49 protein-coding genes (2 of these 49 cut by a window edge) are annotated in these 57,671 nt (G+C 36.0%); 25 read left to right on the plus strand and 24 right to left on the minus strand.

What is annotated here, in order from left to right; all coding sequences use genetic code 11:
* Positions 1-975: the 3' portion of a translation elongation factor 4 gene (lepA, locus tag A3GM_RS0100275; protein ID WP_018361383.1), read on the plus strand. The gene continues 807 nt to the left of window position 1, outside the view; the window shows 975 of its 1,782 coding nt (coding positions 808-1,782); the start codon falls outside the window, past its left edge; the stop codon is at positions 973-975.
* Positions 976-1,028: 53 nt separating this feature from the next.
* Positions 1,029-1,616 carry a Crp/Fnr family transcriptional regulator gene (locus A3GM_RS0100280; RefSeq protein ID WP_018361384.1) on the plus strand — a complete coding sequence of 196 codons (588 nt, stop codon included), beginning with the start codon at positions 1,029-1,031 and terminating at the stop codon, positions 1,614-1,616.
* A 279-nt stretch (positions 1,617-1,895) separates the two neighbouring features.
* On the opposite strand, the gene A3GM_RS0100285 is transcribed toward A3GM_RS0100280, so the two are convergent.
* The 4 genes from A3GM_RS0100285 to A3GM_RS0100300 form a co-directional block, all read right to left on the minus strand.
* Positions 1,896-3,554, minus strand: a complete 1,659-nt coding sequence (locus A3GM_RS0100285) for an AMP-binding protein (RefSeq protein WP_018361385.1) — start codon at positions 3,552-3,554, stop codon at positions 1,896-1,898.
* A 674-nt stretch (positions 3,555-4,228) separates the two neighbouring features.
* Entirely contained in the window at positions 4,229-5,476 is a 1,248-nt protein-coding gene (locus A3GM_RS0100290) for an ABC transporter permease (RefSeq protein WP_018361386.1), read from the minus strand.
* A gap of 1 nt (position 5,477) precedes the next feature.
* Positions 5,478-6,677 (minus strand): pyridoxal phosphate-dependent aminotransferase, encoded by a 1,200-nt coding sequence (locus tag A3GM_RS0100295; RefSeq protein WP_025829773.1) that lies wholly within the window; start codon positions 6,675-6,677, stop codon positions 5,478-5,480.
* Positions 6,678-6,965: 288 nt separating this feature from the next.
* Entirely contained in the window at positions 6,966-7,820 is an 855-nt protein-coding gene (locus A3GM_RS0100300; RefSeq protein ID WP_018361388.1) for a nitroreductase family protein, read from the minus strand.
* Between the two features lie 224 nt (positions 7,821-8,044).
* On the opposite strand from A3GM_RS0100300, the gene A3GM_RS0100305 reads away from it, so the two are divergent.
* From A3GM_RS0100305 to cls, 5 genes are all read left to right on the plus strand, one after another.
* Positions 8,045-8,557 (plus strand): DUF4494 domain-containing protein, encoded by a 513-nt coding sequence (locus A3GM_RS0100305; RefSeq protein WP_018361389.1) that lies wholly within the window; start codon positions 8,045-8,047, stop codon positions 8,555-8,557.
* A gap of 1 nt (position 8,558) precedes the next feature.
* The gene (locus A3GM_RS0100310; RefSeq protein WP_025829772.1) at positions 8,559-9,236 is read left to right on the plus strand and encodes a YggS family pyridoxal phosphate-dependent enzyme; all 678 of its coding nucleotides are present in this window, start codon (positions 8,559-8,561) and stop codon (positions 9,234-9,236) included.
* Between the two features lie 300 nt (positions 9,237-9,536).
* Positions 9,537-10,298 (plus strand): 3-deoxy-8-phosphooctulonate synthase, encoded by a 762-nt coding sequence (gene kdsA / locus A3GM_RS0100320; RefSeq protein ID WP_018361392.1) that lies wholly within the window; start codon positions 9,537-9,539, stop codon positions 10,296-10,298.
* Positions 10,295-11,269 (plus strand): KpsF/GutQ family sugar-phosphate isomerase, encoded by a 975-nt coding sequence (locus tag A3GM_RS0100325; RefSeq protein WP_018361393.1) that lies wholly within the window; start codon positions 10,295-10,297, stop codon positions 11,267-11,269. Before kdsA ends, A3GM_RS0100325 begins: the two co-directional genes overlap by 4 nt.
* A gap of 27 nt (positions 11,270-11,296) precedes the next feature.
* Complete coding sequence (cls, locus tag A3GM_RS0100330) at positions 11,297-12,562, plus strand: cardiolipin synthase (protein WP_018361394.1); 1,266 nt, start codon at positions 11,297-11,299, stop codon at positions 12,560-12,562.
* Between the two features lie 147 nt (positions 12,563-12,709).
* Here the strand turns inward: cls and A3GM_RS0100335 are convergent, their stop codons facing one another.
* Together A3GM_RS0100335 and A3GM_RS0100340 are read right to left on the minus strand one after the other, a co-directional pair.
* On the minus strand, positions 12,710-13,327 hold the full coding sequence (locus tag A3GM_RS0100335) for a response regulator transcription factor (protein WP_018361395.1): 618 nt from the start codon (positions 13,325-13,327) through the stop codon (positions 12,710-12,712).
* A gap of 161 nt (positions 13,328-13,488) precedes the next feature.
* Entirely contained in the window at positions 13,489-13,887 is a 399-nt protein-coding gene (locus tag A3GM_RS0100340; protein ID WP_018361396.1) for a DUF1573 domain-containing protein, read from the minus strand.
* Between the two features lie 219 nt (positions 13,888-14,106).
* Here A3GM_RS0100340 and aspS point away from each other — a divergent pair, with 219 nt between their 5' ends.
* The 3 genes from aspS to A3GM_RS0100355 all read left to right on the plus strand — a co-directional run bounded on the left by aspS (position 14,107) and on the right by A3GM_RS0100355 (position 16,656).
* A complete protein-coding gene (gene aspS / locus A3GM_RS0100345; protein WP_025829771.1) occupies positions 14,107-15,873 on the plus strand; it encodes an aspartate--tRNA ligase in 1,767 nt (588 codons plus the stop codon).
* A 127-nt stretch (positions 15,874-16,000) separates the two neighbouring features.
* Positions 16,001-16,261 carry a winged helix-turn-helix domain-containing protein gene (locus tag A3GM_RS0100350; protein WP_018361398.1) on the plus strand — a complete coding sequence of 87 codons (261 nt, stop codon included), beginning with the start codon at positions 16,001-16,003 and terminating at the stop codon, positions 16,259-16,261.
* Between the two features lie 62 nt (positions 16,262-16,323).
* Positions 16,324-16,656, plus strand: a complete 333-nt coding sequence (locus tag A3GM_RS0100355; protein ID WP_018361399.1) for a hypothetical protein — start codon at positions 16,324-16,326, stop codon at positions 16,654-16,656.
* 149 nt (positions 16,657-16,805) lie between these two features.
* Here the strand turns inward: A3GM_RS0100355 and A3GM_RS0100360 are convergent, their stop codons facing one another.
* The 7 genes from A3GM_RS0100360 to A3GM_RS0100390 all read right to left on the minus strand — a co-directional run bounded on the left by A3GM_RS0100360 (position 16,806) and on the right by A3GM_RS0100390 (position 23,743).
* Positions 16,806-17,912, minus strand: a complete 1,107-nt coding sequence (locus A3GM_RS0100360; protein WP_025829770.1) for a DegT/DnrJ/EryC1/StrS family aminotransferase — start codon at positions 17,910-17,912, stop codon at positions 16,806-16,808.
* On the minus strand, positions 17,909-18,847 hold the full coding sequence (locus A3GM_RS0100365; protein WP_018361401.1) for a GNAT family N-acetyltransferase: 939 nt from the start codon (positions 18,845-18,847) through the stop codon (positions 17,909-17,911). Before A3GM_RS0100365 ends, A3GM_RS0100360 begins: the two co-directional genes overlap by 4 nt.
* Entirely contained in the window at positions 18,840-19,241 is a 402-nt protein-coding gene (locus A3GM_RS0100370) for a sugar 3,4-ketoisomerase (RefSeq protein WP_025829769.1), read from the minus strand. Before A3GM_RS0100370 ends, A3GM_RS0100365 begins: the two co-directional genes overlap by 8 nt.
* A gap of 131 nt (positions 19,242-19,372) precedes the next feature.
* Positions 19,373-20,533 carry a formate-dependent phosphoribosylglycinamide formyltransferase gene (purT, locus tag A3GM_RS0100375; protein WP_025829768.1) on the minus strand — a complete coding sequence of 387 codons (1,161 nt, stop codon included), beginning with the start codon at positions 20,531-20,533 and terminating at the stop codon, positions 19,373-19,375.
* Between the two features lie 13 nt (positions 20,534-20,546).
* Positions 20,547-21,695 carry a dTDP-glucose 4,6-dehydratase gene (gene rfbB / locus A3GM_RS0100380; RefSeq protein ID WP_018361404.1) on the minus strand — a complete coding sequence of 383 codons (1,149 nt, stop codon included), beginning with the start codon at positions 21,693-21,695 and terminating at the stop codon, positions 20,547-20,549.
* Between the two features lie 55 nt (positions 21,696-21,750).
* Positions 21,751-22,380, minus strand: coding sequence for a cytidylate kinase-like family protein (locus A3GM_RS0100385; RefSeq protein ID WP_018361405.1), 630 nt, complete (start codon positions 22,378-22,380; stop codon positions 21,751-21,753).
* Positions 22,370-23,743 (minus strand): MATE family efflux transporter, encoded by a 1,374-nt coding sequence (locus A3GM_RS0100390; RefSeq protein WP_018361406.1) that lies wholly within the window; start codon positions 23,741-23,743, stop codon positions 22,370-22,372. The genes A3GM_RS0100385 and A3GM_RS0100390 overlap by 11 nt, the downstream gene beginning before the upstream one ends.
* 623 nt (positions 23,744-24,366) lie before the next feature.
* Here A3GM_RS0100390 and xseA point away from each other — a divergent pair.
* The 6 genes from xseA (at position 24,367) to A3GM_RS0100425 (ending at position 31,508) form a co-directional block, all read left to right on the plus strand.
* On the plus strand, positions 24,367-25,677 hold the full coding sequence (xseA, locus tag A3GM_RS0100400; RefSeq protein ID WP_018361408.1) for an exodeoxyribonuclease VII large subunit: 1,311 nt from the start codon (positions 24,367-24,369) through the stop codon (positions 25,675-25,677).
* A 3-nt stretch (positions 25,678-25,680) separates the two neighbouring features.
* Positions 25,681-25,875: an exodeoxyribonuclease VII small subunit gene (xseB, locus tag A3GM_RS0100405; protein WP_009227629.1), complete on the plus strand. Its 195-nt coding sequence runs from the start codon at positions 25,681-25,683 to the stop codon at positions 25,873-25,875.
* A gap of 169 nt (positions 25,876-26,044) precedes the next feature.
* Entirely contained in the window at positions 26,045-27,061 is a 1,017-nt protein-coding gene (locus A3GM_RS0100410; protein ID WP_018361409.1) for a branched-chain amino acid aminotransferase, read from the plus strand.
* Between the two features lie 117 nt (positions 27,062-27,178).
* On the plus strand, positions 27,179-27,949 hold the full coding sequence (trmB, locus tag A3GM_RS0100415; RefSeq protein ID WP_018361410.1) for a tRNA (guanosine(46)-N7)-methyltransferase TrmB: 771 nt from the start codon (positions 27,179-27,181) through the stop codon (positions 27,947-27,949).
* A gap of 82 nt (positions 27,950-28,031) precedes the next feature.
* Entirely contained in the window at positions 28,032-29,129 is a 1,098-nt protein-coding gene (locus A3GM_RS0100420; RefSeq protein ID WP_018361411.1) for an Mrp/NBP35 family ATP-binding protein, read from the plus strand.
* Positions 29,130-29,642: 513 nt separating this feature from the next.
* The gene (locus tag A3GM_RS0100425; RefSeq protein ID WP_025829767.1) at positions 29,643-31,508 is read left to right on the plus strand and encodes a beta-galactosidase; all 1,866 of its coding nucleotides are present in this window, start codon (positions 29,643-29,645) and stop codon (positions 31,506-31,508) included.
* A 230-nt stretch (positions 31,509-31,738) separates the two neighbouring features.
* On the opposite strand, the gene A3GM_RS0100430 is transcribed toward A3GM_RS0100425, so the two are convergent.
* Positions 31,739-32,275 carry a hypothetical protein gene (locus A3GM_RS0100430; protein WP_018361413.1) on the minus strand — a complete coding sequence of 179 codons (537 nt, stop codon included), beginning with the start codon at positions 32,273-32,275 and terminating at the stop codon, positions 31,739-31,741.
* Positions 32,276-32,721: 446 nt separating this feature from the next.
* Positions 32,722-34,887 (minus strand): elongation factor G, encoded by a 2,166-nt coding sequence (locus A3GM_RS0100435; protein ID WP_018361414.1) that lies wholly within the window; start codon positions 34,885-34,887, stop codon positions 32,722-32,724.
* A 159-nt stretch (positions 34,888-35,046) separates the two neighbouring features.
* Between A3GM_RS0100435 and hemW the strand changes: the two genes are divergently transcribed.
* The gene (gene hemW, locus A3GM_RS0100440; RefSeq protein ID WP_018361415.1) at positions 35,047-36,186 is read left to right on the plus strand and encodes a radical SAM family heme chaperone HemW; all 1,140 of its coding nucleotides are present in this window, start codon (positions 35,047-35,049) and stop codon (positions 36,184-36,186) included.
* 15 nt (positions 36,187-36,201) lie between these two features.
* Here the strand turns inward: hemW and tsaA are convergent, their stop codons facing one another.
* On the minus strand, positions 36,202-36,897 hold the full coding sequence (tsaA, locus tag A3GM_RS0100445) for a tRNA (N6-threonylcarbamoyladenosine(37)-N6)-methyltransferase TrmO (protein ID WP_018361416.1): 696 nt from the start codon (positions 36,895-36,897) through the stop codon (positions 36,202-36,204).
* 157 nt (positions 36,898-37,054) lie between these two features.
* Positions 37,055-37,741, minus strand: coding sequence for a DnaJ domain-containing protein (locus A3GM_RS0100450; RefSeq protein WP_018361417.1), 687 nt, complete (start codon positions 37,739-37,741; stop codon positions 37,055-37,057).
* Between the two features lie 1,235 nt (positions 37,742-38,976).
* Between A3GM_RS0100450 and dnaB the strand changes: the two genes are divergently transcribed.
* The 3 genes from dnaB (at position 38,977) to A3GM_RS0100465 (ending at position 42,727) form a co-directional block, all read left to right on the plus strand.
* A complete protein-coding gene (gene dnaB, locus A3GM_RS0100455; protein WP_018361419.1) occupies positions 38,977-40,446 on the plus strand; it encodes a replicative DNA helicase in 1,470 nt (489 codons plus the stop codon).
* A 45-nt stretch (positions 40,447-40,491) separates the two neighbouring features.
* Complete coding sequence (locus A3GM_RS0100460; protein WP_018361420.1) at positions 40,492-41,187, plus strand: tetratricopeptide repeat protein; 696 nt, start codon at positions 40,492-40,494, stop codon at positions 41,185-41,187.
* Between the two features lie 67 nt (positions 41,188-41,254).
* Entirely contained in the window at positions 41,255-42,727 is a 1,473-nt protein-coding gene (locus A3GM_RS0100465) for a glycoside hydrolase family 10-like protein (protein ID WP_044124367.1), read from the plus strand.
* 3 nt (positions 42,728-42,730) lie between these two features.
* Here A3GM_RS0100465 and A3GM_RS0100470 read toward each other — a convergent pair whose 3' ends face one another.
* The 7 genes from A3GM_RS0100470 to A3GM_RS0100500 form a co-directional block, all read right to left on the minus strand.
* Entirely contained in the window at positions 42,731-43,177 is a 447-nt protein-coding gene (locus A3GM_RS0100470) for a hypothetical protein (RefSeq protein WP_018361422.1), read from the minus strand.
* Between the two features lie 381 nt (positions 43,178-43,558).
* Positions 43,559-44,101 carry a rubrerythrin gene (gene rbr / locus A3GM_RS0100475; protein ID WP_018361423.1) on the minus strand — a complete coding sequence of 181 codons (543 nt, stop codon included), beginning with the start codon at positions 44,099-44,101 and terminating at the stop codon, positions 43,559-43,561.
* Positions 44,102-44,328: 227 nt separating this feature from the next.
* Positions 44,329-45,363: a type I asparaginase gene (locus tag A3GM_RS0100480; protein ID WP_026216076.1), complete on the minus strand. Its 1,035-nt coding sequence runs from the start codon at positions 45,361-45,363 to the stop codon at positions 44,329-44,331.
* Positions 45,364-45,400: 37 nt separating this feature from the next.
* Positions 45,401-46,822 carry a 23S rRNA (uracil(1939)-C(5))-methyltransferase RlmD gene (gene rlmD / locus A3GM_RS0100485; protein ID WP_018361425.1) on the minus strand — a complete coding sequence of 474 codons (1,422 nt, stop codon included), beginning with the start codon at positions 46,820-46,822 and terminating at the stop codon, positions 45,401-45,403.
* A 14-nt stretch (positions 46,823-46,836) separates the two neighbouring features.
* Positions 46,837-48,372, minus strand: coding sequence for a DUF5687 family protein (locus A3GM_RS0100490; protein ID WP_018361426.1), 1,536 nt, complete (start codon positions 48,370-48,372; stop codon positions 46,837-46,839).
* Between the two features lie 85 nt (positions 48,373-48,457).
* Positions 48,458-49,087 carry an outer membrane lipoprotein periplasmic chaperone LolA1 gene (gene lolA1 / locus A3GM_RS0100495; protein WP_025829765.1) on the minus strand — a complete coding sequence of 210 codons (630 nt, stop codon included), beginning with the start codon at positions 49,085-49,087 and terminating at the stop codon, positions 48,458-48,460.
* 12 nt (positions 49,088-49,099) lie between these two features.
* The gene (locus A3GM_RS0100500; protein WP_018361428.1) at positions 49,100-51,538 is read right to left on the minus strand and encodes an FtsK/SpoIIIE family DNA translocase; all 2,439 of its coding nucleotides are present in this window, start codon (positions 51,536-51,538) and stop codon (positions 49,100-49,102) included.
* 109 nt (positions 51,539-51,647) lie between these two features.
* Here A3GM_RS0100500 and A3GM_RS0100505 point away from each other — a divergent pair, with 109 nt between their 5' ends.
* The 5 genes from A3GM_RS0100505 to A3GM_RS0100525 all read left to right on the plus strand — a co-directional run.
* Positions 51,648-52,298: a 3'-5' exonuclease gene (locus tag A3GM_RS0100505; protein WP_018361429.1), complete on the plus strand. Its 651-nt coding sequence runs from the start codon at positions 51,648-51,650 to the stop codon at positions 52,296-52,298.
* A 901-nt stretch (positions 52,299-53,199) separates the two neighbouring features.
* On the plus strand, positions 53,200-54,234 hold the full coding sequence (locus A3GM_RS0100510; RefSeq protein ID WP_018361430.1) for a winged helix DNA-binding domain-containing protein: 1,035 nt from the start codon (positions 53,200-53,202) through the stop codon (positions 54,232-54,234).
* Positions 54,235-54,546: 312 nt separating this feature from the next.
* Complete coding sequence (locus A3GM_RS0100515; protein WP_018361431.1) at positions 54,547-55,641, plus strand: SGNH/GDSL hydrolase family protein; 1,095 nt, start codon at positions 54,547-54,549, stop codon at positions 55,639-55,641.
* A 229-nt stretch (positions 55,642-55,870) separates the two neighbouring features.
* Positions 55,871-56,827 carry a helix-turn-helix transcriptional regulator gene (locus A3GM_RS0100520; RefSeq protein ID WP_018361432.1) on the plus strand — a complete coding sequence of 319 codons (957 nt, stop codon included), beginning with the start codon at positions 55,871-55,873 and terminating at the stop codon, positions 56,825-56,827.
* Positions 56,828-56,983: 156 nt separating this feature from the next.
* A protein-coding gene (locus A3GM_RS0100525) for a polysaccharide biosynthesis/export family protein (RefSeq protein ID WP_025829764.1) crosses the window boundary here: on the plus strand, positions 56,984-57,671 show its 5' portion. The gene runs 107 nt beyond the window's last position; the window shows 688 of its 795 coding nt (coding positions 1-688); the start codon lies at positions 56,984-56,986; the stop codon falls past the right edge of the window.

Below are 57,671 nucleotides of genomic sequence, written 5' to 3' on the forward strand. Positions count from 1 at the left end.
ACCATCACGCATGTCGCAACTCCTTGCAGTGCGGCTATCTCTGGATTCCAAGAAGTTAAGCCCATGGTCTTTGCTGGAGTGTATCCAATTGACCCAAGTGATTATGAGAATTTGCGTACTTCTTTAGAGAAACTTCAATTAAATGACGCTTCACTTACATTCTCTCCAGAGTCTTCTATCGCATTAGGTTTTGGCTTTAGATGCGGTTTCTTAGGACTATTGCACATGGAAATTGTGCAGGAACGATTAGACCGAGAGTTCAATATGGACGTTATCACAACCGTTCCGAACGTTTCTTATATGGTATATGAGAAGACAGGAACTGAGAAAGAGGTGCATAATCCATCAGGATTGCCTGAACTTACAGCCATAGATCATATCGAAGAACCATATATCAAGGCAACCATTATTACTGATACCAATTACATTGGCGGTATAATGAAGTTGTGTTTGGAGAAGAGAGGTGAGCTAATTAAGCAGGAATATGTTAGTGGAAATCGTGTAGAATTGCACTTTATGATTCCTTTAGGCGAAATCGTTATCGACTTTTATGATAAGCTTAAGTCTATTAGTAAGGGCTATGCTTCGTTCGATTATCACATCGATTCGTTTAGAACATCAAAGCTTGCGAAGCTTGATATCTTGTTAAATGGAGAGCCTGTAGATGCTTTATCAACCTTAACACATCAAGATAATGCCGTTACTTTAGGTCGAAGAATGTGCGAAAAGCTAAAAGACCTTATCCCACGTCAGCAGTTTGATATTGCTATTCAGGCTGCTATTGGTGCCAAGATTGTGGCTAGAGAGACCATAAAATGCGTAAGAAAAGACGTAACTGCCAAGTGTTATGGAGGTGACGTAAGTAGAAAACGCAAGCTACTTGAAAAGCAAAAGAAGGGTAAAAAGCGTATGAAACAGATTGGAAATGTAGAGGTTCCACAGAAGGCTTTCCTTGCAGTTTTGAAATTAGATTAATGTTATAAACCTGACCTACACATATTATGATTAGAAACATAAACGCAGAAGCGATGTCAACTACACCACGAGACATAGCAAGAGAGTTAGCAAGACGCTACAGTACAATGACTCATGAGGAGTTAAATGTATTGGAACGCATCATCATTCCCATGCGATTTGCGAAGGGAAGACAGATCTTATCTGAGGGTGAAGTGTGCCGAAATATCTATTATTTAGATAAAGGTTTGATACGTCAATACTATCTAAAGAATGGCAAAGAGGTAACAGAACACCTTGGTTCAGACCACTCTATCTTTATGTGTATCGAGAGTTTGTTTAAAGAAGAACCAACAACTCTACAGGTAGAAGCGCTTGAACCTAGCTTTGTTTATGCACTTCCAAAAGCAGATTTAGAGCGTATCGCATTGCATAATGTCAATATTCAGATGATGTATCGAAAGATCTTAGAAGAGAGTTTGATTATTTCTCAGGTACATGCTGACTTAGTTCGTTTCGAATCTGCGAAGAATAGATATCAAAAGATGCAAAAACTTTATCCACAAGTGATATTAAGAGCCCCGCTAACTTACGTGGCAAACTATCTACAAATGACTCCAGAGACATTAAGTAGAGTAAGAGCTTCATTGCTATTTGATTAAACTTTGGTTCTAATTCATAACAATATATATTCTATATTGCATCTTGATTTTTATAGAAAGGTATAGAATAAAGCTATTTTTGTGGGTTCATGCGTAGTTTAAATATCGCTATAAAGTTGTAATAGCTTTATAGTTAAAGATAAAAAGAGAGATGCAATAAGGATAATTTCCTACATTGCATCTCTCTTTGTTTGGTTAATTAAGGTTGGGATATATTCTGTTTTCGTATAACTTCATTAGTTATTATCCATCGACTTGTTGTCCGAGCACCTTCATTACTTATTTATATAAGTAGCGTTTAATACTCTTCTTAGGAGTCTTTTCAAACTCCTCTTCGTGTAAAATGATGTCAGAAACCTTGCTGTATCCAGGCATCATTTCGTTCAATGTTTGAAGGTTTTGAGTCATAACCTTTTGTATATCATCTATTGAGAAGCCCATAGATTCAGCCTCTTCCATATCAGGATGCACCAAAGCAACAAGCTTTTCTTCTCTTTGAAGGACAATACTTTCTCCTACAAGAGCAAGAGAATTAAGCTTATCTTCAATCTCTTCAGGATAGATGTTTTGACCATTCGAACCTAAAAGCATGTTCTTAGAGCGACCTTTAATAAAGATATTGCCATCTTTATCCATAATTCCAAGGTCACCAGTGTGATACCAACCGTTGCTGTCTAATACTTGGTTTGTAGCCTCTTCATTCTTGTAATAGCCCAACATAACATTGAGACCTTTAACAATAATCTCTCCAGGTATGTTTTGAGGGTCGCTACTTTCAATTTCAACTTGCATGTGAACAACAGCCTTACCGCATGAGCCAGGCACGAAATCATTATAGTCTGAATAAGCAATAATAGGTGCACATTCAGTTGTACCGTATCCAACAGTATAAGGGAAGTTGATCTTATGTAAGAAATTTTCAATCTCTTGGTTAAATGCAGCACCACCAACAATGATCTCATAGAAGCGTCCTCCAAAGGCATTCTTCACCTCTTCACAGATCTTTTGATTTACTTTTTTGCTCACAACAGGCATATTAAGCAACAGCTTCATCAAGTTGTTTTGAATCTTTGGGAATACTTTTTTACGAATAATCTTTTCAATTACCAAAGGAACCGCAATGATAACAGCAGGCTTCACCTCTGCAAATGCTTGTGCAATGATTGCAGGACTAGGAATTCTTGTTAAGAAATAGATGTGACATCCAATGAGGAATTCGAATAAGAATTCGAACATCATACCATACATGTGCGCCATTGGCAAGATACTAATGATGTTATCGCCACGAGAAACCTTATCACCTAGCACTCCAGTAGCGAAGTCATAGTTACTCCATAGAGCTCTTGCAGGGATCATTACACCCTTAGAAAAGCCTGTAGTTCCACTTGTATAGTTGATAAGAAGAAGTTCTTCAGGACTTTCTTCCTTATAATAATTAACGTGTTCTTGTCTGAAATACTTTGGATATTTATGCCCAAAGATCTCGTTTAGATGTTCTCTTGCATAAGTAAGTTTCTCACTTCTTGAAACAAGGACAGAGAAATCAGGAATAAACAAGATACCTTCTAGATGAGGCATTTCCTCTTCTTGGATAGTTGGAGCAACCATATCGCCCACAAAAAGCAACTTAGCTTCGCTGTGATTCACGATGTTGTGAACTTGGTCGGGCATAAATTCGTGTAAGATAGGCACAGCAACAGCACCATAAGTAAGGGTTGCAAGGAACACAACAGCCCAGTTAGAACTGTTTCTTCCGCATATTGCTATCTTGTCGCCTTTGTCTATTCCACTGTTTTGGAAGATGATATGAAGCTTCTCAATCTTACGAGCTACATCACGATATTGTAGAGTTGCGCCCTTATAATCGGTTAAAGCATCTAGCTCCCAATTCTTAATTATCGACTGTTCAATAAGACTATTAAAACTAGGTATTTCCATTTTACTTTGTGTTCAAAATCAATATTCTATGTCGTTTTTGTCTGTTCTCTTCACAATCCTATTTCAATTGTGTTGGCATTCATTATTTATCTGTCGAAAAATAGATATATGCACATTAAAGAGAAATATGTGCAAAGGTAGTGCTAATTTATTTGTTAACAAAATTTTTTCTTCCTTTTGTCGTCTATTTATCGTGCTTTTTCACGATAATTGCCTATTCCTCTCGTTTGCATCGCTTGTCTTTCCTTATTTTAATCGTTAACAATCAACTTAAAGTACGTACAATATTTTGCCCTTTCTTTTACCCACTTTCCTTGTCGTACTATATTGTTGCTGTTCAATTAGATAAAGAATTACCACGCAATAGCATTACTTTTACTCTATAATCTCAATGCTTTTAGACTGCAAAATCAATGCTTTTGTGGTATAAATCCATAACAGTTCTCAGTGACGGATATAATAGATAGAAAGTAGTAGAAAATAAATGGACTCTCTTAAATTATATAAAGTTGATGTTGAAAATGGAGAATATTGTAGTAATATGGGTTGAAAGCTTCAGTGGAAGAGAGGTGCATTGTATAAAGAACAATAAGTAAAGTCTGAAAATACTATGCAAATAGCACTCCCAATCTACTTGTTTTACTTTAAATTCTAATTGAAAATTCTGCCAATACTTATTCGTATCGCATTGCTTTAGCTGGGTGTATGTGCGCAATGAGATAGCTTGGAACAATTAAAACTGCAGTACTGATGATAATTGTTGCCACATTTAGAAGTAAAAGAATAGGGATGTTAATTTCCACGGGCACTGCCTTTACATAATAAGTGTTAGCATCGAGGGTTACTATTCCTGTGTAGCGTTGAACAAGAAGAAGAACTATTGATACAATATTACCTATCAATAATCCTTTACCAATAACGAAAACGGCAAACCATAAAAAGCTTTTTCTTATTAAAATGGTGCGTGCTCCCATGGCTTTTAACAAGCCAATCATATTGGTTCGCTCAAGAATAATAATTAAAAGTCCTGATATCATGGTTATACTTGCTACGAGGATCATTAAGATAAGAATAATCCAAATGTTGAGATCTAATAGGTCTAACCATGAAAATATTTGTGGAGTAATTTCCTTTATACTTGCAGTTGCATAGGTTCCGCCATAGTTATCCACTGTTTTATTGATCTTATTGGCAAGATTTGCTTGCACATCATCGAGCTGATTGAAGTCTTTTAATGCTATTTCAATACCCGTAACTTGATCCGATTCCCAGTTATTTAATTTGATGATGTTGTATAAGTCGGTGAAACATATAATCTTATCATATTGAGAAAGATTTGTTTCATAGATGCCAGCAATGAGAAAAGGACGTACTCTTATGCCGCTTTGGTCTACAAAATAAGCGTATATCTTGTCGCCAGTGTTCACCTTTAAGCGGTTAGCTATCGACTTAGAAATAAGTAATTCCTTTGTGTTTTCCTTATTAGAGAAGTGGGGTATTCGTCCACTAACAAGGTTTTTAGCTATAAAAGTAGAATCAAAACTTTGGTCTACTCCTTTAAAAGTCACTCCAAGAAAATCTTTGTCAGTTTTCAGTATGCCTTGTTTAAAAGCATATCTTTGAACGTGTTTCACACCATTTGTTTTCTGAATGACCTTTATAATCGAGTCTGAAGCTTGAATAGGGTACGACTCTGAAGTTTGAAGAGTAATGAAATTGGTTACTTGAATGTCGCCTCCGAAACCAATAACTTTATTCTTTACGGTTTGTTTAAAGCCCAAAACAACACATAAAGAGAGTGTCATTATAATAATTCCAATGGCTACTCCAGCTGTTGCAATGTTGATTGCAGGGCGTGAAATATGCTCTTTATTCTTTTGAGTTGAATAAATCTTTCGGGCTAAAAACAATGGTAAATTCATGCTATTCTACTCTTCCTGGATATGCTTCTAAAGCTTTTCTTAAAACAACTAATGCCTTTTCGAGTTCCGATTTCTCTAAAACATACGCAATACGAACCTGATTTACGCCTACACCTGGTGTGGTATAGAATCCTGAAGCGGGTGCCATCATAATGGTTTGACCATCATATTGGAATTCCTCAAGACACCATCTGCAGAAGTTTTCCGCATCGTCTACAGGCAATTGTGCCACTGTATAGAAGGCACCCATAGGTATTGGAGAGTACACTCCGGGTATTCTATTGAGTCCATCTATAAGTGTATTGCGTCGTTCTACATATTCATCGTAAACATCTTGATAGTATTCTATGGGCGCATCTAATGATGCTTCTGCCACAAGTTGACCGAGAAGAGGGGGAGAAAGGCGTGCTTGACAGAACTTCATAACGGCAGAACGCACGTCTTTATTTTTGGTTATGAGAGCTCCAACACGAATACCACATTCGCTATAACGCTTTGAAACCGAGTCAATAAGAATAACATTCTGCTCAATTCCTTCAAGATGACAAGCTGAAATGTAAGGAGATCCTGTGTAGATGTATTCTCTATACACCTCATCAGAGAAGAGATAGAGATCGTATTTCTTTACAAGATCTCTAATTTGATTCATCTCTCGCTTTGTATAAAGATACCCTGTGGGGTTGTTTGGATTACAAATAAGAATAGCACGAGTGCGTTCGTTGATGAGTTCTTCGAACTTTTCGACCTTAGGAAGACTGAAACCTTCCTCTATAGTAGTTGTAATTGTACGAATTTTTGCACCTGCCGCAATTGCAAAAGCCATGTAATTGGCATACGCAGGCTCTGGAATTATAATCTCATCTCCAGGGTTTAAGCATGAGAAAAAGGCAAAAAGAACAGCCTCTGAGCCACCTGTTGTGATAATAATATCATCGCTTTCGATGTCGATGTTGTATTTATTATAATATCCAACGAGCTTTTCTCGGTATGAAGCAATGCCTTGACTAGGAGAGTATTCTAATACTTTTCGGTCAATATTCTTTAGTGCGTCGAGTCCAACTTGTGGTGTTGGAAGGTCGGGTTGACCGATATTTAAATGATAGACCTTCACTCCTCGCTTCTTTGCAGCAAGTGATAAAGGTGCCAATTTACGTATGGGTGACTCTGGCATTTCTATCCCACGAATAGATATTTCAGGCATTGTTTTCGCTTATAATTAAATAATTATATATTTTGTTACATCTTGATGGTTCTTATATCTTATCGATGAAGAATACCATTTCTTATAATTTAAGTATAAAGATTACTCTGTTTATTTGTGAAACAGAATGAAAATGCAGTCTTTAATCTTATATATAAAGAGGTAATAACCTATTGCAAAGATAGTAATTATATTTTAAAGGTACTTATTTTGTTATGTTTTTTATACATAAGGCACAAACAAAAAATGTTTTCTCTTGTGCTATTGAAGAGAAAACATTTATGATTTTTATAGAGTTTTGTATTGAGGAGTTCCTCTATCTATATACTTTTCAAATTTAATTTTGGGTAATCCTAGCGCCATTGCAGCTTGTATGTGACCTTTAATGCCTAGTCGCTTTTCAAGTGAACCTGGTGCAAGTTGAATAGCTTTGCATAAGAATCCAATATAAAACTGACTGATTCCAAGTGTTTCACTCATTAAAGATGCATTTTGATAAGCAAGATTACAGTTGGTTAAACTAAATGAATCGTTCTCTTTTGTATGGAAAAGAACAACCGAAGTTGCCTTTCTTAATATGACATCATTACCTCTTCTGTATGCCGAACTCAAGCGTTGCATGAGTGGAAGAAAATGGTATGCTTTTGGATGTTTAAACTTTAAGAAGGGTTTTAGCAATGGGTTGGTGAGCTTCTTAATAGCATTTTCGTATGTTTCAATAGTGAAATCGGTTAGCTCTTTCAACTTTTCAGGAGAAGAAATAACGGTAAATGCTAAGTCTCTTGAGTTGTGAGCGGTTGGCGCTTGGTATGCTGCTTCTACGATTTTGGCAATATCTTGAGCTGGAATTTCTTTGCTAGAGAAGGTTCTGTTTGAACGTCTTTTCTTCAATAATAACATCGTATGCTCGATAGTTGGACATTCTTCTTTTGTAAAATCAATAATACTTGTAGCAGGAAATGATGAATGTTGTAGTGCACGAGTAGGGCATATTGCAGCACATTGACCACATTCTATGCAGTTAGTAACTCTTTTTACAAAGATTGTTTTGTCCTTTTGGTCTTGAGAGAGTGCACTAACAGGACACACTGCAACACATTTTCCGCACTTAATACAATTTTCCCTGATGTCAATCTTTATCATTTTTATTATATCTAGATCTTGTTTTACTGATACAAAATTAATTCAATCTGCCCTGAATACAATGCAATAGGGGGATTTAATGATTTAAGTTAATCAATCTAGTGTTGTGAATGTTAATAAAAGTATTGGTATGTAATAGCGAATGTGATATTTTGTAGTTTTGGAATTATTGATTAATTTTGCTCTCATAAGTATTTGAAAGTATAACAAAAGTAATATTTTTTATGAGATCTAGAATTACATCTTGGTTCGAAACAAAGGTTCGTTACGAGAAAGATATGGAGAATGGAATGCAGAAATTCGTAACAGAACAATATGTAGTTGAGGCTTTAAGCTTTACAGAAGCAGAGGCTTCGATAACTAAAGAAATGAGTCTTTACATACGAGGAGAATTTAAAATAACAGATATAAAGCCCGCAACATACTCTGAAGTGGTTTATAGTGATGCAGAATCTGATGATAAATGGTATAAAGCAAAATTGCAATTTATTACTTTAGACCAAAAAACTGAGAAAGAAAAGCTCACTACTACACTCTTTCTTGTGCAGGCTGGAAGCGTAAGTAGAGCAGTAAATAACATCACAGAGATGATGTCTAAGACCGCAACCGACTACACTATCACAAGCGTTGTTGAAACAAAAATAATGGATGTGTATGAACATACGTTCACAACTACAAAGGAAGTAGACGATAAACCCGAGTACGAAGAAGGGGAAAATACAGAAAATGCAGAGTAAAATGAATAAAGAGCAGGTTGTAAATCAATTGCATCAAATAAAAGACTCTTTACCTTTAGGAGTCCATTTGGTGGCAGTTAGCAAGTTTAGGCCTGCTGAGTTTATTCGTGCAGCCTATGATGCTGGGCAACGAATATTTGGAGAAAGTCAAGAAAAGGAACTTTCTTTAAAAGTAGAAGAGTTGCCAAATGATATTCAATGGCATTTTATTGGGCATCTACAAACAAATAAAGTGAAATACATTGCTCGATACATTTCATTGATAGAGTCGGTAGATAGCCTTAAACTTCTAAAGGAAATCAATAAGCAGGCCATTAAGAATGACAGGGTGATAGATGTTCTTTTAGAACTTCATGTAGCTCAAGAAGATACCAAATCGGGGTTAAGTCCTGATGATTGTTTGGCTTTATTAGAAGAAGGAGAATGGAAGTCGCTTTCTAATGTGCGCATTTGTGGATTGATGACGATGGCGAGTTATTGTTCTGATGAACAGCAGATAGCAAGCGAATTCGCCACAGCTCACCAGCTATTCAATAAAATTAAAGAAAAATATTTTAGCGATAAAGAATACTTTAAGTATCGAAGTTGGGGAATGAGTGGTGATTATAAGATCGCAATAGAGCACGGAGCCAATCTCGTTAGAATAGGAACTACCATCTTTGGAGAGCGAGAATATTAAGCAACAGCAATCAAATCTGCATTAAAGTGTAAAGTTAGATACTTTAATTAAAGGCTCTTTAGGCTTTATAGTAAGTTTATTTTTCGAGATATGAAGTCCGAAAGATAAACTTATTTTTATTGTATTTTGAGCCAACCTTCCATTCTGTTATATATAATAAGATGTGTAAATAACAATAAAATTAAACTCATTCCCTTCTAAAAAGGAATATACAAGTTGCTTCTTTGCGCATTTTTTGTTAACTTTGCAATGATAAAAACTAGGAAAAATATAGCCATTTGATCATAAAAAGGTAATGTCATGACAAAGAATACCCCCATATTTATAGCTGGTCCTTGTGTTATTGAGTCGCAAGAACTTTTGAATGTTGTTGCAGAAGAGTTGAAAGCAATTAATAACGACTTAGGTATAGATATCATTTTTAAGGCTTCTTTTGATAAAGCAAACCGTACTTCTATTCGTTCTTTCCGTGGTCCTGGATTAGAAAAAGGACTTGAAATGCTTGCAAATGTAAAAGAACGTTATGGTCTTCGCATCTTAACTGATATTCATGAGAGTTACCAAGCAGAGGCAGTAGGACAGGTTTGCGATGTTATTCAGATACCTGCTTTTTTGTGTCGACAAACTGATTTATTGGTAGCTGCAGCTAAAACGGGTCGTATTGTGAATATAAAGAAAGCCCAATTCTTAAGCGGTTTAGATATGAAATATCCCTTAGAGAAAGCTAAAGAGGCTGGAGCTAAAGATGTTTGGTTGACAGAAAGGGGCAATTCGTTTGGCTATAATAACTTAGTTGTTGACTTTAGAAACATTCCCGACATGCTTAATTACACTCCAAATGTTATTATGGACTGCACACATAGCGTGCAACGACCTGGCGCAGGCGATGGAAAAACAGGCGGAGATCGATGCTTTGTACCTTCAATGGCTATGGCTGCAAAGGCATTTGGGGCTACAGGTTACTTCTTTGAAGTGCATCCTAATCCTGATGAAGGATTGAGTGATGCTGCCAACATGTTAGAACTTAATAAATTAAAGGGACTTATAAAGAACTTACTATGAATACATCTCAACCCATAAATATAACAAGTATTCGAGAAAATGCCATTCAATGCCTTAAAGATGAGGCTGAAGCTCTATTGCAATTGATACCTCAACTTGATGAGAATTTTGATAAAGCAATTCAAATGATGTATCATTGTAAGGGCAAAGTAATTGTTACTGGTGTAGGAAAGAGTGGTAATATTGGTGCCAAAATCGCTGCAACTCTTTCTTCAACAGGCACCCCTTCGTTCTTTATTAACCCCTTAGATGTGTTTCATGGCGACCTTGGTGTGATGACACCAGATGATGTTGTGCTTGCATTAAGCAACAGTGGACAAACCGATGAACTGTTAAGATTCTTGCCAATGGTGCTACAAATGAAGGTACCTGTTATCTCAATGAGTAGTAATCCACAATCACTTTTAGCTAAATATTCAACTGCTCACATTCAAGTGAAGGTAGCAAAAGAAGCATGTCCATTGAATCTTGCTCCAACAAGTAGTACTACTGCAGCCTTAGCAATGGGAGATGCCATTGCTGTTGCATTGATGAAAGTGCGTGATTTCAAGCCAAAAGACTTTGCGCAGTTCCACCCTGGAGGTGAATTAGGAAAGCGTTTGCTTACCACCGCTGCTGATGTTATGCGCCAAAACGACCTTCCTATTATTCCAAAAGAAATGAACTTAGGAGAGGCTATCATTCATGTCAGTAAAGGAAAGCTAGGTTTAGGCGTTTCAATAGAGAACGAACAAGTTATCGGTTTGATAACCGATGGAGATATTCGACGTGCTATGGAGACTTGGAAAGCTCAGTTCTTCGACAAGAAAGTGGCTGATATTATGACCAAAACTCCTAAGAGTGTGTCGCCAGAAACAAAGATTTCTGAGATATTACGAATAATGAATAAGTATAAAATTCATACCGTTTTGGTTGTAGATAGTTCTAACCATTTGCTTGGAATTGTCGACCATTATTCGTGTATGATTTAGATAATTGAGAGAAAGAGAATATAAAGAATGAGCTTAAGAAATATCTTTTTTCTATTCTTATTAATGTTTTTGGGAAAAGGATATGCGCAAACCTCGGATTCATTGATTGTAAAAGAACTCCGAAGTGAAGGTGTATCGTTTTCGAAAAACAATACTGTTACATTGTTATTAACAGGACAAGAGAAGTTCGACGACCTCTTTACGGCTATCAAACAAGCCAAATCGAGTATTCATCTCGAATATTTTAATTTTCGAAATGATTCTATTGCCAACCAATTATTCAATCTTTTAGCTGATAAAGTGAAAGAAGGGGTTGAGGTTAGGGCGTTGTTCGATGCTTTTGGAAATATGTCTAATAACAAACCTTTGCGCAAAAAGGAGCTAAAAAACTTACGAGAAAGAGGTATAGAGATATATGAATTCGACCCAATTAGATTCCCTTGGGTCAATCATGTCTTTGCACGTGACCATCGAAAGATTGTTGTTATTGATGGTTCTATTGCCTATACAGGTGGTATGAACGTTGCCGATTATTATATAAATGGTACAAAGGTAGTGGGAGAGTGGCACGATATGCATTGCAGAATCGAAGGTGATGAGGTGAACACGCTACAAAAGATTTTTATAAAAGCATGGAATAAGGTTACCAAACAACACCTTTCTGGAGCCAAATATTATAGAGGTGATCGTCCAAATACCACTTTTGTAGACTTAAAACGTCCTTCGGTTGATTCGCTAAACAATATGATGGTGGGAATTATTAATCGTGAACCACGAACATCTAATACCATTATTCGTAAGTTCTATACCACTGCAATAGATGTTGCAAAGGATAGTATTCAAATCATTAATCCTTATTTTACGCTGAATAGAGCAATTAAAAAGGCGATAAAGCGTGCCGTTAAACGAGGTGTAAAGGTTGATCTTATGTTGTCAGTGCGCAGTGATATTCCCTTAACTCCCGACTGTGGTTTCTATAATGCACATCAGTTGATGAAACGTGGTTGCAATATTTGGATGTATATGCCTGGTTTTCATCATACAAAGGTGATTATGATAGACGGGTTATTTTGTACTGTTGGTAGTGCAAACCTCAATTCTCGCAGTCTAAATTTTGACTATGAGGCAAACGCAGTTATTGTAAATAAAGAGGTTACTCAAGAGCTTTGTAACTTGTTTAATGCAGAAAAGAAAGAAAGCTTTTTGCTAACACCAAAGAAATGGAATGAGATGCGCACGCCATGGAAGAAGTTTGTAGGGTGGTTTGCTCATCTTCTTGCACCAGTGTTATGATGTGCTTGTGAAATAATAACAATGAAAATATATTGGAATAGCATTGCTTTTACTCTTTAAAGGCAATGCTTTTTTATGCAATAAGGGTGCTTTTATAAAGAATTTAATATGATTTTGCTAACTTATTAGAATAGAGGTGGTTAGCAGTTATATTTTATTGATGTCTACATATCCATGTGTTACGGCATAAATAGTTAAAGCCGAAACACTTTTCATACCAAGTTTTTCAACAATATTCTTGCGGTGTGTGATGACGGTTGTTAAACTAATATGTAGGATAGAGGCAATTTCTTTATTGATATGTCCTTGCACTAAGAGTGAAAGAACTTCAATCTCTCTATCTGTAAGAAGTTTCTTTGTAAGGCTTTCGGGCATCTTTAGCGGTGGAAGGTTCTTGCCTCCGCCATGTGCATATTGCTCTAATACAAGGAAAGATCTAATGAGTTCTTCTTCAGGAGTGTTGATATAAATGCAATTAAAATCGCTAAATTGCTTTGTTTGCTCGGTCATTGCTGTTAAAACAATGGTCTTAACAGCTCTTGCAAAGAAGTAATCTCGATGCTCAATGATAACTGAATCTGCTACAAAATAATGAAAGAAACTATCAGGATTGCTTGCTTCAAACTCGTCGAAGCTACGAAATGCCTTTATTTCCATTATGGGCATAATGTTATGAAGCAATTGTCTTAAACCCATAATTGCAAGTGAATTAGGGTAAACAATTGCCATTTTGGGGCGTCCATTGTTCATCATTTCGTGCATCATGAATACAAAAGTAATAAAATCTGTTTAAAAAATAATTACAATTATGTGTTTTTTGTAATAAGACAACAAAAAACTACATAAATAAGAGCTTGTAAAATCACTCTTTTTATGTAGTTCTTTCTATTTTGATGCTCCACAAATGGTGAAGTATCTCATACTAATTAGTTCTTAGCTTCTTCCATATCGCCCTCAATTTGTAGGCGAGTCATTTCTGTAGTTGCGTTAGAACGCACTGTAATTGTCTTTTTAAAGTGTCCAGGAAACTTACCAGTTCCGTTGTAAGTAACGGTTATTTCACCCTTTTTGCCTGGTAAAATAGGCGTTTTTGTATAAGCTGGAACAGTGCAACCGCAGCTAGCGATAGCCTGATTGATAACCAATGGAGCAGTACCTGTATTGGTAAAAGTGAATGTACACTTTTGAACTGGTTGCTTTTCACTAAACTTTCCAAAGTTATGACTTGTCTTATCGAATTTAATTTCTGCTTTTCCTGCTTGTGCAAATGCAGCAATTGAAATTACAAATAAAAGACATAATGTTCCAAATAAACGTTTTAGCATAATAAAAATCCTTTCTTTTTTTGTTATTGCTATTAAGAAATCTTCTCTCAAAAATACCGCTTTTAGCAAGCTAAAGCAATGCTCGTTAAGGCGATTTTCTCTCGAGAACGTTATGCAAAGTTAGTAAAAGAAATGTGTAAAGCTAACAAATCGTATGTTTTTTTTTATTCTTTCATAATTTTATTGTACTTTTGTTCTCAGAAAAAATATTATTATACTATGTATAGAACAAATTCATGTGGTGAATTACGCTTGAAAGATGCGGGCAAAGAAGTAACTTTAGCAGGCTGGGTTCAGCGTGTTCGTAAAATGGGTGGAATGACTTTCGTTGACTTGAGAGACAGATATGGTATCACCCAGTTAGTCTTTAATGAATCATCAAGCAAAGAACTAACAGAAAAAGCAAATAAACTTGGTAGAGAATTTTGTATCCAAATTGTTGGAGAAGTTAGCGAACGCCAAAGTAAAAACAATAATATTCCAACAGGAGAGATTGAAATTCTTGTTTCAACATTAAACATTTTGTCAGAGAGTGTCACTCCTCCTTTTACTATAGAAGACAACACTGATGGTGGTGACGACTTGAGAATGAAGTATCGTTATCTTGATTTACGACGCAATCCTGTGCGTAAAAATCTTGAATTACGTCACAAAATGACCATTTTAATACGTAACTTCTTGGATAATCTTCAATTCATTGAGGTGGAAACTCCATTGCTAATTGGCTCAACTCCTGAAGGAGCTAGAGACTTTGTTGTACCTTCTCGTATGAATCCAGGACAGTTTTACGCTCTTCCACAAAGCCCTCAAACATTGAAACAGCTATTGATGGTGAGTGGATTCGACCGCTATTTCCAAATCGCTAAGTGCTTTAGAGATGAGGACTTGCGTGCAGACCGTCAGCCTGAGTTTACACAAATTGACTGCGAAATGTCGTTTGTTGACCAAGAAGATGTGCTAGAAGTGTTTGAATCTATGACACGTCACCTTTTCAAAGAGGTACTAAATGTAGAGCTTCCTGCTAAACTTCGCCAAATGACTTGGCACGAAGCTATGAGCAAGTATGGTAGCGATAAGCCAGACTTACGCTTTGGAATGGAGTTTGTTGAATTACATGATCTACTTAAGGGCACTGGAGAATTCAGTATTTTCAATAGCGCTGAGTACATAGGAGGTATCTGTGCAACAGGCTGTTCATCATATAGTAGAAAGCAAATCAATGAATTAACCGACTTTGTTAAGCGTCCACAAGTAGGTGCTTCGGGTCTTATTTGGTTGAAAGTGGAAGAAGATGGCTCTATAAAGAGTAGCATCGACAAATTCTATAGCGCAGAAATTCTAGAACAACTATGTGAAAGAATGAATGCAAAGAAAGGCGACCTTGTTCTTATTATGTGTGGAGAAAAGCCAAATAAAACACGTACTCAACTATGTGCATTGCGCTTAGAAATGGCCGAAAGACTAGGTTTAAGAGATAAAAATAAATACGAATGTTTGTGGATTGTTGACTTCCCACTATTTGAATGGAGTGATGAAGAGCAACGATTGATGGCAACTCACCATCCATTTACATTGCCTAATCCAGACGATATTCCTCTTCTTGACGAACATCCAGAGCAAGTTCGTGCTAAAGCTTACGACTTTGTATGTAACGGAATCGAAGTTGGTGGAGGTAGTATGCGTATCCATGACGGAGCTCTTCAAGAGAAAATGTTCCAAATATTGGGCTTTTCTAAAGAAGAAGCGCTTGCTCAATTTGGTTTCTTAATTAACGCTTTCAAATACGGAGCGCCTCCTCATGCAGGTATTGCGTTTGGCTTAGACCGATTTGTTTCAATCTTTGCGCAGCTTGATTCGATTAGAGATTGTATCGCATTCCCTAAGAATAACAGTGGAAGAGACGTGATGTTAGATGCTCCTTCTGCTTTGGCTGACAAGCAATTGACTGAATTACAGATTAAAGTTGACGTTCGTCAAGAAAACTAAGAATAAATAGTAAGCAGCCGAAAAATACTCGTTTTTTTTACAAAAGAGCAGTTTTTAGTGAAAATAAAACACTAATTTTGTTGCGTATTTACTAATTGTTATAATTATTACTATTTCATTTTAAATTATGGCAGAGAAGAAGACAGCGAAAAAAGTAGCAACTTCAAAGAAGACTGCAACAAAGATTAGTATCGTGATCAACGCGGAAAATGTTGGCTTTAAGGCAGGTGATGTGTATCAAACTCTTGCTTCTGCAAACAAAGCTTTAAGTGTTGAGGAGATCGCTAAACTTGCTAATATCACAGTAGAGGAAACCTATTTGGGTATTGGATGGTTATTTAAAGAGGGTAAAGTGAAAGATCAAGACAACTTGATTACACTTGCTTAATTTTAAAAGTATAAGGAATTAAAAGAGAATTACAGCTTAAACTGTGGTTCTCTTTTTTACGTATGAATTGCGAAAATATAATTCTTGAGGTATTAAAAGAGGCTGGAGATACTGGACTTCCTGTCTCAAAGATTACTCATCACGTATATAATGCGTCGAACTCATTGTTTCATGACATTGCATGGGACGATGTAAAGAGTTATGTTTCTACTTTTTTATTGAAGCAATCTCGTAACCCTAACTCGTTGATAGAGAAGACAGAAAAGAGGGGTTACTATGCTTTGAAGATTAAAAATACTGATGATTCGCAGTTACTTTTCCAGTTTTCGAATCACGAAGAGCCTAAAGATAAAGAGGATAGCGATTGTTCTTCATCTCTTTTTCTTGATATGTAAAAACTTTTCAATTTCTTTTTGAAAAGAATTTCTTACTCCTATAAATAGTTACTGATCAATTGTTCGTTGAAAAAGCATTGCATTTGCGATGTAAACTCAATGCAGTTATATGCTAAAAGCAATGCTATTATAGTGTGAAAGCATCGCTTTTATTCGATAGAGAACTTGTTTATCAACTCTGAAATCATCTTCACATCATCAATTGACATTGTTTGATTGAGAGGGAGACTCAACTCTTGCGTATGAATTTGTTCTGTTATAGGAAAGGAAAGATTGTTCCATTCGCTATAAGCACGTTGCAAATGAGGTGGAATGGGGTAGTGAATGAGGGTTTGTACGCCATTCTTAAGAAGATATTTCTGCAACTTTTCTCTATAAATAGTTAAGATAGGAAAGATGTGAAACACATTATCTGAGTCTGCATCTTGAAGTGGAAGGGTGATAAAAGAATGGTTAATTTGTTGTTGATACACCTTTGCCAACAAACGTCTGTATTGATTTTCTTCGTCGAGATGTCTCAGTTTTACTCGAAGAATCGCTGCTTGCAGTTCGTCTAATCGTGAGTTTCTGCCTTTAACATCAAAGACATATTTTTGTGATGAACCATAATTAGCAATCGTTCTAATCATCTTTTCAAGCTCAGCATCATTGGTTGTAACAGCTCCACCATCGCCTAATGCTCCAAGATTCTTACCTGGATAAAAGCTATGTGCAGCCGCATCGCCTAACGAGCCTGTTCGTTTTGTATCGTAAAAGCAACCATGTGCCTGTGCATTATCTTCGATTAATAAAAGATTATGTCGCTTGCAGAGATGAGATATACGTTTTGTAAAGGCGCATTTCCCATATAAGTGAACAATAACAATAGCTTTAGTATTTTCGGTTATTTGTGCATCTATCAACTCATCATCAATCTGTAAGGTGTTGATATTAGGCTCAATGAGTTTAATTTTTAATCCTAAAGAAGTGAGAGGGAGTATCGTTCCGATGTAAGTATTAGCAGGAACAAGAACCTCATCGCCTGGTTTTAGCTTGCCAAGTTCGAAGTATCCTTGTACAATAAGAGCGATAGCGTCTGAACCATTGCCACAACCTACACAATAATTGGTGCCGATGTATTGAGCATACTCATTTTCAAAAGCACGCACCTCGTTACCAAGAATAAACCAACCGCTATCAACCACTCGTTGAATAGCAGTGCTGATCTCTTCAGAATGTCTATTGGTTATCTCTTTAAGATTTAAATATTCAATCATAATGTCCATTCGTATTTGTCCCAACACATAGCTCTTCCACCGAAACCTTCTTTCTGATACATAAGCGGTTCGTTAAGAAATAATCCATTGTTTTCGGTAGAACGTCCGAAATCAAAATAGGTATAATCTTTTAACTTGTGATGAATCACCTCGTGAAATAGTAGGTCTAATGCCCCAATAGCTTTCCCTTCATAACTTGCAGAGATGTATTGAACATGCGCAACATCATTAATTAGGTATAAAACAATGCCTGCAAGCACTTCGCTTTGTTGTTTGGCAACATACAATGCAATGTTGTTTGGAAAACGACTGTGTAGAAGTTCTATTTCAGAAAGGCTATGAACAGGTTGAACTCCATATTTTTGTTGGAGGTTTTGGGTGAGAATTTCCCAAAAACTATCAAATTGTTGCGATTCTTCTACATAGAGGTTGTTTTGCAAAGCCCTTTTAATTCCTCGTTCTCTAATGCGATACCAAGGGTAGGGAGCATGCAAATTGATAATTGTTCCCACATCTCTTCCCACTAACTGAAATTGAGTTGTTCTAAAAATTGCATAAAGATCCTCTTCTGCTGGCACCTTATTATAGATGTAAGGAATGGGCTTATAGATTACTTTTGTAAAGCCTTGAGATCTCAAAAACTCATTCAATTCTTCAAAGAGTGTAAGTGTTCGAGCTACAGTTACATGCTCGTCGACAATAAGTCCGCCATAAGTTAAACCTTGATGAGAGTGTAACTCGTTGTTAATACGATTGGCTGGAAGAATGGCATACAGCTTATTTTCAATGTAAAACATCAGTGAATAGTCTTCAAAACGGTCAGAATGATAGTCCATATATTCCCTGTAGAACAAGAAACTGCTGTTTTTTGCTCTCGAAACATAATTATTCCATTCAGTTGTTGCTTCGCTATTGAATTGCTTGATGTTAAACATTTATGTATTGAAGAAAGTCGTTATAGTCGTAAATATAATCATTTTCATCGTAAAAGTCTGATGCAAGCACCACGCAAACAGCACCCGAAGAGAAGTCATCTAAGGTTCTCCAGGTCTTAGTATCAATCAATAGGCCTTGATAAGGGTGGTTTAAAAGAAATGTTTGCTTTTCTTTTCCGTTGTCTAAGGTAACATGAAAGCTACCACTTACAGCGATAAGAATTTCTTTTATTTGCTTATGTGCGTGTCCACCTCTGCATTCTCCGCCAGGAACATCATACAACCAATAAACTCTTTTGATGTCAAATGGTATGTTTTTGTTCGCTTCTGCAACCGTAAGATTGCCTCTTGGGTCGGTTATTCTAGGCAGTTCTATTATCTTTCCAAGGCTCATAAGTATATAGATTTGATGAAAATAAAAATAAGTAGCTTTGCTTTTGTCAAGCAAATGGGTTGTATTTCAAAGATAGTGAATAACGAGTAAAGACGCAGTTGTTCTTTACTCGTTACTAATATTGATAGTTATTATTGAATAATAGTGTCAGATAAGCGTTTCGCTTTGTTGCGTAGTTCGTCCATATCGCAGCCAATTTCGCCATAACATAGCACCACACCCATACGTCGATGCAAGTGTTGTTCTGGCTTTCCGAATATTCTTACAATGGTAAAGTCTTCGCTTAACGCTTGTGATAAGTCATAGTTTGGAAGTTCTTTCTTATCCTCTTTCGCTAAAACAACTGCGCTACATCCATAGCGTTCCAATCTAATTGCAGGAATTGGGAGTCCTAATGCAGCGTAAAGGTGTAGCTCAAACTCATTAAGATTAAGCGAACCAGAAAGTGTTACCATACCTGTATCGTGTGGACGAGGTGATAATTCAGAGAAGATAACTTCATTTTTAGTTGTTAAGAAGAATTCAACTCCCCATAAACCCGCTCCAGTTAGAGCGTTAGTAACCTTCTTTGCCATCTCTTGAGCTTGCTTTAAAGCTTCTTCGGGCAATGCAAATGGTTGCCAACTTTCACGATAGTCGCCATTCTTTTGTATGTGTCCGATAGGTGGACAGTAAAGAGTTTCGCCATTCTTTTGTGTTACTGTTAACAAAGTAAACTCAGAATCGAATTCAATAAACTCTTCAATAATAATCTCTTTCACATCTCCTCGGCTTCCTTCAATAGCCTCTTTGAAAGCTACTTGTAAATCATCTTTACTGCGAACGACGCTTTGTCCGTGTCCAGAAGATGACATTAACGGCTTAACAACGCATGGAAAACCAATCTTTTCGGCTGCAGTTTCAAGCTCAGAGAGGGTGGTTGCATAGTAATAATGTGCGGTTCTAATGCCCAATTCCTTTGCTGCTAAATCACGAATAGCCTTTCTATTCATTGTAAAGTTAACGGCTTTAGCACTTGGAACCACTTGTATTCCATCTTTTTCGTATTGAATTAGACGCTCAGTGCGTATTGCTTCAATCTCAGCAATAATGACATCGGGTTTGTGTTTGTATACAACAGCATCAAGAGCATTAGCATCTAACATGTTAAACACTTCTCTTTCGTCTGCTACTTGCATAGCAGGTGCGTTGTCATAACGGTCGCATGCAACGACATATTGACCAATTCTTTTAGCTGCAATCACAAATTCTTTGCCCAATTCTCCTGAGCCTAACAACATTATTTTTTTCATATTAGAATACTCTTTATCTGTTTTTATACATTTGTTCGTAATATCTTTGATAATCTCCGCTTGTTACTTCGCTTATCCAAGCTTGATTTTCTAAATTCCATTTAATTGTTTTTACAATTCCTTCTGCAAACATTGTCTCAGGATACCAACCTAATTCGTTTTTGATCTTTGTGGGATCGATAGCATAACGTAGGTCGTGTCCGAGGCGATCTTCAACGAATTTGATAAGACTTTCATTGATCCAATCAATTGAAATGTCGCCATTTGCGTCTAGTTCTTGTTTCTTTAGAACCTTACGAAGTTCTTTGTTCTCTTCCATCATGGTCCTAATGGTTTGTATAGTCAATTTAACTATATCAATATTGGTCATCTCATTGTGTCCACCAACATTGTAGATAGAGCCCGATTGACCTTCTCTTACTACCAAGTCGATTGCTTTACAATGGTCTTCTACATACAACCAGTCTCTAACATTTTCGCCTTTACCATACACTGGCAATGCTTTTCCCTCTAATATGTTCTTAATTATAAGTGGAATAAGCTTTTCAGGGAAGTGATAAGGACCGTAATTGTTAGAACAACGTGTAATAGAACAAGGGGCATGGTAGGTATCATGATATGCCATTACAATGAAATCGGCACTTGCTTTCGATGCAGAATAGGGGCTATGAGGGCACAATGGGGTTTCTTCTGTAAAGAAACTGTCAGCTCCAAGACTTCCATATACCTCATCAGTAGATACTTGATGGTATCTTTTTCCATCTTTCCAAATAGGATAACCATCATTGCCTTTGCCTAAAGTCCAATTCTTTCGGGCTGCATCAAGAAGGTTTTGCGTTCCTAAAATATTGGTTTCTAAGAATAATTGTGGGTTTTCTATACTGCGGTCTACATGACTTTCTGCTGCAAAGTTGACGATATAATCAATTTCGTGCTCATCAAATATCTTTTGAACGAGTTCTTTATCAACAATATTTCCTTTGATAAAGAAACAACGTTTATTGTCAATATCTTCTTTAATTGTACCTAGATTTCCTGCATAAGTAAGGTCATCGAGTATCAATACCTTTATATCTTGATTCTGATACTTTTTGTTTAGTAAGTATTTTATGAAGTTTGCGCCTATAAAGCCAGCAGCTCCTGTAACTAAATATGTCTTCATCTATTTGTGTGTTTTTTGTTATTATAACGGATTGTTCTTGTATATTATTGTGTGATTATTCATTAATTTCAAGTGCTTTGCAAACAAAGTCTGCAATGAAGTCAGTGGTCTTGTCTAGTCCTAATATTGAACTTGAAATGCAAAGGTCGTAAGATGTGCTATGACCCCACTTCTTTCCCGTGTAAAAAGCATAGAAAGAAGCACGCTTTTCTTCCTTCTTTTCGATTATCTTCTCAGCTGTTTCAGCATCGCAGTTATTGCGTTTCATGACGCTTTGAATGCGGTCTTCGAGAGTAGCTGTGATGAAGATGTTCACCACATTGTCGTAATCTCTTAACACATAGTCGGCTGCTCGTCCTACAAATACACCTCCAACAGATTCTGCAGTCTTACGAATTGCATCGCTTTGGAATTGAAATAAACTCTCTTGAGTTAGTCCATTGTTATAGAAACCGCCAGAGTTGAGGCTAAAACCCCTAAAGTTTGTGATGGATTTAAAAAAGCCTTTATCTTCATCATTCTCTTCAAATAGCTCTTCACTAAAGCCGCTTTCCTTGGCAGCAAGATTAAGAATCTCTCTGTCGTGCAATGGAATATTGAAGCGTTCGGCTAGCTTTTGCCCAATGATATGGCCGCCGCTGCCCACTTCTCTACCTATATTTATTATTATTTTCTTATTGTTCATAGGACTGAGATAGTTTATTTTGTTTTTTGAATCTTTTCATAAATACAACCATAATCACTGCTGTTACAACTGCAGATAATAGGTCCGAAGCTGGAAGAGCTGCCCAAACGCCGTCCGATTCGAAGTATCTGGGTAGTATAATAAGTAGAGGTAGCAAGAAAATTAGCTGTCTAGATAAAGATAAGAACATACTTATTTTTGCTTTTCCAATACTCATAAAGAATGTAGTGATAACCATTTGATAGCCGATAACAGGGAACACACACATATTGATGCGTATTCCTCGAATAGACATAGCAATTAATTCAGGATCAGAAGTAAATAAACGAGCACATTCATAAGGGAAAAACATACCCACAATGAAGCCCAATGTCATTACAACGGTGGCTGCATAGATAGAGAGTTTTACCACTTTAAAGAGACGATCGTATTGTTTAGATCCATAATTATAGCCCGCAATAGGCTGCATTCCTTGGTCTATACCCATAGAAATCATAAGGAATATGAATTCTATTTTGTTGGCAATACCATACGAACCCACTGCAAGATCGCCACCATATTTCAATAATCCATTATTAATAAAGATAACAATGATACATGCACACACGTTCATTGCAAATGGAGCACTACCAATACTGATGATATTCTTCACCAAACTGTATTGCAATTTATATGTGCCTGATTTAAAATGGATTAGTTCTTTTTTGTTGGAGAACTGCCTTACCTGCCAAATAAGAGCCACAACTTGAGATAAAATGGTTGCATAAGCAGCACCTTTAATGCCCATTTCGAAGTAGAAGATAAACAATGGATCGAGAATTGCATTGAGAATCACCGTGAAAATGGTGGCAAACATCGCTTGTTTGGGCTTCCCTGTTGCTCTTAAAAGGGCATTAAAGCCATAATACATGTGCGAAAACACGTTTGCTGCGAGTATAATTTCCATGTAATCTCGTGCATAAGAAATAGTATTCTCACTGGCTCCGAAGAACAATAGGATAGGATCTAGAAATAAAAGACATAATCCTCCCACCAAAACTCCAATGATAATGTTTAGAGTGATGGTGTTACCGAGAATGCGTTGAGCATATTGATAGTCTTTTTGACCTAATTTTACCGATATAAGTGTTGATGAACCAACACCAACAGCAGCACCGAAGGCAGCTGTAAGATTGATAAATGGGAATGTAATTGCAAGACCTGAGATAGCAAGAGGACCCACTCCTTGTCCGATAAAGATACTATCTACCATGTTATAGAGCGATGCTGCCGTCATAGCAATTATCGCAGGAATGGCATATTGCATTAATAATGGCCACACAGGTTTCGTTCCTAATTCTAATGTTGACTTTTGGTTATCCATAAATATTTTGCCTTTTGTTCTTTCAAGTCTAATTAATTTCTTTGCTTTTATGTATCTATAAAGGCGTTTTAGTTCAACTTTAATAGAATGATTGTTTGAATTTAGCGTTCGTTTAGAGTGCTTTTAAATACAAAATGCGCTCCATTTGCTTATAATGCAATATCAATGATGCAAATTTAGCAATTTTATTTCATTCACACAAGTGTATAAACGTGCTTATTTGTGGCAAAAATACGTCTTTTCTGCAGTTCTTTGAGTTCAAAGATAGATGATGAATTGACCTCATAAAAAGAAGAATTGAAAAGGATATGAAAAGATAATATATTTTAACGAGAGTGATATGAAAAACAATGTGCAGAGAGGTTTCTTTGGAGATGAAAAAGAGGTGAGTTTATTTTGCATTATCATTGTTTTCAAAAGCATTGAGTTTAGCTTATAAAAGCATTGATATTGAGATGCAAAAGCATTGTAATTAGAAGGTAAAAACATAGCTTTTACTTTGCATAGAGAATCAAACGAGTTAAAATATGGAACGTAAATACAATTAAATAAATGTAAATATATGTCGTGATTGTTGGGGAAGATAATAAAAGAAAGTAAATTTGTATTACATAAAAGAAATGATGGAAAACAATAATTCACCAACACATTTAAGTCTATATCAACTGAATAATCTTGTTTCAGAAGTGATATCGCTTTCTTTTAACCAAGATTTTTGGGTAGAAGCAGAGATCTCTGAGATAAGAGAAGTGCGTGGACATTGTTATATTGAGTTGATAGAAAAAGACGAAAAGATGAACACTCCCATTGCAAGAGCATCGGCAAAGTGTTGGAGCAACAAGTGGATGTTTATCAAACCACATTTCGAACGGGTTACAAGACAACAACTAAAAGTAGGCATGAAGGTGCTCCTTAAGGTAGAAGCTCAATTTCATGAGGCCTTTGGATTTGCGTGGATTATCAATGATATCGATCCAACTTTCACCTTAGGAAGTATGGCTAAGAAGCGAAAGGATATCATCGACGCCCTAAAAGCACAGGGAGTGTATGATTTGCAGAAAGAACTTTACATGCCTTTGTTTGCAAAACGCATTGCAGTTATATCGAGCGAGGGTGCTGCAGGCTATGGAGATTTTATGCAACACCTTGTTCATAACGAGTATGGTTTTGTATTTGAAGTAACTCTTTTCAATGCAGTTATGCAAGGAGAGGGCATAGAACAAAGCGTTATTTCGGCTTTAAACGCTATAAATGATAAGCTTTCGCAGTTCGATGTTGTTGTAATGATAAGAGGAGGTGGTGGAACTAGCGACTTAAGTGGATTCGATTCGCTTGCATTAGCTGAGAATATTGCTAACTTTCCCATTCCTGTTATAACTGGAATAGGGCACGATAGAGACGAGAGCGTGCTCGATTTGATTTCTTTTGAGCAAGTGAAAACACCAACTGCTGCGGCCGATTACTTTATAAATCACGCTCTTCGAGTGTATAGTAGAATAGATACACTACAGCAGTATGTGGTGACTTATGCTCAAAACAGAATAGAATTAGAACGCAACAAGTTGCAACGCTTGGCAGAAAAGGTTCCTATTGTGTTTTCGGTTGTAAAGACAAAGCAAGAAGGATATATACAACAACTGCTACAACGACTTGCAATTGGAATGCAATCTGCCATCAGTCATCAACAAAGAACAGTAGAGATGCTGGCTCAACGATTGAATAATGCGCCCAAATATATTTTGAATAGTGAGCAACATCGCCTAACTCTTTTAAATGAAAAAATAAAAAGTTTAGACCCACAGCGCATTCTTGAGCGAGGATATTCAATCACTCTGCATAATGGAAAGAGTGTTCTACATGCAAAAGAGCTTAAAAAAGGCGACGAGATAAAGACACAATTCAAAGATGGTATCATAACATCTATTATAAAATAAGATATGGCAAAAGAGATAAAATACGAAGAGGCATTGAGTCAACTCGAAGATATTGTTAGTAAAATGGAAAACGAAGAGCTTGATATTGATGAACTTACAACAGAGTTAAAGCAAGCTCAAAAGTTGGTAAAGCTATGTAAAGACAAGCTAACCAAAACCGATAAAGAGATAAAAACAATATTGAAAGAGAACAAATAAAATTGTTCTTAATGGCCACTTAATGGCCTATTTAAAGGTAAAAAGAAGGTGTCTGCAATACGACACGATTGAAAGCTTAATGCATTAAAACTATATAAAGAGTTGTGTATAACCGCTATTCTTTGTACTTTTGTGCATTAATCAGAAAGAATAAACAGTAAAATAGATTATGAAAGAATTAGATTGGGCTAATCTTTCCTTTGGATATATGCCCACAGATTATAATGTTCGCTGCTATTATCGTAATGGTTCATGGGGCGAAGTAGAAGTTTGTAGCGACGAATATCTAAAGATGCATATGGCAGCAACATGTCTTCATTATGGTCAAGAGGCTTTCGAAGGATTGAAAGCGTATAGAGGTGCCGATGGGAAAGTGCGTGTGTTTAGAATGAAAGACAATGCCGAACGCTTACAAAGAACATGTAGAGGAATATTAATGCCAGAGTTTCCTGTAGAGAAATTCGAAGAAATGGTGAAGAAAGTCGTTCGTCTTAATCAAGAATATATCCCTACTTATGAAAGTGGAGCAACGCTTTACATTCGTCCTTTGCTAATAGGTACCGGCCCACAAGTAGGAGTTCGTCCTGCAACAGAATATGCTTTCATTATCTTTGTCACTCCCGTTGGACCTTATTTCAAAGGTGGTTTCCACTCAAATCCTTATATCATCATGCGTGAATTTGATAGAAGTGCCCCATTAGGAACAGGTACTTATAAGGTAGGAGGAAACTATGCGGCAAGCTTAAAGGCTAATTCTATTGCTCATGAACGTGGCTATGCAAGCGAATTTTACCTCGATGCAAAAGAAAAGAAATACATAGATGAGTGCGGAGCAGCCAACTTCTTTGGTATAAGAAATAACACTTACATCACTCCTAAGTCTACTTCTATCTTGCCAAGTATCACTAATAAGAGCTTAATGCAATTGGCTGAAGACCTCGGAATGACTGTAGAACAACGCCCAGTAGGTGAAGAAGAGCTCTCAACTTTTGAAGAAGCGGGAGCTTGTGGCACTGCAGCTGTAATTAGTCCGATATCATATATCGATGATAGTGAGACTGGAAAGCGATACAGCTTTGGTGATACTCCAGGCCCATGGTCTACAAAATTATATAACAAACTACGTGGGATACAATACGGAACCGAGCCAGATGTGCACGGTTGGACCACAGTTGTTATAGAATAAAGACTGAATTTGAAAATAAAATAGATAACAACAAGAATGTAATTAAAATGTAACCCACTTTTAACTACATTCTTTGTTTTGTTTAATTCTTATACAACAACACAGAAATACTCACAGATGGGCAAAGGAAAATTAGCCAAATTTGCAGAGATGGAAACCTTCTCTAATGTCTTTCAATATCCCTTTTCAGTGATAGATAATGTTCCATTTGAACAAAAAGGACGATGGAGAGAAGACTATTTTCACAACGATAACCCTATAGTTCTTGAGCTTGGATGCGGAAGAGGCGAATATACTGTAGAGCTTGCAAAGCTCTTTCCAGACAAGAACTTTATAGGGATAGATATTAAAGGAGCACGAATGTGGGCTGGAGCAAAGCTTGCTTTACAAGAAAACTTGAGCAATGTAGCTTTCTTAAGAACCAATATTGAGTTCATAGACCGCTTCTTTGATAAAGATGAAGTGCAAGAAATATGGCTCACTTTCAGTGATCCACAGATGAAAAATGTAAGAAAACGTCTTACAGGAACAGCCTTTATGGATCGTTATAAGTGTTTTTTAGTAGATAACGGAATCATTCATTTAAAGACAGATTCAAACTTCTTGTTCACTTACACACAAGCAATGGTGAAGCATAATCAATTGCCTGTGAAGATAGAAACAACCGACTTGTATCACGATAGTAATATAGATGATAGCACAAAGCAACTTTTGTCTATTCAAACTTACTATGAAAAAATGTGGTTAGAGCGTGGTTTAAACATTAAATATATGCGTTTTTTGTTGCCACAAGAAGGCGAATTAACTGAGCCTGATGTTGAGATTCCACTTGATGAGTATAGAAGTTATCATCGTTCAAAGCGTAGTGAACTTGAAACTAGTAAGTAAATATAAAATATTATGAATATCAGTAGAATATAACTTTTGATGAGATGTATCCTATAAGTAATAATAACATAAGTAGATTGATATGACATTATATCCAAATTTGATAAGAGAGGTCTTGCAAACCGTTATTTATGCAGGAACAAAAAAGAATCTTATAGAGAGCGAAATGGTTGGAGAAGATATCGTGATCGATGGCAACAAGGTGACTTTCACTTTGATTTTCCCTCGTGAAACCGACCCTTTCCTCAAGTCAACCCTAAAGGCTACTGAGGCAGCCATTCACTATTCAATAAGCAAAGAGGTTGAGGTGAACATCTTAACCGAATTTAAATCGGCTCCAAGACCAACAGTTGACAAGCTACTTCCACAAGTAAAGAATATCATTGCCGTAAGTTCTGGCAAAGGAGGAGTGGGTAAAAGCACCGTATCTGTTAACCTTGCGATAGCTTTAGCCATGCTAGGTTATAAGGTAGGGCTATTAGATACCGACATATTTGGTCCATCAATTCCTAAGATGTTCGATGTTGAAGGAGAGCGACCATACGGAGTTCACAAGGACGGAAGAGATCTTGTTGAGCCTATTGAGAAGTATGGTGTGAAACTATTGAGTATTGGTTTCTTTGTAGATCCTAACACTGCAACCGTGTGGCGTGGTGGAATGGCAACACAAGCATTGAAACAATTGATTGCAGATGCAGATTGGGGAGAACTTGACTACTTTATTCTCGACACCCCACCAGGTACAAGTGACATTCACTTAACATTGCTTCAAACCCTTGCTATCACTGGAGCTGTGATTGTAAGTACACCTCAAAGTGTTGCACTTGCAGATGCAAGAAAGGGTATTGACATGTATATGAACGAGAAAATAAATGTTCCTATCCTTGGAATGGTAGAGAATATGGCATGGTTTACACCTGCAGAATTACCCGAAAACAAATACTATATCTTTGGAAAAGATGGTTGTAAAGAGCTTGCAAAGGAAAAAGGTTTCCCCTTGTTAGCACAAATTCCCCTTGTACAAAGCATTAGAGAGAATGGTGATAAGGGAACTCCTGCGGCTTTACATACCGACACAATGACAGGACAAGCATTCATTAATCTTGCTCAAGCCGTTGTTACTATGACCAATAAGCGTAATAAAGAACACGCTCCAACAAAGATTGTAAAGGTAGATTAATTTATAAAATATGCCCAATAAGACTGTTTCTTATTGGGCTTTTTGTTTCTCTTGCTTTCTGATACTCTTGCCCTTTGTTTTCAAGAGTAATGTGTTAGATTTAGTGTCTCCATTCCTATATATACTAAAAGCAATGCAATTATGTGATAAAAGCACTGCTATTGTAAGCTAAAGTCAATGCTTTTATAGGGTAATTATATTGTTATTTAAAAAGATAAAGAGTCTATGAATAAGCGGAACGATTTGAAACTCTTCTTATTCTGTTTGTGGTTGGAGTAGAATAGGGTAGGTGCTTGCTGGTTATTGCATTGCTTAAATGTGAAAAATAAATACAATTTAGTGCATTATTTAATAAATTTCAACCTAATATGTAGTGTGTAATTTTGGCTGTTACATATTTTTTTGAGAACTTTGTGGCACACCATAACAAACAATTGATGAATGACTTTTGATGGCCCTTGTGCTGTTTGGTATGGTAGAATGAGCAATTTAACTAAAAACAAAATAAACAAAATGAACTATTTGAAATTATTGTTAGTAGCAACACTACTATCATTTACTTCGGCTCATGCAAAAGATGTAAAAGTAAAGCATACTTTTGCTATTGAAAATGGTAATTTCTTGTATGATGGCAAAGTCATTCAACTGCATTCGGGAGAGATGCATTATGCCCGAGTTCCAGCTCCTTATTGGCGTCATCGTTTTAAAATGATGAAGGCAATGGGTTTAAATGCAGTTGCAACTTATGTGTTTTGGAATTATCATGAGGTAGCTCCTGGAGTGTGGGATTGGAAGACTGGCAACAAGAATTTGCGTGCTTTTATTCAACAAGCAGCTGAAGAAGGATTGTTAGTTATCTTGCGTCCAGGTCCTTATTGCTGTGCAGAATGGGACTTTGGAGGCTATCCTTGGTGGCTACAAAACGATAAAAACATGGTGATTCGCTCTGACAATAAGGCGTTTTTAGATGCTTGCTCGCTTTATCTTAAGCAGCTAACAGACCAAGTGAGAGACCTACAAATAACTAAAGGAGGTCCAATTATTATGGTACAAGCAGAGAATGAGTTTGGTTCTTATGTATCTCAACGTAAGGATATTCCATTGGAAAAACATCGTAGTTACAACGAAAAAATCAAAGAACAACTTCTTGCTTATGGTATAGATGTTCCTCTTTTCACATCTGATGGTAGCTGGTTATTCAAAGGAGGAAGCATCAAAGGAGTACTACCTACAGCGAATGGAGAGAATAGTATCGAAAAACTTAAGAAGGCTGTAAATGAATATAATAACGGAAAAGGTCCTTACATGGTGGCTGAATTCTATCCTGGTTGGTTGAGTCATTGGGCTGAACCATTCCCAAGTGTAACTACTGAATCTGTTGTTAAGCAAACGAAAACATACTTAGATGCAGGTGTTAGCTTTAACTTTTACATGGTTCATGGTGGAACAAACTTTGGTTTTACATCAGGAGCAAACTATGGTAATGAAACAGATATTCAACCTGACTTAACAAGTTATGATTATGATGCGCCAATTAGTGAAGCTGGTTGGGCTACAGATAAGTATAAAGCAATTCGTGAGTTGATGCAGAAGAGTGTTAAATATGCTATTCCAGCTATTCCTGAAAGAATTCCAGTGATTGCTCTTCCTAAAATATCTCTTACAAAAACTTACGACTTGTTCACCATGATAAAAGACGATAAGTTTGTTGAAAGCGATACTCTTCTTTCTTTTGAAGATTTAAATCAAGGAAGTGGATATGTGCTTTATCGTCGTCATTTCAATCAACCAATAGAAGGAAAGATGCTCGTTAAGGGTATTGCAGACTATGCTTTGGTTTATGTGAATGGTGAGAAAGTAGGCGAGTTGAATAGAGTGTTCGATAAAGATAGCTTGGAAATCAATATTCCTTTCAATAGTACTCTCGATATTTTGGTTGAAAATATGGGACGAATTAACTATGGTGCACGCATCACTCAAAATAGAAAAGGTATCTTAGGTTCTGTAACTATTGATGGAAATGATATCACTGGAGATTGGAAGATGTATAAAATTCCTTTCGATAATGTACCTAACTTAGCTTCTAAAAAAGAAGGATATGGAAAGGGCTTACCTGTTGTTTACTCTGGACAATTTAATGTTGACAAGGTTGGTGACACTTTCTTGGATATGAGAGAGTGGGGTAAAGGTATTGTGTTTGTGAATGGAATTAACTTAGGAAGATATTGGAAAGTGGGCCCACAGCACACATTATATCTACCAGGTTGTTTCTTGAAAAAAGGCAATAACGACATTGTTATCTTTGAACAACAAAATGATTCTCGTAAAACAGAATTACAAGGTATTACAGAACCTATCTTAAGAGAGTTGAGAAAGTAATAAAATGAAAAGACTATTGAACTTCCGTCGTTATAGTACTATTATCCTTTAGGGTATAAATGAATGTAGAGTCGTTCTCTAATTGATAATGTTTGATTATTAAAGTTCAATAGTTTTAAAACTCAAATAAAATAAAAGCAACCACCTTTTAAAGATATTTCTTGGGGTGGTTGCTTATTTTTATATTGTTATTTCAATATTCTTCTCGATTGAGAAGGAGTGAAATTGAATTAGATACCTAATTTCTTTGCTGCATTTTGAACAGACTCTTCTGCTTTCTTAGCTGCATCTGAAGCTTTGTCTTTTGCGTTGTCTACGCCTTCTTTAACGTTAGATTGAATTTCTTCTGCACCTGCTTTAACGTCTGATTTTGTATCTAATGAAAAGCCTTTAACTTGGTCTACTAATGTAGAAAGAGTCTCGTTGTCTTTTGCAGACTCTTTAATCTTATCACCGTTTGCATCAACAAACTCCTTAACTTTCTTAGCATATTCCTTTGCTTCTTCAACTTTTCCGCTCTTAAGAAGTTCTTGATACTTATCTTGTAGAGAAGAAAGAGTATTTTGAAGTCCTTGAATATCTTTATTCTTTAATTGCTCTTGCAATGTGTTTGCTAAAGAACTAAGTTCAGAAACTGAATCGTTTGCTTCGCCTAGAGTTACTTCTGTTAATGAATCTGTAGCATTTTCTGCTTTGTTTGTTTTGTTTCCACAGCTTGATAAGCATAAAGCACCTACTGCAAGTGCTGAGATAAATAACTTTTTCATATTCTTTTAATTTTAAATTAATTACTTCTTCTATGAAGATAGTTTTAGTTTGAATTTATTGTTGTATTGATTTTTCATTCTCTTTCTATCATATATATAAATAGGTAAGAATGATTTTTAATGTTTAATATTGATTTTAATGTTGTAAAAATAAATCTCCTTATATCTAAAATATAAATTAGCAATGTTTTAATATACAATGATTAAAAGTATTAAAAGACCGTTCCTCGATTGTATTTATTTCTTTTCTGTCGTTTATTTCTATGCTAATTTGGAGTTATCCTTTAATTTCTTTCTCTTTAAAAATAATACACTTCTACTTCGTTGCAAATATACTTATTATTTATTTTCTATGCAAAATTTTTACGAATTAATAGAGTTTTAGTGCTACTTTTGTTGAAATAAAAGAGATGTGCAGCAATTTTCTGCTGCACGTCTCTTGGCTTTTATACATTATCTGTATCCTCTTGTTCTTTTGAATGCTTTTCAATTAGCTTGCTTTGAATATCATTTGGAACTAATTCATAGCTAGAGAATTTGGTTGTAAACGATGCTCTTCCGCCAGTAATAGAACTTAATGCAATTGAATAGTCACTCAATTCTTTTAATGGAATCCTTGCTTGTAGCTTCTGATATCCAGCCTCTGAGTCCATACCCATAATCATTGCACGACGTCCTTGTAGGTCACTCATCACGTCACCCATAAACTCTGAGGGTACATAAACTTCCAAGTTGTAAATGGGTTCGAGGATTTTGGGACCTGCATTTTTAAAGGCATCAGAGAACGCATGACGTGCTGCAAGCATGAAAGACAATTCATTTGAATCAACAGGGTGCATCTTTCCGTCGTACACAACCACACGAACATCTCGTGCATAGCTACCTGTTAATGGACCATGTTCCATGCAATCCATAATTCCTTTCAATATAGCTGGCATGAAACGACTATCAATTGCGCCTCCAACAACACTGTTAATGAATAGCAATTTTCCGCCCCATTCTAAGCTAATTTCTTCACGACCTTTGATGTTAACTTTGAACTCTTGGCCGTTAAACTTATATGAAGTAGGGTCTGGCATGCCTTCTGCATAAGGCTCAATGATAAGATGTACCTCTCCAAATTGGCCTGCTCCACCAGATTGTTTCTTATGTCTATATTCTGCAAAGGCAGTCTTTGTGATTGTTTCTCTATAAGGAATGCGTGGCTCTCCATAGATAACTTCGATCTTTTCATTATTTTCTAGCCGCCATTTTAAGGTGCGAAGATGGAACTCTCCTTGTCCATGTATGATGATTTGTCTAAGCTCTTTACTTTGATCTACAACCCAAGTTGGGTCTTCTTGACGCATCTTTGTAATCGCAGCCATGAGCTTTTCGGTGTCTTGACTCTTCGCTGCTTTGATTGATCTAGAGTATTTTGAGTTGGGATATTTAATGAAGTCGAATCGTTGGTCTAAATCTTTTTCATTTAGAGTATTGCCAGTTTTGACGTCTTTTAGTTTGACGGTACAACCTATATCACCTGCATTTAATTGGTCAACAGGAATTCTATTGGCACCTGCACACACGTATAATTGACCAATTCTTTCTTTAGAACCTCTATCAGAATTGGTTAAATCGTCTCCAACTTTGATAGAGCCACTCATCACTTTAAAGTAAGAAACTTCACCAATATGAGGCTCCATACCCGTCTTAAAGAAGTATATTGATTTTGGATGGTCTACATCTTGGTATACTTCTTCACCTCTAGTGTTATGTATTTTAGGCATATCACTAACAAAAGGAACGACGTTCCCGAGGAACTCCATCAATCTTCTTACACACATATCCTTCTCTGCAGAAACGCAGAAAATAGGGAACATAGCTCTGTTTATCAATCCTTTTCGGATACCATGGCGTAACTCATCTTCTGTAAGAGTTTCGGTTTCGAAGAATTTTTCCATAAGAGTTTCATCGTTTTCAGCAGCTGCTTCAACTAATATTTTATGTAACTCTAAGGCTTTATCCATTTCTTCTGCAGGTATATCTTCAATGGTTGGAACTCCTCCTTCGGGCTGCCATTTGAACATTTTCATAAGTAAAACGTCGATGACGGCATTGAATTGGCTTCCCGTTTGTAAAGGATATTGAATCTGAACGCATTTACTTCCATATACGTCTTTCATGCTATTGATGATAGAATCGAAGTCGCATTTATCAGAATCAAGTTGGTTAATTAAGAAGATAACAGGTTTTTTGAGTTTTTCAGTGTATCTGAATACGTTTTGAGTACCTACCTCTGGACCATATTGACCATTGATTAAAAGAAGTGCTTGGTCTGTAACATTGAGTGCAGTGATGGTTCCTCCGATGAAATCATCAGCGCCTGGGCAGTCTATTATGTTTAGTTTTTTGTTGTTCCATTCAACATGAAAGACTGTAGGAAATACAGAATAACCATATTCATGTTCAACTGGGAAGTAGTCACTAACAGTACTTCGAGCTTCAATCGTACCTCTTCTCTTAATTAGTCCTGCTTCATATAACATACTTTCGGCAAGAGTTGTCTTGCCACTTCCCGAACTGCCAATAAGCGCAATGTTCTTAATTTCTTCAGTTTTATATACCTTCATAATTATTAGGTTTAAAGTGTTAGTACGTAAGTTGTCAAAAGATGGAATATAATTCCTTATTAGTGTCACTAAGATACTTGTTTTTCTTTAAATAACAATGATATTCATTTAAAAAGTATTTGATATTTAAAATATATTAGTACTTTTGCCATTAATATTATGGCAGGATTATATTTACATGTTCCTTTTTGCTCTTCGAAATGTTCTTATTGTGCATTTTATAGCGTAACAAACAACCAATTAAAGCAAGATTATATTGAAGCTGTTTGTAAAGAGTTGTATTTACGCAAGCATTTCTTTCAAGATATTCATTTAAAAAATAATCAGTTTGCCCCTGTTGTCAATACCGTTTATTTTGGAGGAGGCACTCCAAGCTGTTTAGATGAAAGCGATTTTGAAAAGATCTTCAATACCATTTATGATTGCTTTGGCAGTTCTTTCGAAGAAGTTACAATCGAATGTAATCCCGATGACATCACACTTCCCTATGCAAAGATATTGAAGAAATATGCCAATAGAATAAGTTTAGGTATTCAAACCTTTAATAACGATCAGTTGAAGCTCATCAATCGCCGACATAATGCCGAAGAAGCGATTAAAGCAGTCAATATTATTAAAGAGGTGGGAATATCTAATATCAGTATAGATCTTATCTTTGGATTTCCTAAAGAGACGTTAGCTGATTGGCTCTTTGATATTAACCAAGCCATAAAATTAGATGTTCAGCACGTTTCGGCTTATAGTTTAATGTTTGAAGAAGGCACAAAGCTCTATCATCTTCTACAGAAAGAGAAGATCGAACAGGTGTCAGAAGAGTTGAGTGTAGAGATGTATGATGTTTTGATAGATAAGCTTTCAGAGGCAGGTTTAGTTCAATATGAGATTAGTAACTTTGCAAAACCTGGTTTTGAATCACGCCATAATAGTAGCTATTGGAACGAAACTCCTTATTTAGGAGTAGGGCCTTCGGCTCATTCTTATAATCTATCCACTCGCAGTTGGAATGTGTCTAATGTTTCTCAGTATGTCAAAAGCATTTCTAAAGATATTCTTCCCCTTGAAGAAGAACAAATAGATGAGATAACAAGATATAACGATTTGATTACAACAGCTTTAAGAACGAAAGAAGGAATACACCTAAATACTTTGCAAGAAGATTATGCTCAATATCTATTAGAGCAGAGTTCTGAGTTTATAAAAGAAGGGACGATGATCAAAACAAGTGATAATCGACTCGCTTTAACACGCAAAGGCTATTATATTAGCGATGCTATTATGGCAGAACTCATCAAAGTTTAAATATTCAATAAAAGCCTATTTTAATTTTGTTGACTCAATCTTTGTAACCAATAACATTTTGTCTTGTACGCAGAAGGTGATAGCATGCTTTTGAAAATCAAAGCAATAATCTTTCTGATTGTCTTTATGATAGTGTGGACGAGGGTCTAATTGCAAGATAGATGTAAGACTATCGAAATCTATTTCTTTATGATTTTCTTTTAAACCATCTGCATATTCCACATTAATATATTGGATTGGATTGGTATCAACAAATCCACTTCGAGCCTCAGGGTGCGAGTCTGCATACTTTATATAAGGCTTTATGTCGTAAATAGGAGTGTTATTGATAAGGTCTGCACCAAGTACTTCAATGGTAAGAAGTCCTTTTTCATTGATACATATCTTACTTATTTTGACAGAAGAGAGTCCCAATCCATTAGGACGGAAAGGCGAACGAGTTGCAAAAACGCCCATTCTTACATTACCACCCAATAGCGGTGGACGAACAGTTGTGCCATGGAACTCTTCTTTGTTGGCAGAAAATCCCCATATCATCCATAGGTAGTCGAATTCTTCTAAACCTTTAATAATTTCCATATTGCTATATTCTTTCTCAAAAACAATCGTTCCTTGCAAAGTATCAACAAGGCCACTTTGCTTTGGAGCACCAAATTTTTCCTCTAAAGGAGAGTAGAAGTGTGCAATAGGTTTAATTATTTTATTTTCCATTTCTCTGTTGTTTTATAAACGACTTTGCAATTTGTATCTCCTATATATAAATAGGTGAAAGTGCAAATATGTTCCATTTTTTATAGAATAATCTGCTCGTTGCTGGTTGAATGATATAAAAATAGGAGAGAGCTGCATATTTGCAACTCTCCAATATTTAAGCGTCTCTCATTTGTTTTAAGAGCTCTTTTTGTTTGTCCGATAAGTCTGTAGGTAACGAAACATGATAAGTAAGAATCAAATCTCCTTTTGTTCCATTTCCTAAGTCTTTTCCTTTACCTTTTAATCTAACCTTAGTACCATCTGTTGTATAAGGTTTTACCTTTAGTTTAATTTTACTTCCGTCTGAGATTTGAGCAATAATTTCTCCACCAAGAAGCGCAGTATACATATCAATACTGATGGTTGCACTTGTATCATTGCTTCTTTTTGTTCTTTGTTTGCTGGTGTAGCCAGATTTAGATCCAGCTCCAAACATACTTTCAAAGAAGCTAGAGAAACCGCTACCATTATTAGAAAAGCTGTTAAAGTCGAAGCCTTCAAAGCCTCCAAAGTCTGCTCCTGTACCATATTGTTGGTTATAAGCTTCTCCATTTGCCTGGTTGTTAAAAGCGTCCATATCCTTCCAACGCTCTCCATATTGGTCGTATTTTTGGCGTTTTACAGGGTCTCCAATGACATCATAAGCCTCAGTTAGTGCCTGAAACTTTGCTTTTGCCTTTGGATCATTAGGATGTAGGTCAGGATGAAACTGCTTTGTGCGCTTTCTAAATGCAGCTTTTACCTCGTCTTGTGGTATGTCTTTTTTCACACCAAGTATTTTATAATAGTCTATAAATGCCATAATTCTTATTATTAATTTACGATATTCATATCATCAAAAAGCATACCAAATACCACTATATAGAGGAATAACGTTCTATTTTTAGATATTTTTTCATATCCTCGTTTATTAAATATGGATAAATATGTAAGAAATAAAGCGAAAATATACAACGAATAAACGCTCTTTTAACAAAATATTGAAGAAGTATATATATGGCTTTAAATAGTGTTTCTTTATTGCTCCTATGCCAATTTTGGATGCTTTGATATGAAAAGTAAGTTTGATATGTAGTAAATGTATTGTAAATAGGGGTTACAAGAGATATTATGCTATCTTAGAGTGATTTATAAAGGTCTAAAAGAATACTCATAATGAAACAAAAAGAATAAAATAGAAAATATTTTTCTATTTTTTATTTGAAGTATTAATTATACTTAATACTCTTTATAATAGCCTGTTTGTAGCCTTTATGATTTGGATTTTTAGTCAAATAGAAGGTGATAATGAGTTGAAACTTACGCTTTTTGAGTTTAAATAGATAAACAACGTGTAAATAAGCCTACATTGTAAATAAAAACAAAAAACACAGCATTAATAGTTAATGATAATGAAAAACAGAAATATTGTTGCTCTCTTTTGTTACACATATTACAAAAAAGACTAACTTTGTGGCGTGTTTTTCATGGTATTAGATTATTAAGGTTAAGAAAGATTGGCTGTCGTGAGACAATCAATCTTTTGCTTTTTTATAATAATCCCTCTTCTTTCTTCTTTAATCGTGCGTGAAATCTGGGCTATTTCGCCTTTATATACAAAGAAAATCAACATAGCTATGTTCTATTTTAATAGATGTATTTCAACGAGGAAGAAATGATTTTCTTAATGCTAATGATTCTGTTTTCTCATCATTTCTTAGTCTTTTTGTGTCGCTTTGTTATCTTAATAAATAGATAAACAATATAGATCGAAACTAAAAGCTATTCTTTTTCATTGTAAAGTCAATGCTTTTGTAGTGTAATAACATTGCTTTTATATGCCAAAAGCATTGCTATTGCAAGTTGTTCTTATTTCTTTACAAATCAAAGAACTTTCTAATCGTGGAATTTTGGCAGTGCGCTCGTTTCATCAATCCAATTCTTTTTTATAAATTTGCAGATACTTTGTCTTTGGGTTTGTTATGTTGAAACAAACTTGAAAATAAAAGATTGCAATGCAAGAATATTTCCTTTAAAATAAAAGAACTCAGCAATAAAATGGCAAAAAAAATAGATAATCAGTACGGACACTTGCAACCTCAGGCCTTAGAGTTAGAAAGAGTGGTGCTAGGAGCATTGATGATAGACAAAGATGCCTTTTCTTTGGTGTCTGAATCATTGCGCCCCGATACGTTTTATGAACCCAAACATCAAAAGATTTATCGAGCAATTCAGTCGTTAAGCATGAACGAACGACCTGTCGATATCATGACTGTTGCGGAGGAATTAAAACGTGAAGGCACTCTAGAAGATGTGGGTGGACAAGGTTATATCCTTGAACTTAGTTCGCAAGTTGCTTCTTCTGCACACATAGAATATCACGCTCAGATATTAAGTCAGAAGTTTCTTGCACGTCAGTTGATATCTTTTGCCAGCGTTATTGAAACAAAAGCGTTTGATGAAACCGTTGATGTTGATTCGTTAATGCAAGAAGCTGAAGGGTCTCTTTTCGAGATTTCGCAAAAGAATATGCGCCAGGATTACACACAGATAGATCCTGTTTTGCACGAAGCTATTGGTATTTTGCAGAAGGCTTCGGAGAATTCTGGAGGCTTAACAGGTATTCCTACAGGTTATACAGACTTGGATAAGATGACCAGTGGATGGCAAAAATCAGACTTAGTAATCATTGCTGGGCGTCCAGCCATGGGTAAAACGTCGTTTGCTTTGTCGTTAGCTAAAAATATCTCTGTTGATTTTAATGAGCCAATTGCTTTCTTTTCACTGGAAATGGATAATGTTCAGCTAGTGAACCGCTTATTATCTAATGTGTGTGAGATACCTGGTAGCAAGATTCTTAATGGTCAGTTATCGTCTGATGAATGGGGAAGATTAGACCAAAACATCAGAAAGTTGGAAGGAGCACCTATCTATTTAGATGATACTGCAGGTCTTTCTGTATTCGAGTTGCGTACCAAGGCACGTCGACTTGTTAGAGAAAAGGGTGTGAAACTCATTATGATCGACTACTTACAGCTTATGAATGCGAATGGAATGAAGTTCGGAAGTAGACAAGAAGAGGTGTCAACTATCTCACGTTCGTTAAAAGGTTTGGCCAAAGAACTGCGCATTCCCATCATCGCTTTGTCCCAACTTAGCCGTAATGTAGAGGGTAGAGAGGGTGCAGAAGGTAAGCGTCCTTTGCTTAGTGACTTGCGAGAATCGGGTGCAATTGAGCAAGATGCCGACATGGTTTTGTTTGTTCATAGACCTGAATACTATAGAATTTTTGAAGATGAACAGCATCGAGATTTACGTGGAATGGCTCAAATTATTGTTGCAAAGCATCGTAAAGGTGCAACAGGTGACGTGCTATTGCGATTCAGAGGCGAGTTTACTCGATTCCAAAACCCTGATGAAGCAGACCTTGTTCCATTCGAATCTGAAGGTGGAAACACCTTCTCTGATTCGAAGATGAATATCGAAAACATGCCAATAGGAGAGATCTCGAACGTTGATAGCTTCTAGTTCATAAGGCAAGTTGTGAGTATTGATCTTTTAAATAGATAGCAGATGAAAAGAATTATATATGTAGCTTTGCTTTTATTACTTTCAAAAAATGCCTTTTGTCAATCGAAAGAGCAATTAAGAGACAGCTTAACTGCAATAACAACTCAGCTAAAAGCCCACCCAACATCAATCGATTTGCTTTTGAAAAAGGCTGGATATAGCATGCAATTAGAAAACTGGCAGTATGCAATAGATGCCTATTCTGATATTTTAAAGCAGCAACCAAGCAACCAAACAGCCCTTTATTTTAGAGCATATTTATACGATAAAACCAATCGTTTGAATCTTTCTAGAACCGATTATGAGGCATTGTTAAAAGCAAATCCAAATCATTTTGAAGGTCGTTTAGGCTTAGCTTTATTGAATAATAAAACCAATCGTACTACAGAAGCAATGGATATTTTGAATCAACTCATTGAGGCTTATCCCGATAGTGCCATTACTTATGCAATAAGAGCGAGCATTGAAGAGGAAAAACAGCAATATGAATTGGCAGAATACGACTTTGCTGAGGCCGAAAAACGAGCACCTTCTAATATAGATTATAGCTTAGGTAGAGTAGAGATGCTTATCAATCAAGAGAAATACACAGAGGCATTAGAGCATTTAAACATACTTTCTAATCGCAAAGTACCTAGAGTAAAGCTAGAATATTACTATCGTTTATGCGCTAATCACAGTAAAAAGAAAAAGAAATAAACAATCAATTAGATAACAAGAAATAACTATGTTAAAGAGAAAAGGCCTATATACCTTATTAATAAGCATGTTTCTTTGGGTAAGTTCTACTGCAACTGAGGCTGCAGTAATAAAGAAACGAGAGTTCAGAGGAGCATGGATTCAGGCTGTAAATGGTCAGTTTCAAGGCATGAGTAAAAGCGAAATGCAACGTGTTTTGACCTATCAATTAAACGAATTACAGCGGGATGGCGTGAATGCAATTATCTTTCAGATTCGTCCCGAGTGTGATGCTTTGTATCAAAGTCAATACGAACCATGGAGTAAATTTCTCTCTGGACGACAAGGTTTGGCACCAAATCCATATTGGGATCCACTAGCTTGGATGATAGAAGAATGTCATAAGCGTGGTATGGAACTACATGCTTGGATCAATCCGTTTAGAGCTAAGACCGCAGGAACAAAGGAATTGTCGAACAATCACGTTGCTATTAAACACCCCAATCGTGTATTTAGCTATAATGGACAATTGATTTTGAATCCAGCTCTTGCAGAAAACAGAGTGTATATCTGTAATGTTGTAAATGACATTGTGCGTCGTTATGATGTCGATGGATTGCATATTGATGATTATTTCTATCCTTATCCAGCTGCAGGATTCACTATTGACGATGATAGAGAGTTCAGACAGAACAACAATGGCATTACCAATAAAGGTGATTGGCGAAGAGATAATGTTAATATTTTTATCAAACAATTGTCTGACTCCATTCATAGTGCAAAGCCATGGGTGAAGTTTGGTATCTCACCTTTCGGTATTTATCGCAATAAGAAGAGTGACCCTCAAATAGGAAGTGACACCAATGGCTTGCAAAACTATGATGATTTGTATGCTGATGTGTTGTTATGGGTGAACAATGGTTGGGTGGATTATTGTGTTCCTCAATTGTATTGGCAGATAGGAAACAAAGCTGCTGACTACGAAACGCTTATTAAATGGTGGAATAAATATGCTTCAAACCGTCCTTTATACATCGGAGAAGATATTGAAAGAACAGTAAAGTATCAAGATATTCAAAACCCTTCACAAAACCAGATGCCTGCAAAATATGCATTACAGAATAGAATGGAGAATGTACAAGGCGTGGTGTTGTGGTATGCAAAGACTGCGGTTGACAACATAGGAAACTATGGAACCAACCTAAGAACGAACTATTGGCGTTATCCAAGTCTTCAACCTAGAATGCCATTCATCGACGATAAGGCTCCTAAAAAGCCTAAACGTTTGAAGAAAGTGTGGACAGAAGATGGCTATATGCTATTCTGGAAAGCTCCAAAAGGAAAGCATTGGGACGATGTTGCCCATAAATATGTGGTGTATAAGTTCGACCATGACGAAGAAATAAATATTAATGATGCTTCGAAGATTGTAGAGATTACATCGAAAACTTATACTAAGTTGCCTTATGATGATGGCACAAAGAAAATGAAATACGTTGTTACTGCATTAGATAGAATGAGTAATGAAAGTAAGATAGCAAAGAAAAAGGTTAAGCTTTAAAGCTTAACCTTTTTCTTTTAATAAATCAGTTAGGAATGAATCTAAATCCTCATTGAGACCTTCCATTAAATCTCCGCCTATAATTATGGTGTCATCATCAGCAAGATATAGTTCAGATAAATCTTCTTTCTCTTCGTTTTGAAGAACAATGCTGAATGGTTTTAAAATGCCCATATTATCTATTGTGGCTTGATTTGCTCTGAGAACATCTCGTAAAAGGGGAGTTATATGGTGATAAAACTTCTCGTCTTTATTGTCAATCCACTCTTCAACAACACATCTTGTTATCTCTCTGTCGTTATCGTCGTAAGCAATAAGGTCGCCAGATTCTTGTGAAACAAACAGATGAACATCGGTAATGATTGAAGGTTCATTTGTAGTTGGAAATTGTTGTGCTATCTTATGAAGGGCACGTTCAATTTGTTGAATAGTTAGATTTGATGTATTCATGTTACAAAGCTTTTATCTTTCTTATTGCAAACTTACATAATTTATCTGGAATAATGAAGCATTAAAGATAGAAATCTTTATAAAAGAGGGAATATAAAGGTGTAATTAAACAAGAAGAATAAATAAGGTGTTTGTTAACCATAATAAGATAGGATAATAAAAGCGTTGCTTTTGTAGTGTAATGTCAATGCTTTTAGATTGTAATTGCAATGCAATTACATGGTAAACTCATTGCTTTTAGAAAGTGGTTAGTTGATGATTAAAAGCGACTTGTTATGCTTATTTCTAGCAAATGGAGTGGGGAGATAAAATAAAATGGAAGTATTGTACATACTTCCATTTTATTTTTGTATTCAACTAATATAGTGAATAATTCAACTATTAATAGTTTTTAGCTTCTAGTTCGAAGAAAGCTTTTGGGTGACGGCATACTGGACAAACCTCAGGAGCCTTCTTACCAAATACTAGATGACCGCAATTGCGACAAACCCAGATGCAATCTCCATCACGAGAGAATACCACTTCGTCGTTAATGTTTTGAAGAAGCTTGCGATAACGCTCTTCATGTCTCTTCTCAATAGCACCAACTCCACGCATTTGACGTGCGATTTCAGGGAATCCTTCCTCATCTGCTTCACGTGCCATACGGTCATACATGTCGGTCCACTCATAGTTTTCACCATTCGCAGCCTCAACTAAATTCTCTGCAGTAGATTTAATATCGCCTCCTTCAAGATACTTAAACCACATCTTTGCGTGTGCTCTTTCGTTGATTGCAGTCTCTTCAAAGATTGCAGCAATTTGTTCGTAACCATCTTTACGAGCCTTAGCTGCGAAGTATTCGTACTTGGTTTTTGCTTGAGACTCACCTGCAAAGGCTTCCTTTAAATTCTTTTCTGTTTTTGTTCCTCTAAGTTCTTTCATAATGTTTGGTATTTAATTTGTATAAATGTATAATTCTTTGGAACATTAAGTGCATAGCACTCAAGTTGTTACGCTTTACTATTACCTTATAATAAAATGCTTATTTGCTACTAATGTTATTGTACTTGTGTTATATTCTTATTGCAAAAGTAATAAAAATATTCTTTTGTATATATATTATTTTATATAAAAGTAACCGATTTAAATGGCTTTAACACACCTAATAACTATATTGTTATCTCTCCTGCAAGGGGAATTTGCATTAAACGGATTAGTTCTTCGTTGGGCAAGTTCATTGCTTTTAGGTGCATAAGCTTTGTTGCTGCCGCCTCAACAGTAGAGTCGAAACCACTAATAACGCCTGCACTTTGAAGCTGATGGCCTGTTTCGTAGCGGTACATTTCAACCTTTCCCGATATACATTGACTGATGTTTACAATAGTAACTCCACGTTCTGAGGCTTTAGAAAGAAGGTTCATGAGCCATTGTTGATGTGGAGCATTACCGCTTCCATAACTTCTTATGATTACACCCTCAAGTTCGGGAGCATCAAAGATGTGCTTTGTTATATTCTCTTGTATGCCTGGAAAGAGTGAAAGAATAACGATATTGGGATTTAACTCTTTGTGCATTACTGTTGGTTTGCTATAGTTGGGCTTGAGAATAGCGTATTCGTGAAAGCGAATATTAACGCCAACATCGCATAAACGAGGATAGTTGAAGCTGTCGAAAGCGTCGAAACCATCTGCATTTCGTTTCGTACTGCGGTTTCCTCTAATAAGTTGTCCGTTGAAATAGATCGATACTTCGGGCACTAGAGGGTAACCCTCATTGTTGTGTGCTGCTGCTAATTCGATACTGGTGATGAGGTTTTCTTTTCCATCTGTGCGCAACTGTCCTATAGGAAGCTGACTTCCTGTAAGTATGATGGGCTTTGTTAGATTCTCTATCATGAACGAAAGGGCAGAAGCAGTGTACGACATGGTGTCTGTTCCGTGAAGAATAACAAAACCATCATATTGATTATATTTCTCTTCTATTAATGAAACAAGACGTGTCCACAGTTCAGGTGCCATATCACTTGAATCGATTGGCGGTGTGAACTGATAGGTGTCGACTGCTGTTTTTAAGTATGTAAACTCAGGAACGTTATTCACAAAGTTGTTAAAGTCTAACGGATGCAATGCACCTGTAGCGTGATTAACACCCATTCCAATGGTTCCACCAGTGTATATGAGCAATACTTTACCTTTTCGTGTCATCATATATTATTCTTTTATGTAGGTTTTTAATGTTTTATTATGCCCTTCTTTCAAGTAAAACAACATTCTCAACATGTGGAGTATGTGGGAACATATCAACAGGTTGTACAGCTGTTACCTTATAGTCTTTATCGAACTCTGCTAAATCTCTTGCCTGAGTTGCTGGGTTACAGCTTACATATACAATGCGATTAGGGGCTGCAGACAAAATAGTTTGAATAACATCAGGGTGCATACCCGCTCTTGGTGGGTCGGTAATGATCACCTCTGGGCGTCCATGTTCTTCGATAAACTCTTGTGATAGGATATCTTTCATGTCGCCAGCGTAGAACAAAGTGTTGTTGATATTGTTGATTTGGCTATTTACTTTAGCATCTTTAATTGCCTCAGGAACATACTCTATACCAATGACTTTCTTCGCTTTAGGTGCAACGAAGTTTGCAATTGTACCTGTTCCAGTGTATAAGTCATACACCAACTCATTACCTGTGAGTCCTGCAAACTTACGAGTTACATCGTAAAGATGATAAGCTTGCTCGGTATTTGTTTGATAGAAGCTCTTAGGTCCTACCTTAAATTTAAGGTCTTCCATCAACTCGTAGATATAATCATTACCCTTATATACTTCCACAGGCAAGTCGTTAAAGGTGTCGTTGCATTTCTGATTGTCTACATATAGCAACGAAGTGATTTGTGGAAAGTGGTTAGCAAGGTCTTCAAGAAGTGCTAATGCCTTTTCTTTATCATTGCTTTCGTCGAATCTAAACTGTACAAGTACCATCCATTCATTATTGTTAGAGTTTCTAACCATAATGCTTCTTAATAGTCCGTGTTGGTTTCTTAGATCGTAAAAAGAAATGTTTTGCTTGATAGCATACTCATAGATGTGGTTTCTTATTTGGTTTTGTAGATCGTCCATGAGTTGACATTGGGTGATAGGATATATCTTATCGAAGGCCCCAGTGATATGAAAACCAATCGCATTCATATTATCAAAGGTCTTCTTTGAGTCGATATCTTCTTGAGTTAACCATCTTTTGTTAGAACAACCAAACTCTAATTTATTGCGATATTGCATTGTTTGCACTGAACCTAGAATGTAATTGAATTCAGGAAGTTCAATTTTTCCAATGCGAGAGAGTTGGTCGTACACTTGTTGATGCTTGGCTTTAAGTTGGTCTTCGTAAGGAAGTATTTGCCATTTGCATCCACCACAAATACCAAAATGAGGGCAAAAAGGTTCTTTTCTGTTATCGCTATATTGAATAAAGCGTACAACTCGACCTTCACAATAACTCTTTCTTTTCTTTGTTATCTGCACATCTACGACGTCTCCAGGTATTACAAATGGAATGAAAATAACCATATCGTCAACTCGTGCCAATGCTTTTCCTTCAGCAGCAACGTCTGTTATTGTGATATTCTCTAATAATGGTAACTGTTTTTTCTTTCTGCTCATGTGTTAATGTATAATTATCTTGAAGCATTAAACCCTTCAATAAAGGCATAATGATTATTGTTTATTCTATTACTAATGGCTCTTATCCATAGCTTATGGGTTGCAATAAAAATAAGACCGCATATTGTTAATATTATTTCTGTTGTTGTTTCAGAAGCGTTTTTTTGAAGTGTTGTAACGAAAAGAGATGGAATGATGAATAGAAGGATACCAATAAGAACTAGCATGTAGTTAGTATTCTTCCAGCCTCTAGTCGTGTTTTTATTGTTTAACTCAATCGTTTGTTTATTAAATAAGGTGAGAAGAAGTACAAAGAAATATTGAACTCCTGCCGTAAAAAGGGCATATCCGATGATAAAAGCTACACTAATATTGTTCCATCTTGTTGCAATTAAGAGTATTGCAGTGGGAATGAGGAGCATTGTGGCATATAAAATGTATTTTGCTCTCATGTGTTGATAGATGAAATCTTTATAAGAGAAGAGTACACTATAATAATTTCCTTCATACTGCATCATAGTTGATAGGTTGCTAAAACCTATTATTAATAGCGCATAACTGATATAAAAATACTGCTGAAAGCCGTAAGCTGTGTCTTGAGGGAGCGCAGATAGCAACGCAAAAACAATTGAAAGAATGATTGATAGGGTGATTTTCTTTCGTGGATTCTTGTTTCTTTGAATCTGAAAGAGCTCTAATTGTATGAAATGGCGTAGGGAAGTGCCTGATGAAAAAGCGTTTGTTGAACTTATAAGTTGTGTTTCTTTACTATTATCTTGTGTTAGTTGGCTCTCAAATATATAGAAATCCACCTTGAAATAGATTGCTATAAGTAGGCAAAAGATAAGTATTTGCAAGAGAATAAAGTAGATAGGGTGAGCAATAAACATGCTACCTATTACTCCATAGAATTGAATGAAGTGAGCGACGATATTGCTTTGATTCAATAAACCCACAGAAAGTGCGCCAAGATAAACACAAATTGGGAGCGCAAAAAATAGTCCGTTGTGATTGAAAAGCGAATGGAATAGGTTATACCAAATGCTGTTTAGCACAACAAAAATATAGAAAGAAAGAAGAAATAGTATAAATGTTGCCACTCCATAAGTCGGAAGAATGGTGATAATTCCATAAGGAATGGCCATTGCAAAGAATACTTTATCGGTGAACTTAGCTACTGACTGCAGGATTAATGAGAGTATAATATCTTTTCTTTTTAATGGACTTAAGAGATAAGGTCTAATCAAATGCGATGTAGATTGTCTCATAAAAAGTCGTCCAAGAAAGTCTATTAGAGAGAAAACGGGCAGTAATCCAAAGAAAAACTCTATCTCATTTACTTCTATTATTTGCTTTCTGATGAACGATAAGCCCACAGAAAGCAAGCAAATATATGCAAAGAGAAAGATTAAACCAAGATAAATAAACCATTTAGCATATCGGTTTTCCTTGTAATCAATAGCTCTTTTAGAGGCAGTTGACTTGTGATTACAAAGAATTCGATATGCTTTAAATAGTTCGTTTAATCTTTTATAGAGTTCTTTTGTCATTTAGTTGCTCGTTTACCAGTTTGTCTTCCAAAGAGAGAGGCAGATGAGTTGTCCTCTCAAAGAAAAGCAATAAAGGTGTGTAAGCTTATCTTAAATCGATTACTTCCGCTGTAGGGAAGTCCTTAGAGTTAAATGTAAACGCTTTATCGGCAATGTTTCTAGCTTGGAAATTGCTAATAGAAATTGTTGTCCATGCGTTATTTTGTAAGAATTTTACAACAGAAGGAACATATGAATGCTTGTTGATTGTGATGTAAAGTTCTTTCAAAGTATGAGCAGCATCAGTTGCTTTTAGATGTACTTTATAGTCTGTTTTCGTTGCAGTGTAATCTAATTTATATCCTTTTTTATATAAATTGATAAACGCATAAGGGTTCATTGAAGCCTGCTTAGCAGCATTTGGCTTAGTGATATTTACCTCATTGTTGTTCTTTAGATAAGTCCATTGAGTTGTTCCATCATACCAAATGGTTGCTTGTGTAGTGGAAGCACAGAACTTATTCTTTTTAATTGAGATGTTTCCACTTGTACTTATGCCAGCAGTTGATGACACTTTAAAGTTAGCATGCACGCCACTTGGTGCACCAACAACAACCGAAGTCTTGTCTAATATCTCACGAGCTTTCTTCTCATTTTGTGCATAAGTCTTTCCAAAAGCAAAGAAAGCGAGTGAAAAGACCATGATAAGTGTTTTTAGAGTATGTATCTTTTTCATGTTAATAATGATTTATGATCGTATTTTTGCCAATAAAATATTCAAAGAATTCTCGTCAGTAATGAGCACATCTCTTGGCTTACTACCTTGTGCTTCGCCCACAATTCCAGCCGCTTGTAATTGATCCATGAGTCTACCTGCTCTGTTGTAGCCAATAGAGAAGCGCCTTTGAATCATACTTGTCGAGCCTTGTTGTGAAATAACAATAGCATGTGCAGCCTCTTCAAAGAATGGGTCTAGGTTTTGAATGTCACTATTTCCATTTCCAATTCCACCCACTTGTGCTTCTGTTTTAGGTTCAGGAAGCTCTAAAGGAGCCTGTGGTCCAGGCTGTTCTGCAATGTATTTGTTTACAACTTCAATCTCAGGAGTATCAACAAAGGCACATTGTACACGCACAGGTTGATTTCCATCGAGTATAAGCATATCACCTCTGCCAATCAATTGGTTTGCTCCCGATTGGTCAAGAATTGTTCTTGAGTCGGTCATAGAACTAACTTTGAAAGCCATTCTACCTGGGAAGTTGGCCTTAATGCTACCTGTAATGATGTTAGCTGTAGGTCTTTGAGTTGCAATAATCATGTGAATACCAACCGCACGAGCCAACTGTGCAATACGAGTAATGGGCAATTCAATCTCTTTTCCTGCTGTCATTATCAAGTCACCATACTCGTCTATGATCACAACAACATAAGGCATGTATTCGTGACCTTTAGTTAAATCGAGTTGATGGTTAACGAATTTCTGATTATACTCCTTGATATTACGAGCACCAGCAATCTTAAGTAGGTCGTATCTAGCGTCCATTAAGGTTGTTAAGCTATTCAGAGTGTTTACCACTTTCGTAACATCTGTAATGATAGGTTCATCTTCATTGCCCGCAACGGTTGCCATAAAGTGGTCTGCAATAGGTGCATATACACTAAATTCAACCTTCTTTGGGTCTACAAGAACAATCTTCAATTCATTGGGATGCTTCTTGTATAGGAGCGAAGTGATGATGGTATTCAAACCAACAGATTTACCTTGACCTGTTGCACCGGCAACCAATAGGTGAGGAATCTTCGCTAAGTCTACCATATATACCTCGTTAGTGATGGTCTTTCCAATAGCAAGTGGAAGATCCATAGTTGTTTCTTGGAACTTCTTTGAATTCAAAATGCTTTCCATCGAAACGATGTTTGCCTTCTTGTTGGGCACCTCAATACCGATAGTTCCTTTGCCAGGAATAGGTGCAATGATACGAATTCCGAGAGCAGAGAGGCTTAAAGCAATATCATCTTCAAGGTTTCTGATCTTCGAAATACGAACACCTTCGGCAGGAGTAATCTCGTATAGTGTGATAGTAGGACCCACAGTTGCTTTGATCTCTCGAATAGCTACGCCGAAACTATTAAGCACTTCAACAATTCTTGCATTGTTTGCTTTGATCTCGTCCATATCAACTTGAGGCTTACCGTCGTTATCGTATTTCTTAAGTAAGCTCAAAGTTGGGTATTTATAGCGTGTGAAAGGCTCCTTAGGGTTGATTGGAGTCTTCATAATTTCTTCAATAGTAAGTTTCGAGCCCTTAGCTTCTTCAGTTTTAGACGCCACCTCAACGGTTAAAATGTCTTCTTTTTCAGCTGGCTCAGGTTTTTCTTTTGGAGTAGGAGTAGGGGTTATTTCAGGCGAAAGCATCACAGTTTCGGCTGGCTCTTCCTCTCTTATTTCTTCTTTAATAGGCTCTTCTACCACTGGCTCTACAATAGGTTCAGTCTTAACTTGTTCTGCAACCTTCTCCTCTGGTTCATTGTTTGTAACAGTGAAACGAATTCTATCAGTTAAGAACTTCACAGGGTTCAAAAGCTTTCTAATGATGTTGATGGTTTCAGAGGTGAGGTATGTAAGGAAAGCAATGGCAGTAATGAGCAACAAAGCGATAAGACCTGGGGTGCCAATTACATTCTCAATGTGTTGAACACAAAACAAACCATGTCCTCCACCGGGGTTAAATACCTGGTCACCCATCACTGGTGTTAAGAATTTTGATAAGGTAATAGAACTCCAAATCATAGTGAGAGAACATCCAAGGAACCATTTCCAAAGGCTAATTCTGTACACTTTCATCATTTTAAGTCCTATAAGTATAAAGAAAAAAGGAATGATGAAAGCAGCTAAACCAAATTCTTTAGTGATGAAGTAATAAGACAATATGGCTCCAAGACTACGGCATTTGTTTTGAAACAAATCGTCGTTATTCAACCATTCGCCTGGTCTTAAGTCTTCTAATATGCTTTGATCTGCTTTACCTGTATAAAAATAAGATACAAAAGCGATTAATAATACAATAGAACAAACAACAAAAAAGAGACCTATAATGAAGTCCACTTTTTCATTGTTGATAATGTTTTGAAGCCCCATTGCTTCGCTTATATTTTGTGGTTTCTTATCAACCTTTTTCTTTGCCATCTTTCTTTACTTTAAATTTAACTGCAAAAATAGCGTAAAAAACTAAGAAATGGCCATTTTATCGCAAGTTTTTTCTAATTTTGCAAAATGTTATTGGTATCATAAAATAATGAAAAAAGTAATATATAACAAAATAGATAAACGCATACTATCAACGTTACCCCCAGTTAATTTTACAGGAAAGATAATTGTTATTCAAGGAGAACAAGAGGCAGAAAAGGCGGTTGAATATTTAATGCAGCAAGAGATTCTAGGTGTAGACACCGAAACTCGCCCTTCGTTTAGTAAGGGTGTAACACATAAAGTTTCGCTTCTTCAAGTTGCATCACGTGATATTTGTTTCTTATTTCGCCTTAATATGATAGGCTTACCCGATTGTTTGATAAGATTGTTAGAGAACAATCATATCCCAATGATTGGTCTTTCGTGGAATGATGACTTATTAGCACTACGCAAGCGCAGAGAGTTTAAACCAGGACATTTTATTGATTTGCAGAAAATTGTAGGTGCAATAGGTATTGAAGACCTAAGTTTACAAAAACTTTATGCCAATGTTTTTGGTGAAAAAATAAGCAAACGACAACGTTTATCGAATTGGGATCACGAAGTTTTAAATGACAAACAAAAGACTTATGCTGCCATTGATGCATGGGCTTGTATTCAACTTTATGAAGAAATAGCACGTCTCATCACCACAAATGACTATCATTTTGAGATGATTGATGAGCCAGAAGTAACCGAAAAGCATTTAGAAGAATAATAGAACAACTGGCAAAAACATCTTGTTTTTGTTCTTTTATGATGATTAGTTTAATGCTGTTTTTAGATTATAATACTGCTCTCGAAAAATAATTTATAGAGAGTTGATTTTTAATAAGGAGGATAACGAATTTAGAGAAGTATTGCTTGGAGATACTACGTAATTATACTTTGATTTTATGTGATTGCTATTATATTTATAATAACTTGATAATCATATTCTATATGTTTTATAGTAAAGTTTATATTTGACTATTTTTGAGGTAGATATTATTATACATTCTCTTTTGTTTTTATTCAGCTTAGGTGGTGATGTTGATGTATTATACATCTTGCTACATACCTTTTCTTTTGCACTTTCTTTCTTGCTGATTTAATTTTGTATTGCGAAAGTTGCATATCAACCATTTTATTAGAAACCAATAGCAAAGAAATAAGGAGGTAAATGATGCAAAGTACATTTCTTTTCAAAGTTGTTCTCCAAGTTAAGAATAGAGTCTTTGTGCTTTGTACTGTTACTTTTTATCTCTTCTTTTATTACTGTTTGTTTCTTTTGCCAATCTCTAATGAGTGTCTTTCTTTATGAATCTCTCTTTGAGAATAGTATAAAAATAAAGAAATAGCAACGAGAATATTTCTTTATCTAAATCCTTTGTAGTGCTATAGAATTACTTCCTATATCTTTTTGCAGTGCTTTTACCTTTCAATAGCACTGCTTTTAGGGTGTAATAGCATTGCTTTTATCGTGCAAACTCATTGCTTTTTCATTATAAAGAGTTTATTTTTCTGTGTTAACTCAATCAGAATAACTTTGTTTTACTTTTAAAAATCAATGTTCATGTTGGTGATATAGGCTTAATTCTCTATATTTGTAGAGCTTTTTAGAAAGGAAAATAGTTGTAATGAATCCGATATTAATTAGACAACTCAATCAAAATCTTATTTGTTCTGAGTTTACATCGCCCGAAGAAGTGGTGGACTATATGGGTGCAATGCAAGCTCAAGATAGTCGAATGATGCGTTGGGCGGTAGCAATGAGAACCCAAAAGCCATCAATGTCGGTATTTAAGAAAGCATTTGATGACGGAAATATAATTAGATTGCACCTTATGCGAGGTACTTGGCAATTGGTTTCGGCTGAAAATTATTGGTGGTTATTAGACCTGTTTGCGCCAAGAGCCATCTCGGTTATAAAGGGTTGGGTGCGGAGTAATAAAATCGAGATATCGGAAAAAGAGTTGATGAAGATACGAGAAATTATTGCTCTGGAAGCAGAAGATAAAGGGTTTGTTACCAAAGAAGATATTGTAAGGGCTTTAAAAGCGAAAGATATTGAGCTAAACGATAGGTGTTTGAGTTATCATATTCGTTTAGCTGAATTGGCAGGAACTATTTGTAGTGGTGAATTATTGCCCAATAAAACCACCTATGCACTTGCTTCTAATAGAATTAAGCTTACTAATTCAATAGAAAGAGATGAGGCTTTGAAGCGAATAGCTCGCTTATACTTTAAAAGTAGACAGCCTGCAACATTCGAAGACTTTGTTTGGTGGTCGGGATTAACTATAACTGATTGTCGAAAAGCTATCCATCTTTTGGGAGACTACCTACATAAACAAGAGCTCTTTGGAGAGGAGTTTTATTTAACGGAGGATTGTAAAGTGCATAGTTCGTATCAAGAGGAATACCAATTGATTCCATCTTATGATGAATATCTCATAAGTTATAAGAGTCGCCATTTAGTTTTATCTTCAGAATACAAGCATAAAGCTCACAATAATAATGGAATATTTCAGCCAATAATAGCGCACCAGGGTGTTATATGTGGTAATTGGAGTCCTAATTCAGATGATTTACAACCTACATTCTTTCTTGAGGAGCATAGTGGAAACCTGAGAAAAGAAATCGATAGATATAAAAACTTTCTTTTAAAATGATGAGATGAGGCATTCTATCTTCATTTTTATTATAAGGTTTTAGAGGAAGATAGAATGCTCTTTTTCTTGCTTCATTCGTTATAATTCACTAACTTTGAAACAGAATTGTTACATCTGTTGCAAGCACCTACATAGCATATCGATGTTTTGTAGTGTATAAATATATAAGTATTTTAGATTAATTCTGTTTTGTAAGGAGCTTATAATTTTATACTTATCAATCCTTTTGAGGGCATTTAAACCAATTATAGAATCACACTAATGGTTGAAGAATATCGTTTTTAGAATCCTAAAAATCAATAAAGAAGAAGTATGCAGCAATATTTAAAAGCAAAAGTCCTTTTTATTTTCATCTTATTATTTACAATACAGGCAAATGGTCAGTCGTTTACATGGCATAAACCGTTACAAGAAAGTAATTATGTTGTTAATGGAAGGGCCTGGAACGAAGAACTAAAGAGCAACTATGCACGCTTACCTGAGCGTTTTAAAGCAATTGTTCCGGCTAAAATTTGGAACCTTTCGGCTAACTCAGCAGGGCTAACAATCAGGTTCTTTACCAACTCACGCAATCTGCAAGTAAAATATACCATTGTAAAAGCAAATCAATTGCCTAATATGTCTCGCCTAAATCAAGAGGGAGTGGATCTTTATGCCACTAATAAAAGTGGAAAAACACATTGGATTGGTAATCACATGCAATGGAATTGGGGCGATACACTTAGTTTTACTTTTAGAGATTTAGAAACAAAAGAAGGAACTTACGAATTATATTTACCTCCTTATAGCACTGTGACAAGTTTGAAGATAGGTAGTGATAAAGGTGCTATATTTCGCTTTCTGCCTGTAACTAATGAAAAACCTGTTGTTATTTATGGCTCTTCTATCGTTCAAGGTGCATCTCCTTCTCGTCCTGGACTTACATGGACCAATACGCTTAAACGCCTAACTGGATACAATATAGTGAATATGGGGTTCAGTGGGTCGTGCTTAATGGAACCCGCTTTGTTTGATGCTTTGAGCGAGATCGATGCAAGATGCTTTGTTATAGACCCTATTCCCAATAGTTATCGTTTAACAGATGAAGAGATAGTAAGTCGACTTCGTTATGGAATTCTTCGTTTGCGTAGTAAAAGTAAAGCACCCATTCTTGTGTCAGAGAGCTATCCACAGATAGATATAGTCTTTAATCCTCATGCAGAAGATCGTATGCGTGCAGCAAATAAGGTTTTATTTGAAGCTGTAAAGCAATTGCAGAAAGAAGGAGTAAGCAGACTTTATTATCAATTTAGTAAGGAAATAGAATTTGTTGAAGACGCTATGATTGAAGCAAAGCACCCTAATGACATTGGATGTGTGGCTTATGCAAAAGCTTATCAAAGAACGCTTAGAAAAATTCTACGTTAAATCTTTCTCTTTGTTTCATTAAAAACTCTATTGAATTCTTCACCTTTTATATAATAGAAGAAATAGAATTAGCGAAAAAGGAAAAGAAAACTCTTTTGAGATAAGATTGTTGTGACTTAGATATTTAATATTCATTATTTCGTGTAAAAAGAGAAAATAAATAGAAAACTTTATGTCGTTTGTCAGAAAATATTAATATTTTTGCATCAGATATATCATAATCTATAAAATGAAGAATCAAAAGATGTACGAAGCTGATGATAAAATGATATCTATCATCAGAGACAATTATAGTATTCTGCAAAGTCTTGGAGCCTTTGGAATTAATCTTGGATTTGGAGATAAGACCGTTAAAGAGGTGTGTGAAGACCAAAAGGTGGACACATATACTTTCTTAGCTGTTGTTAACTTCACGATTAATGGTTATCGAGATTATGATGATGCGGATAGAATGTCTATTCCAACACTTTTACATTATCTACAAGCTTCGCACGATTATTTCCTCGATTTCTCTCTTCCTTTTATACGAGCAAAACTCGTTGAGGCTCTAGATGTAAATGATAATCTTGCTCGTTTGATTCTTAAAATATATGATGAGTATTCGCATAGCATACGAAATCATATGAAATACGAAGAGAAAAATGTGTTCCCTTATGTCAATAACCTTATTAATAATGTAGTAACGGGAGCGTATGATATTGACACTTATTCGAAACATCATGGACAAATAGATAATAAACTTAAGGAATTAAAGAGCATTATTATCAAATATCTTCCTTCGGATGGCTTGCGTAACAATTTATTGTCGGCAGCTTTGTTCGATATTTATAATTGTGAAACATGGCTAATGCAACATGCTCTGGTAGAAGATGAAATATTTATTCCTGTGATTAGACGACTAGAACATAAGTCAAAGCAAAATGATGTGTCGTTTAAAATATCGAATATGATTAATCAAGGAACTGAAACTGCCGATAATTTAAGCGATCGTGAACGTGATGTTATCGTTAGTTTGGTTCAAGGAATGACCAATAAAGAAATTGCAGAACATCTTTGTATTTCTATCAATACGGTGATAACTCATCGTAGAAATATTGCTCGCAAACTTCAAATCCATTCGCCTGCAGGTTTAACTATTTATGCAATAGTGAATAATTTGGTAGACATCTCGTCTGTTAAATTATAATAGGTGTAAATAAGTGCTGTATGATTGTCTGGCGAAGGCATTGTACTGCACAGCCAATAGGGAAGTATAGCGAAGTGATAAAATGTAAGTTAAATATTTGTGATATTAGATAAATCTTTCTATATTTGCATAATTAAATAATATAGTCTCATTTCAATGAAAAAGATTGTTACCCCCATCGTGTTATTTTGCATGGTTTTAGCCATGGTAAGTAGTTGTGTTAGCACTAAGGATGTTCCTTATATGAAGAACGCCGATGTTGTAGATCTAACATCTTCTCGTGGTCTATATGATGCAAAGATAATGCCTAAAGATTTATTAACGATAACAGTTAATACATTAAATGCAGATGCTTCAGCTCCTTTTAATGTTGGAAGCGCTTCAACAGCAACACAAGGAAACTCTACTTCTGTAAATAATCAAGGTTATTTAGTAGACAATAATGGTGATATCGAATTCCCATTAGTAGGAAAGATACACGTAGAAGGCTTGACAAAGACACAATGTCAAGACGTAATACGTGAGAAGATTCTTCCTTATTTAGCTAAAACAGAGCGTCCACTTGTAACTGTTCGTATGTCAAGTTATCGTGTAACTGTGCTTGGTGAAGTAGGACATCCAGGAGTAATTCCTGTTAGTTCTGAGAAAATGAGTATCTTAGAGGCTCTTGCTCAGGCTGGTGACTTAACCATTTATGGTGTAAGAAACAATGTAATGCTTATCCGTGAAGATCAAGTAGGACAAAAAAGTATTCATCGTTTAAATCTTAATGATGCCAATATCATTAACTCTCCTTATTACTATTTGCAGCAAAACGACGTTATCTACGTCGAGCCTAATAAGG

The sequence above is a fragment of the Hoylesella nanceiensis DSM 19126 = JCM 15639 genome (assembly GCF_000379965.1).
GTDB classification, from domain to species: domain Bacteria; phylum Bacteroidota; class Bacteroidia; order Bacteroidales; family Bacteroidaceae; genus Prevotella; species Prevotella nanceiensis.

Bases quoted from the DNA above. Each gene is read 5' to 3' on its own strand.
- A3GM_RS0100305 (WP_018361389.1), top strand. From the start codon at position 8,045: ATGAGATCTAGAATTACATCTTGGTTCGAAACAAAGGTTCGTTACGAG.
- A3GM_RS0100365 (WP_018361401.1), bottom strand. From the start codon at position 18,847: ATGTTTAACATCAAGCAATTCAATAGCGAAGCAACAACTGAATGGAAT.
- cls (WP_018361394.1), top strand. From the start codon at position 11,297: ATGAGCTTAAGAAATATCTTTTTTCTATTCTTATTAATGTTTTTGGGA.
- A3GM_RS0100505 (WP_018361429.1), top strand. From the start codon at position 51,648: ATGAAAAAAGTAATATATAACAAAATAGATAAACGCATACTATCAACG.
- A3GM_RS0100500 (WP_018361428.1), bottom strand. From the start codon at position 51,538: ATGGCAAAGAAAAAGGTTGATAAGAAACCACAAAATATAAGCGAAGCA.
- A3GM_RS0100420 (WP_018361411.1), top strand. From the start codon at position 28,032: ATGACATTATATCCAAATTTGATAAGAGAGGTCTTGCAAACCGTTATT.
- tsaA (WP_018361416.1), bottom strand. From the start codon at position 36,897: ATGGAAAATAAAATAATTAAACCTATTGCACACTTCTACTCTCCTTTA.
- A3GM_RS0100300 (WP_018361388.1), bottom strand. From the start codon at position 7,820: ATGATAAAGATTGACATCAGGGAAAATTGTATTAAGTGCGGAAAATGT.
- hemW (WP_018361415.1), top strand. From the start codon at position 35,047: ATGGCAGGATTATATTTACATGTTCCTTTTTGCTCTTCGAAATGTTCT.
- A3GM_RS0100410 (WP_018361409.1), top strand. From the start codon at position 26,045: ATGAAAGAATTAGATTGGGCTAATCTTTCCTTTGGATATATGCCCACA.
- A3GM_RS0100385 (WP_018361405.1), bottom strand. From the start codon at position 22,380: ATGAACAATAAGAAAATAATAATAAATATAGGTAGAGAAGTGGGCAGC.
- A3GM_RS0100335 (WP_018361395.1), bottom strand. From the start codon at position 13,327: ATGATGCACGAAATGATGAACAATGGACGCCCCAAAATGGCAATTGTT.
- lolA1 (WP_025829765.1), bottom strand. From the start codon at position 49,087: ATGAAAAAGATACATACTCTAAAAACACTTATCATGGTCTTTTCACTC.
- A3GM_RS0100290 (WP_018361386.1), bottom strand. From the start codon at position 5,476: ATGAATTTACCATTGTTTTTAGCCCGAAAGATTTATTCAACTCAAAAG.
- A3GM_RS0100280 (WP_018361384.1), top strand. From the start codon at position 1,029: ATGTCAACTACACCACGAGACATAGCAAGAGAGTTAGCAAGACGCTAC.
- A3GM_RS0100350 (WP_018361398.1), top strand. From the start codon at position 16,001: ATGGCAGAGAAGAAGACAGCGAAAAAAGTAGCAACTTCAAAGAAGACT.
- trmB (WP_018361410.1), top strand. From the start codon at position 27,179: ATGGGCAAAGGAAAATTAGCCAAATTTGCAGAGATGGAAACCTTCTCT.
- aspS (WP_025829771.1), top strand. From the start codon at position 14,107: ATGTATAGAACAAATTCATGTGGTGAATTACGCTTGAAAGATGCGGGC.
- A3GM_RS0100520 (WP_018361432.1), top strand. From the start codon at position 55,871: ATGAAGAATCAAAAGATGTACGAAGCTGATGATAAAATGATATCTATC.
- A3GM_RS0100285 (WP_018361385.1), bottom strand. From the start codon at position 3,554: ATGGAAATACCTAGTTTTAATAGTCTTATTGAACAGTCGATAATTAAG.
- A3GM_RS0100425 (WP_025829767.1), top strand. From the start codon at position 29,643: ATGAACTATTTGAAATTATTGTTAGTAGCAACACTACTATCATTTACT.
- A3GM_RS0100470 (WP_018361422.1), bottom strand. From the start codon at position 43,177: ATGAATACATCAAATCTAACTATTCAACAAATTGAACGTGCCCTTCAT.
- A3GM_RS0100430 (WP_018361413.1), bottom strand. From the start codon at position 32,275: ATGAAAAAGTTATTTATCTCAGCACTTGCAGTAGGTGCTTTATGCTTA.
- A3GM_RS0100325 (WP_018361393.1), top strand. From the start codon at position 10,295: ATGAATACATCTCAACCCATAAATATAACAAGTATTCGAGAAAATGCC.
- A3GM_RS0100390 (WP_018361406.1), bottom strand. From the start codon at position 23,743: ATGGATAACCAAAAGTCAACATTAGAATTAGGAACGAAACCTGTGTGG.
- A3GM_RS0100435 (WP_018361414.1), bottom strand. From the start codon at position 34,887: ATGAAGGTATATAAAACTGAAGAAATTAAGAACATTGCGCTTATTGGC.
- rlmD (WP_018361425.1), bottom strand. From the start codon at position 46,822: ATGAGCAGAAAGAAAAAACAGTTACCATTATTAGAGAATATCACAATA.
- A3GM_RS0100355 (WP_018361399.1), top strand. From the start codon at position 16,324: ATGAATTGCGAAAATATAATTCTTGAGGTATTAAAAGAGGCTGGAGAT.
- A3GM_RS0100465 (WP_044124367.1), top strand. From the start codon at position 41,255: ATGTTTCTTTGGGTAAGTTCTACTGCAACTGAGGCTGCAGTAATAAAG.
- purT (WP_025829768.1), bottom strand. From the start codon at position 20,533: ATGAAAAAAATAATGTTGTTAGGCTCAGGAGAATTGGGCAAAGAATTT.
- rbr (WP_018361423.1), bottom strand. From the start codon at position 44,101: ATGAAAGAACTTAGAGGAACAAAAACAGAAAAGAATTTAAAGGAAGCC.
- A3GM_RS0100295 (WP_025829773.1), bottom strand. From the start codon at position 6,677: ATGCCTGAAATATCTATTCGTGGGATAGAAATGCCAGAGTCACCCATA.
- A3GM_RS0100340 (WP_018361396.1), bottom strand. From the start codon at position 13,887: ATGCTAAAACGTTTATTTGGAACATTATGTCTTTTATTTGTAATTTCA.
- kdsA (WP_018361392.1), top strand. From the start codon at position 9,537: ATGACAAAGAATACCCCCATATTTATAGCTGGTCCTTGTGTTATTGAG.
- A3GM_RS0100450 (WP_018361417.1), bottom strand. From the start codon at position 37,741: ATGGCATTTATAGACTATTATAAAATACTTGGTGTGAAAAAAGACATA.
- A3GM_RS0100510 (WP_018361430.1), top strand. From the start codon at position 53,200: ATGAATCCGATATTAATTAGACAACTCAATCAAAATCTTATTTGTTCT.
- A3GM_RS0100480 (WP_026216076.1), bottom strand. From the start codon at position 45,363: ATGACACGAAAAGGTAAAGTATTGCTCATATACACTGGTGGAACCATT.
- A3GM_RS0100310 (WP_025829772.1), top strand. From the start codon at position 8,559: ATGAATAAAGAGCAGGTTGTAAATCAATTGCATCAAATAAAAGACTCT.
- xseB (WP_009227629.1), top strand. From the start codon at position 25,681: ATGGCAAAAGAGATAAAATACGAAGAGGCATTGAGTCAACTCGAAGAT.
- A3GM_RS0100360 (WP_025829770.1), bottom strand. From the start codon at position 17,912: ATGATTGAATATTTAAATCTTAAAGAGATAACCAATAGACATTCTGAA.
- A3GM_RS0100490 (WP_018361426.1), bottom strand. From the start codon at position 48,372: ATGACAAAAGAACTCTATAAAAGATTAAACGAACTATTTAAAGCATAT.
- xseA (WP_018361408.1), top strand. From the start codon at position 24,367: ATGGAAAACAATAATTCACCAACACATTTAAGTCTATATCAACTGAAT.
- rfbB (WP_018361404.1), bottom strand. From the start codon at position 21,695: ATGAAGACATATTTAGTTACAGGAGCTGCTGGCTTTATAGGCGCAAAC.
- A3GM_RS0100515 (WP_018361431.1), top strand. From the start codon at position 54,547: ATGCAGCAATATTTAAAAGCAAAAGTCCTTTTTATTTTCATCTTATTA.
- A3GM_RS0100460 (WP_018361420.1), top strand. From the start codon at position 40,492: ATGAAAAGAATTATATATGTAGCTTTGCTTTTATTACTTTCAAAAAAT.
- A3GM_RS0100370 (WP_025829769.1), bottom strand. From the start codon at position 19,241: ATGAGCCTTGGAAAGATAATAGAACTGCCTAGAATAACCGACCCAAGA.
- dnaB (WP_018361419.1), top strand. From the start codon at position 38,977: ATGGCAAAAAAAATAGATAATCAGTACGGACACTTGCAACCTCAGGCC.